Here is a 57,671-nt window from a genome sequence, read left to right as displayed (position 1 = left end):
CAGCAACGCGCACCAGGCGCACGGCATCACCGTCACCGCGATCGGCCACAGCGCCGTGCTGACCGGCGCCTACCCGTATGTGCACGGCGTGATCGGCAACAACTGGATCGACCCCATCACGAAAAAATCGGTGTACTGCACCGAGGACACCAACTACAGCTACATCGGCGAAGACACCAAGCCTAGCGACGGCACCGCGCCGACCCGCCTGAAAGTCGACACGCTGGGCGACCAGCTGCGCTACGCCACCGGCAGCCGCAGCAAGGTGGTCACCGTCTCCGGCAAGGACCGCGGCGCGATTCTGCTGGCCGGCAAGACCGGCACCGCCTACATGTACATGGACAAGAGCGGCAACTTCGCCAGCAGCACCTTCTACATGAAGGCGCATCCGGCCTGGGTCCAGCAATACCAGGCCGGCAAGCCGCAGGACCGCTACTACGGCAAGTCGTGGACGCCGCTGCTGCCCGAGGCGGCCTACGCCGGCGACGCCAGCGAAGACCTGAACCAGGTCAAAGCGGGCACCCACAACCGCCTGCCCTACGCCTACTACAGCGAGAGCGGCGAGATCGACGCCGGCTACTACAACAGCCTGAAGACCGGCCCCTTCCTTGACCAGCTGACGCTGGACTTCGCGCGTGCCGCGGTGGAAGGCGAAAACCTCGGCCGCAATCCGGCCGGCGTGCCGGACCTGCTGGGCGTGAGCCTGTCGGCGCACGACTACGTCAACCACGCCTTCGGCCCGGAAAGCAAAATGTCGCACGACCACCTGCAGCGCGTGGACCGCATGCTGGGCGACTTCTTCAACTACCTCGACCAGCGCGTCGGCATGGACAATGTGCTGGTGGTGCTGACCGCCGACCACGGCTTCCCGAACACGCCCGAGTTCTCGCGCACCCAGCACATCGACGCCCAGCGCATCGACGGCGACAAGCTGATGAACGCGCTGGACCAGCACCTGTCGGAGAAATTCGGCGGCGCCAAGCTGCTGAGCGCCTGGTCGCTGCCCAACATCCACCTGGACTACGCGCAGATCGACAAGAGCGGCCTGAAACGCGAGGACGTGGAAAACGCCGCCGCCCGCTACCTGCTGGCGCAGAACGGCATCGTCGAAGCCTACACCCGCACCCAGCTTGAAAGCGGCGCCGCCAACACCACCCGCATCGCCACGCTGATGCGGCGCGCCTGGAATCGCGAAGCATCGGGCGACCTGATGGTGGTCGCCAAGCCTTACTGGTACTTCGGCACCGGCAGCAGCGGCACCTCGCACGGCTCGCCGTACGCCTACGACACCAATGTGCCGCTGATGATCATGGGCAAACGCTGGATCAAGCCGGGCGCCTACGGCCAGTATGCGGAAGTGGTCGACATCGCGCCGACGCTGGCCAACCTGCTGCACGTGCGTCCGCCGGCCGGCGCCGAAGGCCGCGTGCTGACCGAGACGCTGCGTTAATAAAAATTATTTACTTATTTGAAATAATTTATTGGCAATATTGTTAAATGCTGATATTTTTACATTTCCTACAACAAAGTTGGGGAAATGATGAAAACAGTCGCTTTCGCAGTACTCGCTTTGATCGCCGGTGTTACCAACGCCGGCGAGTTGTACAACAACGGACCGGTGGTGGACGCCACCGGTGTTTCCGTGATCGGACCGGACGCCAGCACCTACGGCTTCGGCGCGCAAAGCGGGGCAGGCACTTTCGTGGCCGACGATTTCAACGTCACGGCGGGCAAGAAGTGGAATGTCTCCAGCCTGAACTTCTTGGGCTACCAGACCGGCGCCAATGGCTTCAGCTTCACGTCGGCCACCTGGGCCATCGTCTCGGGTGACGACATCAATTCGGGCACCGTGGTTGCCTCCGGCACCACCGGCGTCACCAATGGCGGCCTGGCCGGCTATCGCGTCACCGACTCCACGCTCACCAACAAGCAGCGCGCCATCTACACGGTCAACGCCGACATCGCCGACGTCACGCTCGCTTCCGGCCACTACTGGCTGGCCTGGGGCCTGGCAGGTACCGCCGCGTCCGGCCCATGGCAGCCGCCGACGTCCGACGCCCGTGAGGGCAACGCCGCGCAATCGAGCGGCGGCGACCCGTTCGAGACCCTGGAAGAATCCGGCAGCGGCCTGTCGGTGGAACTGCCGTTCGCCGTCAACGGCACCATCAGCGCCGTTCCGGAACCGGAAACCTACGCCATGCTGCTCGGCGGCCTGGGCCTGATTGGCCTGGCGCGCCGCCGCGCGCGCCGCGGCTGACCTGCCTTCAAATCAGGGCGACGGCGCGGGCCTATCCGCGCCGTCATCAACAGATTGGTATGGCAAAACGCAAATAATTTATCGCAGGTGGAAGGGCTTCCAGCTATAGTGGGCGTCGATATTTAACTTCGACAATGACGCCATGAATAAATACGGTTTGCTGCTGGCTGCTTTCAGCGTGATCGCCTCCCCTTCCTTTGCGGCAGCGCCGCGCGCCGTCACCGCCACCGGTGTGGTCGAGGGCACCTTGGAGGCTTCCGGCGTCACATCGTACAAAGGCATACCGTTCGCCGCGCCGCCGGTCGGCGATCTGCGCTGGAAGGCGCCGCAGCCGGCGCAGAAATGGCAGGGAGTGCGCAAGGCCGATCACTTCGGCCCGCGCGCCATGCAGCTGCCGCTGTTCGACGACATGGTGTTCCGCTCCGACGGCGTCAGCGAAGACTGCCTGTACCTGAACGTCTGGACACCCGCCAAATCGGCCAGGGACAAGCTGCCGGTGCTGGTCTACTTCTACGGCGGCGGCTTTGCCGCGGGCGACGGCTCCGAGCCGCGCTACGACGGCGCCAGCATGGCCGCCAAGGGCATCGTCACGCTGACCGTCAACTACCGGCTCAATATCTTCGGCTTCCTGGCCCACCCGGAACTGACGGCCGAATCGCCGCACAAGGCATCCGGCAACTATGGCCTGATGGACCAGGCGGCGGCGCTGCAATGGGTGGCGAAGAATATCGCGGCCTTCGGCGGCGATCCAGCGCGCGTCACCATCGCCGGCGAATCGGCCGGATCGTGGTCGGTCAGCGCGCAGATGATATCGCCGCTGGCCAAGGGGCTGATCGCCGGCGCCATCGGCGAGAGCGGCTCGCTGCTCGGCCTGGACGCCCCGCTGCCGCCGGCCGTCGCGGAAAAGAAAGGCGCCGACTTCGCCGAAAAAATCGGTGCGCCAAAACTGGCCGCACTGCGCGCCATGCCCGCCCAGCAGCTGCTGGAAACCCTGAAGCGGCCGGACGCGCCGTGGTTCTCCGATATCCAGGACGGCTACGTGCTGCCACGCAGCCCGGTCGAGATGTACGCCGCAGGCCAACAGGCCAAGGTGCCGCTGCTGGCCGGATGGAATTCGCAGGAGGGCTACTACAAGCAGATCTTCGGGGACAACGAGCCGACGCAGGAGAACTTCAACAAAGCGCTGCAGGCGATGTACGGCGAGCGCGCCGACGCCGCGCGGCAAGCCTACAGCGGCGATGCGATGCAGGCCGCCACCGATCTCGCCGGCGACCGGTTCATCGCCCACGGCACCTGGAAGTGGGTAACCACGCATGTCCGTACCAGCGGGCAGCCGGTCTATCGCTACTACTATTCCCATCCGCGTCCGGGCCAGACCGGCGCCGGCCACTCGGTCGAAATCGAATACGCGCTGGGTAACCTGAAAGCGACTAAAGTCTATGCGTGGACCGCCGACGATCACGCGCTGTCGGCGCAGATGCAGGACTACTTCGCCAACTTCATCAAGACTGGAAACCCCAACGGCGCCGGTCTGCCGGAATGGCCGCGCGCCAGCAGCGGCAAGGGTTCCCGCCTGATGCGACTGGACCTGCCGGCGGCCGCGATGAGCGCCACCGACGACGCCCACCATGCCTTCCAGGACCAGCAGCGGCTAAGCAAATAAGCAAAAATGGAAACTGTCACTTAGTTTGTATTTTATTGTATCGCATGGTAATTCTTTGAAAAGTTGCTATACACTAGCTTCCTTTATTCGGGAAATCATCAGGAATACAAACTATGCGCAAGACTATCGGCTTCATCGCCCTTTGCTTGACGGCGTCCGCATTTGCAGCGGAGCCATTCGACGACAAGTTCCGCCAGCTGGACGAAGTTCTCCCCTCCGCCAACAGCTACCGCACCGCCTCCGGCGCACCCGGCGCCGCCTACTGGCAGCAACGCGCGGACTACACGATCCGCGCCACGCTCGATGAAGCCAAACGCGCCATCACCGGCAGCGAGCAAATCAACTACCACAACAACTCGCCCGATACGCTGAGCTACCTGTGGGTGCAGCTCGACCAGAACATCTACAAAAAAGATTCCGACGCCCGCATGATGCTGACGCAGCCTTCGCGCGAAGCATGGGCCAAGCCACGCACGCCGGAAGACGGCTACAAGTTCGAAGGCATGCGCGGCATCCTGGCCGGCCGCGAATTCGACGGCGGCTACAACATCAAATCGGTGGGCGCGAGCGGCCAGCCGCTGAAGTACACCATCAACCGCACCATGATGCGCATCGACCTGCCGGCGCCGTTGAAGCCGGGCCAGAGCTTCGCCTTCAATATCGACTGGTCGTATAACATCAACGAGCAGCAGGTGCTGGGCGGCCGTTCCGGCTACGAGCACTTCGACGACGACAAGAACGACCTGTTCGAAATCGCCCAGTGGTATCCGCGCATGGCGGCCTACTACGACGTGATGGGCTGGCAGCACAAGCAGTTCCTGGGTTCCGGCGAATTCACGCTGGAATTCGGCGACTACGACGTGCAGCTGACCGTCCCGGCCGACCACGTGGTGGCCTCCACCGGCGAACTGCAAAACCCCAACGACGTGCTGTCCGCGGCGCAGCGCGACCGCCTGGCCAAGGCCAGGACCGCGACCGCGCCGGTGGTCATCGTGACGCAGGAAGAAGCCGAGAAGGCCGAGAAGGCCGTCAGCACCGCAGCCAAGACCTGGCACTTCAAGGCCGCCAACGTGCGCGACTTCGCTTGGGCCTCCAGCCGCAAGTTCATCTGGGATGCCCAGGGCTTCAAGAAGGATTCCACCAACGTGATGGCGATGTCCTACTATCCGAAGGAAGGCAATCCGCTGTGGGGCAAGTACAGCACCCAGGCCATCATCCACACCATCGACCAGTACAACAAGTACAGCTTCGACTACCCCTACCCGACCGCGATCTCGGTCAACGGCCCGGTAGGCGGCATGGAATATCCGATGATCTCCTTCAACGGCCCGCGCCCGGCCAAGGACAAGAAGACCGGCGCCCTCACCTGGTCGCAGCAGACCAAGTATGGCCTGATCGGCGTGATCATCCACGAGGTGGGCCACAACTACTACCCGATGATCATCAACTCCGACGAGCGCCAGTGGACCTGGATGGATGAGGGCCTGAACACCTTCGTGCAGTACCTGGCCGAACAGGCATGGGAAGACAACTACCCGTCCCGCCGCGGCGAGCCGCGCAACATCGTCGACTACATGCGCAGCCAGAACCAGGTGCCGATCATGACCAACTCGGAGTCGCTGCTCCAGTTCGGGAACAACGCCTACGCCAAGCCGGCCACCGGCTTGAACATCCTGCGCGAGACCATCCTGGGCCGCGATCTGTTCGACTACGCCTTCAAGGAATACGCACGCCGCTGGAAGTTCAAGCGCCCCACCCCGGCCGATTTCTTCCGCACCATGGAAGACGCTTCCGGCACCGACCTTGACTGGTTCTGGCGCGGCTGGTTCTACACCACCGACGCGGTGGACATCAGCATCGACGGCATCAGCGAATACGGCGTGAGCACCAAGGACCCGGAAAAGGAAAAGGCATGGAAGAAGGCGCAGAAGGACGCGCAGCCGATCTCGATTTCCGAACAGCTCAACAAGTCGCTGCCGAAACGCCTGGACGCCCATCCGGAGCTGAAGGACTTCTACAACGAGCATGACGAGTTCACCGTCACCAACAAGGACCGCAACACCTACGCCGAGGCGATCGAGAAACTGGAGCCGTGGGAGAAGAAGCTGCTGGACCAGGGCAAGCACCTGTACCTGGTGGACTTCTCCAACGTCGGCGGGCTGGTGATGCCGCTGATCCTGGAGGTGGAGCTCAAGAGCGGCAAGAAGTACATCGAGCGCATTCCGGCCGAAGTATGGCGCTACTCGCCGAAGAAGATCACCAAGTTGATCGTCACCGACGAGCCGATGGTGGGCCTGACCCAGGACCCGTTCTGGGAAACCGCCGACATCGACACCAGCAACAACAGCTGGCCGCGCAAGGTCACGCAGTCGCGCGTGGAGCTGTTCAAGACCGAGCGTGACCGCATCAACCTGATGCGCGACTTTAATACGCCGCTCAAGGGCAAGGGCGACAAATCGTCCAAGGACTCGTCGTCCGAATGATGCTGCGCGCTTTACGCCTCACCGTGGTAGCCGTGCTGGCGTTCGCCGGCACGGTGGCGAACGCCCATAATTTTCACATGGGCATAGCCGACATCAGCTACAACGACCGCACCGGCAACACCGAGATCGTGCACACCTACACGGCGCACGACGTGGCGCTGCTGCTGACGAATCTCTACGGCCGCAACTTCGATCTCGGCCAGGTGGACAGCGAAGCGCCGCTGCGCCGCTACGTCGAGCGGCAGTTCTACCTGGAGGGCCCGGACCGCCAGCGCATGCCGCTGCACTGGGTGGGCGTGAAGGCGGACGCCGACAGCGTCGTCATCTTCCAGGAAATCGAAGGCAGGAAGCTGGCGCCCGCCACGCGCATCCACAACGCCTTGCTGATAGACTTTCTGCCATCTCAAAAGAACACAGTCAACCTGCAAGCCGATGGCCCCGTCCAGACTCTCATCTTCGATCAAGGCAGCATCGATCAAATCACCCGTTAAGCTCATCGTGCTGTGTGCAATCGGCGCGGCGCAGGCGGATGACCAGATCCTGCAACGGGTGCTGGTCGAAGGCTCGCGCGGCAACCAGCTGGGCGTGGCCGATGCGGCCAGCGCCGGCAGCATCTCGCAGCAGGAGCTGGCTGCGCGCACCGTCTACCGTCCCGGCGAACTTCTCGAAGCGGCGCCCGGCCTGATCGTCAGCCAGCATAGCGGCGAGGGCAAGGCCAACCAGTTCTACCTGCGCGGCTTCAACCTCGATCACGGCACCGACCTGCGCACCAGCGTCGACGACGTGCCCGTCAACCAGCGCAGCCACGCTCACGGCCAGGGCTGGACCGATCTGAATTTCCTGATTCCGGAACTGGCGGTGCGGCTCGATTACAAAAAAGGCCCCTACTCCGCCGGAGACGGCGATTTCGCCTCGGCCGGCACGGCGTCGGTGGTGTACGCCAACCGCCTGCTGCAAGGCGTGGCCAGCGTATCGGCAGGCCAGAACGGCTACGGCCGCGCGCTGCTGGCCGACTCGCTGGACGCCGGCCAGGGCAGCCTGCTGTACGCGCTCGAAGTGCTGCACAACGACGGCCCCTACACGCATCCGGACGACTACCAGAAACTGAACGCGGTGCTGCGCTACAGCGCAGGCTACGCCAACAACGGCTACAACGTCAGCCTGATGGCCTACCGCGCCGACTGGAACGCGACCGACCAAATACCGCTGCGCGCGGTGCGGGACGGCCAGCTCGCCCGCAACGACGCCATCGATTCGACCGACGGCGGCAACTCGCACCGCTACAGCCTCTCTGGCGGCTGGCGCCGCACCAGCGAGGACAGCGCCTCCAGGGTCAACGCCTACATGATCGCGAACCAGCTGGACCTGTACTCCAACTTCAGCTACTTCATGGACGACCCGCTGCACGGCGACCAGTTCGCGCAGCCGGACAGGCGCGTCACCAGCGGCGTCAACGCGAGCCACAGCTGGCACCAGCACACGGCCGGAAGCAACAGCGCCACCACCATCGGCATCCAGCTGCAAAACGATAATATCTTTAACGGTTTGCTCAACACGCAGGCGCGCCGACCGCTCGCTGTCGTGCGGCGCGATCACATCGTCGAATCCAGCGCCGCCCTGTACGTCGAGAACAGCACGCGCTGGAACGGCGCCTTGCGCACCGTGGCCGGCGCGCGCGTCGACAGCTACCGCTACGACGTCCGCAGCGACCGCGCGGCCAACTCCGGCAAGGCCGGCGACCATCTGGTGAGCCCGAGCCTGAGCCTGATCTACGGCCCATGGCAAACGGCGGAACTTTACGCCAACATCGGCAACGGCTTCCACAGCAACGACGCGCGCGGCGCCACCATCGGCGTCGATCCCAGGACCGGCGCGGCGGTCGACAAGGTATCGCCGCTGGTGCGTTCGCGCGGCATGGAGCTGGGCGCGCGCAGCAGCTGGCTGCCCGGCCTGCAGTCGTCGCTGTCGCTGTACCGGCTGGATTTCGATTCGGAGCTGAGCTTCGTCGGCGACGCCGGCACCACCGAGGCGGGCCGGCCGAGCCGCCGCTACGGCGCGGAACTGTCGAACTACTACAAGCCGCTGAAATGGCTGTCGGTGGACCTGGACCTGGCCTACGCGCGCGCCCGCTCGCGCGATGAACATCCGGAAGGCGACTACATCCCCGGCGCCATCGAAGGCACCGGCCAGCTGGCGCTGACCGTGGACGACGGCGGCCCGTATTCGGGCTCACTGAAGCTGCGCTACTTCGGCCCGCGCCCGCTCGTCGAGGACAACAGCGTGCGCTCGAAGCCCAGCCTGACCTTGAACGCCCGCTTCGGTTGGAAGCTCCGCAAGGGCCTGACGCTGGAACTGGAAGCCTTCAACCTGACCAACCGCCGCGACTCCGCCATCGACTACTACTATCCGTCTCAGCTGAAGGGCGAAGCGGCGCCGGTCAACGACATCCACTTCCACCCCATCGAATCGCGCTCGCTGCGGGCGACGCTGGTCAAGAGCTTCTAGCGAGGTCCGGCTAAGGCAGCCCAAACGCCTTGCCCCGCAGGCCGGCATACACGGCGTCGAAGACCTGCAAGGAACCGAGCGCCGGCACCGGGCCGGTGCTGATCGGATCGGCCAACCATTGGACTTGACCGGCGGCGCAGCGGAAAGCCGGCCAGCGCGGCACGCCGCGGCCGTTCGGATCGCCGGTGGCGGCAAAGTGAACCCAGTAGCTCGCCATCGCCTGCGCCAGCCTGCGGTCGGCGTCGCGCCAGGCCCACGGCGCCTGCGCCATGTGGTCGAACATATACCACAGCTCGGCGAAGTGGCTGGCGCCCCAGCCAGCGTAGACGGAGTCGCCCGGAAACGGCGGCCGCTGCTGGAAGTTGTAGTAATAAACCGGGCTGCGCCCCGCCCCGGCCAGCCGCGCCCAGGCCCACATGTCCCAGCCAAAGCGCAGGTCGCGCTCAAGGCCCAGGCGGCCCTCGCGCGCCTGCGCGTCGGTCGCATGCGGATAGGCCGCCAGCAGCGCCGGCGGCAAGGCGCCGAAACTGGCGGCGATGTCGGCCTCGAAGCGGTCGGCCCGCAGCGCCGACACGTCAACCAGCGCCCGCGCCTCCTCGCCGTTTGAGCCCAGCAGCAAAGGCACGTCGTGATAGCGTCCCTGCACATAGGCGTCGTAGGGCGACAAGGGCAGCACATCCGGCTCGATCACCGGGTGGGTGACGCGGCCGGCGCCGCCGCCAACCAGACGATCGGCGGGCAGCACGCGCATCGCCTCAACGGTGGTGGCGCCTAACGTTTCCATATAACTGGCGCCGTCGCGCTCGGCGTTGGCCAGCAGGTAGCCGGGCGCCAGTTGCAGCGGCTCGAAGATGCCGCCGCTCTGCGCGATGGCGCGCTGGAACAGGCCCCGCGCGCGCGGCGACGCCAGCAGCGCGCTGACGGCCATCGCGCCGGCCGACTGCCCGGCGATGGTGACGCGGCCCGGATCGCCGCCAAAGGCCTCGATGTTGCGCTGCACCCACTCCAACGCCGCAATCTGGTCCATCAAGCCATAGTTGCCCGACGAGCGATGAGGCGATTCGGCGCTCAGCGCCGGGTGGGCCAGGAATCCGAGCGCCCCCAGGCGGTACGCCACGGTGACCACCAGCACGCCCCGGCGGGCCAGCCGGTCGCCGTGGTACAGCGGCATGGACGCCGAGCCGTTGGCGTAGCCGCCGCCATGTATCCAGACGATCACCGGCAAACGCTGGCCGGCGCGGCGCGGCGGCGTCCACAGGTTGAGGTACAGGCAATCCTCGCTGACCTGCGGCGCGCGCTCGCCGGGCATAGCCACGCCTTGCTGCATGCACGCCGGCGCAAAGCTGCCCGCATCGCGCACTCCGCGCCATGCCGGCACCGGCTGCGGCGGGCGCCAGCGCCATTGTCCCAACGGCGGTAGCGCGAACGGAATGCCGCGATACACGTCCACGCCATCTTGCCGCCGCCCCGCCAACGCGCCGTCCGTGGTCATCACCGGCGCCGCCTGCGCCCAGCCCCAAGCCAACAAAGCCAGCAATGTCGCCATCCTGCACCATCTGCACCATCTCCCCAGCGTCTTGCCCATGTCCTCTCCCGTACGATTGATGAGCAGCCAGTGTCGCCCGGCGGCGCCGGTCGGGCCAGACCGGTTGGTCACTTTGCGCCCCGGCCCGTCCCATTTCCGCAGCCGGCGTGATCGCTGCTAGAATCGGACGCATGACGACCACCCCCCATCCCGTCCATGCGCCGGCTCAACGGCCCGCCTGGCTGCGTCCGCACGCCTGGAGCCTGTTGTACTGGCTGGCCTTCCTGCTGGTACTCGAACCCGGCAACATGCTGCGCGCCAGCGAGGCCGGCCAGACGCTGAGCCTGCCCCATGAAGCGCTGCGCATCCTGCTGGCCGCCTTGCTGGGCACGACGACCACCTCGGCGGTACAGGCATTGATGGCGCGTTTCCCGCTGCGCGGCCCAGCTCGCGGCCGCCATCTGCTGATCCACGCCGCCGGCGCCGCCGCCCTGGCGCTGGCATTGATACTGGCGTCCTGTTTTCTGGCGGCATGGGCCTTCGGGGGGCGGTGGCTGCCGTCCGGGGACGAAATCCGGGGCCAACTGGTGGGCAATTTCACGCTGCTGATGTTTGCGCTGGCCGCGCTCACCGCGCTGTTCCAGGCGAGCCCGTGGCGGATGGCGGTGTCGGCGCCGACGCCCGTGCTGGACACGGCGCCCGCGTCGCCCCATGTGGAAGTCAAACGGCGCGGCCAGCTGGTTTCGCTGCCGCTGTCGGAGGTGGACTGGATTGAAGCACAGGGCAACTATGTGGCGCTGCACCTCGGCGCCGAACAGCATCTGGTGCGCGATACTGTGTCGGGCTTCTGCGCGCGGCTCGATGCCGGCCAGTTCCTGCGCATCCACCGCAGCATGATCGTCGCGGTCGATCGTATCCGCAGGGTCGAAGCCCTGGCCAACGGCGACGCCCTGCTGCACCTGACACACGGCGGCCCGCTGCGCGCCAGCCGCAGCCATGCGGCCGCCGTCAGGGCGGTCGCGGCGAGACTGCGCGAGCAGCCGGCGCCGGTCAGGAACCTCTAGCCAACATCGGGAACCCGCGCTGGTGCCACACCGGATAGGCCGGCGACACATCGCTGGCCTGCTCCAGCAGTGCGTTCTGTTCCGCGCTCAGACGCCAGCCGGTGGCGCCGATGTTGTCGATCAGCTGCTGCTCATCGCGCGCGCCGATGATCACGCTGGAGATGGTCTTCTTTCCGAGCAGCCAGTTCAGCGCCACTTGCGGGATGGTCTTGCCGGTTTGTTCGGCCACGACATCGAGCGCATCGACGATGCGGAACAGGCGCTCCTCCTCGAAGCTCGGCCCGGTGCCGGCGATGTCGTGCGCGCGCGTGCCCGGCTTGGCCGGCTGGCCACGACGGATTTTTCCGGTCAGCTTGCCCCAGCCCAGCGGGCTCCAGACCATCGCGCCAACGCCCTGGTCTTCGGCCAGCGGCATCAGCTCCCATTCGTAGTCGCGGTTCAGCAGCGAGTAGTAGACCTGGTGCGCGACGTGGCGCGGATAGCCGTAGCGTTCCGACACCGCCAGTGATTTCATCAGATGCCAGCCGGAGAAGTTGGAGCCGCCGATATAGCGCACCTTGCCCGAGCGGACCAGCTGGTCCAGTGTGGACAGGGTTTCCTCAACCGGGGTGTTGTTGTCCTGGCCGTGCAGTTGAAGCAGGTCGATATGCTCGACTTGCAGCCGTTGCAGGCACTGGTCGACCGCTTCGATCAGATGCTGGCGCGACGAACCGAAATCGTTGGCGCCGGGGCCGGACGGGAAAGTGACTTTGGTGGAGATCAGCAAGCGGTTGCGCTTGCCCTTGATGGCCTGGCCGAGGATCTGTTCCGCCAGGCCGTCCGAATAGACGTCGGCCGAATCGAACATCGATACCCCGTGTTCGAGGCAGACATCGATCAGGCGCGAGGCGCCGCCTGCGTCGGTGCTGCCCCAGGCTTTGAAGAAGTCGTTGCCGCCGCCAAAAGTGCCGGTGCCAAAACTGAGTTCCGGCACGCGCAGGCCGGATTTTCCGAGACGGTTATGATCCATCGCTACCCTCCAATAAGTGTGTCTGGATTGTAGCGTGGATCAATCAACCGCATCGCCGGTCAGAACTCTTCCCACTCGTCCTTGCTGGCTGCCGCACTAACCTTGAGCTTCTTCGGCACGGCCGCCGGCTGGGGCGCGGCCTTGGGGCGCGCGGCCTTGGGCAGTGTCGCCACCACCGGCGCGGCGGCGCGCACCGGGCGCTTCGGCGGCGCATACGCGGCGGCCGAGGCGTTGATCTTGAACGCGCTGACGACTTGCTCCAGCTTGTCGGCCTGGTCGCGCAGGGTCTGCGCGGCGGCGGCGGTTTCCTCCACCAGCGCCGAATTCTGTTGCGTGCTCTGGTCCATCTGCGTCACCGCCTGGTGCACCTGCGCGATGCCGTCGTTCTGCTCCTGCGTGGCGGCGCTGATCTCGCCGACGATGTCGGTCACCTGCTTGATGCTGGCGACGACTTCCTGCATCGTCGTGCCGGCCTGCTCCACCAGCTTGGTGCCGGAACCGACCTTCTCCACCGAGTCGTCGATCAGCGCCTTGATCTCCTTGGCCGCAGCGGCCGAGCGTTGTGCCAGGTTGCGCACCTCGGTCGCCACCACCGCGAAGCCACGGCCCTGCTCACCGGCGCGCGCCGCTTCCACCGCAGCATTCAACGCCAGGATGTTGGTCTGGAAGGCGATGCCGTCGATGACCGAAATAATGTCGACGATCTTGCGCGACGATTCGTTGATCGATCCCATCGTCACCACCACCTGCTCCACCACCGTGCCGCCCTGCGCCGCCACGTCCGACGCCGAACGCGCCAGCTGGTTGGCCTGGCGGGCGTTGTCGGCGTTCTGGCCGACGGTGGACGTGAGCTGCTCCATGCTGGCTGCGGTCTGCTCCAGCGCCGCCGCCTGCGACGAGGTGCGCTGCGACAGGTCGCCGGTGCCGCTGGCGATATCCTGCGATGCCGCGCCGACGGCGATGGTCGATGCGCGCACGGTGTCGATCACGCCGGCGATCTGCTCCAGCAGCTTGTTGAACGCCACGGCGGTGTGGCCGATTTCATCCATGCGCTCCACCTTGATCTGGTGCGTCAGGTCCAGCGACTGGCTCACGTCCTCCAGCGTGCCGCGGATCGACGCCAGGCTGCCCTTGATGATGACGTACAGCTGCCACGCCAGCGCGCCGGTCACCAGCAGGCCAAGCAGCACCACGCTCACCATCAGGCGGAAGGCGAATTTGTAGGCGGCGTCGCTCTCTTCGCGCACATCGCTGATCAGCTTATTGTTGTAGGCGATATGGTCGTCGAAGCCTTTCTTGACGGCGCCGGCCGACAGTGCCAGCGGCGTGCCGGCCAGCAGCGTGGCGCGCACCGCGTCCATGTCGCCGGCATGGGCCCCGGCCAGGAAGGGAATCAGCGCCTGGCGGTAGGCCGCCATGTTGGCCTTGTCCGCCTCCAGCATCTTGCGGTCGGTGTCGTCGAAGATGCGTTCCTTTTCATAGGTCGCGATGACTTCGTCGAACTTGGCGTGAGCGTCGCTGTAGGCTTTGTCCAGGGCAGTCTTGTCGGCCAGGTTGGAAAACACCGACAGCCGATAGCCGGCCAGGCGGCTATCGGCAAGATAGCCTTTGGCCATATTCAGGCCGGCGATGCTGGGAATCAGGCGGGTTTGCACCATGTCGAGGCGCTGCTGCGCGCGGGACAATTGGGTAAGGCCGGTAATGCCGACGAAAATCAGCGCGAGTAACGCCAATGACAAAGTCAAGATCAAGCGCTTTGTAATAGTCATGGTGACTGCCCATAGAAGTGGAGGAGTGATGAGAAAGCCGGCCGTCTGAGCGGCCATAAGCCAGTATAGCGGAACAGAATTACCGCAAAATAAGCAAGCGAGAAATTACGCCGCATTGCTACTAAAACGCAACGCATGCAAGTCGCAACCGTTAGGCCAGGTCCGGATATCCGGCGGCCCGCGCCTCGGCCTCGATCTGCAGGATGCGGCCGTAGTCGGCATCGCTGCGCTGCTCGAAGCCCCGGATACGCAGGCCATCGCATAACGCACGCAGTGCCGGCGCGGGTTCCAGCAAGGCCGCGCGCAGCCGCGCCGTCAATTCCGGCGACGCCTTGCTGCTTGCAACCCACGGCAAGCCCGGCGACCGCGCCGACTGCTGCAAGATGGTCACCCCTTGCACACTCGCGGGGTCTTCCTGCAGCAGATAAGCGAAGCTCACGCAATCGATGGACGCAATCGCGGCCGCGCCTTCACGCACCATGCGCAGGCTGGCCGCATGGCTGCCGGACCACTTCACCGATTCGAAGTAGCGCCCATCCTGCGACCAGGGCGCCACCGCGTGCCGCAGCACGTTCATGCCGCTGTTCGAATCCGGATCGTTGACCGCGGCGACGCGCCCGCGCGCGTCCGCCAGGCTGCGTATGCCCCCGCCCTCGCGCGCGACGATGAAGCTGGAATAGTCGCTGCCCTCGCAGCCGGGAAAGTCGAAGCACGGCGTGGCCAGCAGGGTTACATGGCCGCGCAACTGCGTCAAGTAGGGATATCCACAGGTCTGGGTCAGCAGCACGTCCGGCTGGCGCCAGAATGCCGGCAGGTCCGCCGGCCGCACCAATTCGGCGCGCACGCCTGTTTCGTCGGCCAGCGCCAGCAGCAGCGCCTCGTGGCCGTGCAGCAGGCGCGGCGAGACGTTGTACATCGGCAGGGCGAATTTCCAGGTCATGTGTCGGGCATGTTCGGGTGGACCGGCGCATCGACCGGGGTGAAGCCGAAACGGCGCATCAGCTCTCCGTAGCCGTGCAGATGGAAGCCGCCGCTGCGCGTATTGTAGGCGGCCCGCCGCGCGCGGTACACGCGCGGCAGCAGATACCACGGCAGGGACGGCAGGTCGTGATGCACCAGGTGCAGGTTATTGTTCAGGAATAGCACACGGAACACCAGGCCCGCCACATTGAGCACGATGCGCTGCTTGTGCTCCGCCGCCGGGCGGTGTTCGTAGTAGGACCGTATCATCGTCAGCGACTGCGCCGGATACGAGATCGCCAGCACGTAGTACAGCGGCGCCATGCCGAACGCCGCATGCACCCACCACAGCAGGCCGCCCAGCATGGCGAAGTGGATCAGCCACATTGGCAGGTTGCGCCACTCGCCGCGCAAGGGCTGGCGCAGCGCCTCGCTCCACGCGGCGGCGACGGCGATCGCCGGACCGACCAGCAGCCGTCCCCAGAAGGTCTTGTTGAACCAGTACAGCAGCCGCACCGGCCTGCCCATGCCGGCCCACACGGACGGCGACACGTAATAGCTTTCGGTATCGAGCGCCGGCATCGTCAGGTGGAAGTCGATGTGGTGGCGCAGATGGCTGTCGCGGTACAGCCGGTATGGATACCAGATCGCCAGCGGCGCAAAGCCGAACAGGCGGTTGACCCAGGCCCACGGCGTGGGATGACCGTGGATCAGCTCATGCTGGAGCGACATATACCAGGCGCACCACCAGATCATCAGCAAGGTGGCCGGCAGGTCGCCGATCCGGCGCCAGTTCGCCAGCGTCAGGAACCAGCCGCCGTAGATCACGGCGATCAGCAGCCAGGTGGGCCACTCCCCCAGCCACAGCAAGCGCTTGCGCTCGGCGAGCACTTCGACCCGCTGATGCGCATCGACGTACTCGGAGCGCTGCTGCTTCAGGCTGGGTGAGTCCATCGGGCGCTATCAGAAGCGCGCTTTGACGCGCAAGCCCAGCGTGCGCGGACGCACCATGAACAAGGTATCTCCCGGCTGGATGGCGATGGTGTTCGGCGTGACATCGCTGATCTTGGCGCCGTTGGTCAGGTTGGTGCCGAACAGGCCGAACTCGTAGGCGCCCGTCTTGTAGGTGGCGGTGGCGTTGACCGTGTTCGACGACGGTATCTGCGCGTAGCTGCCCTGCGCCGCCGCGAAGTTGGTGTAGGCGTCGCTGTGGTAGGCGTAGCTGGCGGCGACGCCCACTTCGTCGTTGCCGCGCACGGGCACGGTGTAGCTGGCCGTGGCCGTGGCGGACAGGCGCGGCGCATATGGCGCGCGGCTGCCTTCCGGGATGTTCTGCGCGGCGATGCCGGTGACCACGGTGCGGGTGGCGTAGGCGTGGTTGTAGGCGGCGCTCAGGCCCAGCGACGCGTGGCGCGTCAGCTTGAAGGCGGTTTCCAGTTCCAGGCCTTCGCTGCGCAGCTTGCCGGCGTTCTGCGTGAAGTAGTAGGTGCACGGCAGCTTGTTAAACACCTGCACGTCCTTCCACTCGATCACATAGGCGCTGGCGTTGAAGGTCATGCGCTGGTCCAGCAGCGTGTTCTTCGAGCCGACTTCGTAGTTCCACAGGCTGTCCGGCGCGAAGGTGGCCGGCGCGTTGACGCCGCAGAAGTTGAAAGGCACCGGCTGGTTGTTGCCGCCGTAGCGGAAGCCCTTGCCCACCGAGGCATACAGCATATGGTCGGCGTCGACATGGTAGGCTGCGGCGAAGCGCGGATTGGCGCCCTGCGAGGTGGCGCTGCTGTTGCTCAGCTCCGGCTGGCCGACCGGCGCCGACGGCGTGGCGCCGACCAGGTTGCCGAACAGGCCGGTGAAGCGCAGGTCGAAGTCCTGCGTGCCCTTGAACAGGCGCAGGCCGGCCGTCAGGTCCAGCTTGTCCCAGACGGTGTAGGTGGCTTCGGTGAACAAGGCCAGCTGGCGCGATCTGGTGTTCTGCGTGCCGGAGAAGAAGTCGTTCGGATTGAAGGCCAGGTCGTTGGCCTGCGAGTTATAGCCGGGGAAGTTATGCGTGGCGGCGAAGCGTTCGTCGAAGCCGGTGGTCGGTTCGTCCTGGCGCGTGTCACGCTTGCCGGTTTCGAAGAAGGCGCCGGCGGTCCACTTCAGCGGGCCGGAGCCCTTGGAGTTGAGGCGGAACTCCTGCGCGAAATCCGTGACCGCGTTGCCGATCGTGTAGGCGGCCTGCATCAGCGGCGCCTTGCCGCCGAAGATGAAGGCGGTGGCCGGATACTGGGCCGAGGTCACGTACAGCGTGTCGCGGTGCAGGTAGGAAGTCGACGACACCAGCTGCGCGTTGCCGAGGTCATAGCTGACGCCCAGGTTGTACAGCTGCAGCTGGTCGTTGCTGGTCTGCGGCAGCAAGGCGATGGTGGTGAACGGCGCCAGTCCGGCGTAGGCGTCGTTGACGCCGCCCTTGATGTTGGAGGCGGTGACGCTGGCGTCGATCAGCAGGTCCGGCGAGGCGCGCAGGCGCAAGGCGGCCCGGCCCTGGTTGGTGGAGACGTCGTTCGTGGTTTTACCGAAGGTGCTGCTGCCAACAAGCTGGTTGCGGATGTAGCCGGAATCGTTGCCGGTGTAGGCCGTCAGGCGCAGGCCCAGCACATCGGCCTTGAGCGGAAGGTTGACCATGCCGCGCAGATTGCGGTTGGCGCCGCCGAAGCCGGAGGTGTTCGAACCGACCGCCTCCAGCGTGCCGAACAGGTCGCCCAGCTCCGGCTTTTGCGTGATCTGGCGCACCGCGCCGGCCATCGCGCCGGCGCCGAACAGCGTGCCCTGCGGCCCTTGCAGCACTTCGACGCGCTCCAGGTCCAGCACCTTCAGGTCGGGATTGGACGATTTCAGCGTCACCGGCATGTCGTCGATGTACACCGCCACCAGCGACGCATCCTGCACCTCGGACGGCACGATTCCGCGCACCACCAGCCCGCGCATGGTGATGTTGTTGACGCCGGGCGCCTGCTGCTGCACCGACATGGCCGGCACCAGGTTGGCGATATCGCCGAGGTTGCCTTGTCCGTAGCGCGCCAGGCTGTCCGGCTTGAGCACGGTGATCGCCGCCGGCACCTGCTGCACGTCGACCGCGCCGGCCGAGCGCGTGGCGGTGACCACGACGCGGTCGATCTTTTCGGTGCCCACTTCCGCCTCGGCCGCCTGCGCGGCGGCCAGCGCGCCAACCGACCACAGCGCCAACGCGCCGCACACTTGCCCTTGCTTACCCATCTGCACCCTTAAGTATTGTTTCCTATGGGCGAAGTATAACGAGCGGCAAGCGCTTTGAACACGAAGATAATCGCGCTAGTTTATCTGGCGGCCGTTGGGCCGAGATGGCCACACGGTGTGCCAGCGCACAACGGCGGTGTTGAAACTGCGCCAGAATGCAGGCATGGATATCTCGCCGACATGCCGCAAGCCGCCGCCCGCCGCCTATGCCCTGCACCGCCAGATGCGGGCGGTGCAGCGCTGCATGGCGGCGGCAACGGTGGAGGAATCGATCAGGGCGACCAGATGGGCGAGTGCCTGGTACAGGCTGGTGCAACGCAAGCTGGATCAGCTCCAGCATGCGCCCAGGTACAGGCATTAGACGGGGATGTAGCAGCCGCCGGCATGGCGTTCCATGGCGTCGCGGTCGAGCACGACAACAGTGCCGCGGCGGCATTCGATCATGCCTTTTTCCTGCAGCTTGCCGGCGCAGCAGGTGATGCTTTCTCGCCGCACGCCCAGCAGGTTGGCGATTGTTTCCTGGGTGACTTTCAATTCATTCGACAGCGAGCGGTCCAGCCGTTCCAGCAGCCAGCGGCACAGGCGCTGTTCGATGCTGCCGTGGCGGGCGCCGGCCACCGTCTGCGCCAGCTGAGCGAACAGCGCGCTGGTGTGGCGCATCAGCTGCTGGGCCAGTGCGCCGCCGTCGAAGAAGGCCGAGCGCAACACCGAGGCGCGGATGCGGTAGCCGTAGCCGGCACTCTGCACCACGGCCGAGCAGTTGGCGCGTTCGCTTTCATACATCGACACGCCGACCACGCCGTCGCGGCCGACCACGCCGATCTCGGAGGCGCCGCCGTCCTCCGTCACGAATTGCAGCGAGACGATGGCGTTGGTGGGAAAGTAGGCGTATTCCATCTTGTCGCCGAAGTCGAACAGGTGCTTGCCGGCGTCCAGCGGCACCAGTTCCAGGTGCTCGAACAAACTGATCAGCTCTTCACGGGACAGGGCACGCAGCAAATCGTTCTGCTGGGCGCCGGTCAGGCTGACGACCGGTGCGGATGCTGCTGCCTGCGTGGAGCGCACTGCTTGATGCGATACGGAAGGATGAGTAGCATGGTACATGGCGAGCCTCTTGGGGTGTTGTCGATCATTGCGACCTGATGAACAACACTATATCCGCGCCATGTGCGCTCGATTATAGGAGCACGGACGGGCCATATGTAGGCTGGGAACATAGGGCGATGTGGTCCCTGTCCTACGGCGGTCCGAATCCGCCTAGCCCCGCCGCCCTCCTTCAGCGCTTGAATTTGAAGCGTGACGCCTCTTCCAGCAGGCGCTCGTCGCGGCTGCGCAAGCGGCCGGGATTGCGGCGATGTTCCGGCTCGGCAACCACGCGCTGGATCACCGTGTCCGCCACGCCGCGCTGGCTGAGATAGGCGGCCGCGCTGTCCGGACCTTTACGGTCGGCAACTTCGATGCCGGCTTCGACGACTTCGGCGCCGACATAGTCGGGACGGAAAGTATGGGTGGTCGACATCGCAGCCTCCGGGCGCTAGTGTTTGGTGGACTCCAGGCATCGATTGTATAGCACCCTGGGCCGCGTGACTGCCTGCGGCGGCAATATCCCCGCGCGGTTGCACTCAGCCGTCGCTGTGGTATGCCCCGCGTTGCAACAATGTGAGAGAATCCACCGACCACATGGCGTTAGAATAAAGAAAATGTTGCTGCGTGCCACGGGCAGATTGTGGGCGCGCCGCAGGGTATCCCTCGTATTGGAGAGTCTCGATGGCGGTGATGCGTGTCCGGCTCGATCAGCTGCACCAGTTCGTCTTTGTGCGCAAGGCCTACGTCGCCTTCCTGCCCAAGCGACCCGGCGGCGAATCCTTTGGCGGTTGCAGTTACGAATTCGACGTGGCAAGTCAGCGCGACAAGGGCTGGGTCGGCTCCGACGGCGTCATCCGGCACCAGGTGCCGCGCACGGCGCGCACGGCGACCCTGCGCATCTGGCCGTCGCCGCTGCCGGATGAAGGCCCGCTGGAGTGGCGGCTCGACATCGGCAAGCGGCTGACCATCAAGACCTTCGCCGGCGTGCGCTGGCGCCTGGAAAACCTGGGCTTCGACTGCGGCGGCGAGACCAAACTGGGGCCGGCCACGCGCAAGGCGGCGCGCGCCTTCATGGAATACATGGGCCTGATGTCCGCCGCCGACCAGCTCGAACGCACCGGCACGATTCAGATGGAGACCGACCTGACGGACGAGTTGCGCAAGGCGCTCGACCAGGAATACCGGCGTCCCGCCGGCCTGCACCACGGCGCCGAGCTGCGGCAGGACCCCGACCAGATCGACTGGCAGGGACCATGAAGCGCCCGCGCAGCCCGGCGCCCAGCCAAACCATGCGGGGGCGCATCGCCCGCAACGACGGCCCGGACGACGACATGCCGGACATCCTGTACGCGGACGACCCGGACGACAGCCTGTACGCGCTGGTGCTGTCGATCGACGATGCGTTCGGCTCCGAGGACGCGCAACACCAGGTCTACATGTTGCTGGACGCAGCCAAGGTCAGCTGGTACCGGCAACTGCCCGACCCGCTGCGGCCGCCGGAGCTCAACGGCGAGGCCCTCAGTTCCGAGGTGCGGCTGCTGGAGTGCATCCAGACGCCGCAGCATTTCGCCCGGCTGCGCGACGACCTGCTGAAGAACGCCAGCCAGCAGCTGGAAGAATCGTCGTGGTGGATGCTCACCCCGGTCACATACGGACTGCGGGCGGCCATCAACCTGGAGCAGTTCCGTCCAGCGGCGACGAACCCCGACCCCGCCGGCGTCGGCCAACCGAATTCGAGGCACGACGTCATCCATGTCCTGCCGCGCCTGTTCATCCCGCGCAACCTGCATGCGCAGCAGTTGTTCGCGCTGCGCGCCTTCCTCTAACGCCACCGGCGCTGCGAGCCCCACCATGCCAGAACACCGAGACGACGTCGCCAATACCCCCGTCAATGTCAACCAGCCGTTCGCGGCCGGCGCCGGCCAGCACGACCGGGCCGCGTTCGTCGGCGTGTTCGACATCGGCCAAGGGGGCTTCAACGGCGTCTTCAACGCCGACGGCCGGCCTTTCCTGTACTACGACATGGGCGGCGGCATCGGCGGCCTGCTGTTCACGTATCCGTCGCCGGCGCCAGTGTTCTGCAACAGCAGCCTGCGCATGATCGTGCAGTCGCACTTTGACGAAGACCACTACAAAACCTCCACCCTGCCTGCGTTTCGCGCGCTGCTCGGCGCCGGCCATCGGATCGTGATCCCCAGGCAGCCGATGGGCATCTTCGGCGGCGCCGCGCTGGCCAACCTGCTGGCCAACGGCGTCCACATCCACTACTGGACCGTAGCCGGGCTGGCGTCCATCCAGTTGGGTAACACCGGCGTGGAAATCATCAAATGCCGCGGCAGCGGCAAAAACCACGCCGGCCTGGCGCTGCGGATACGCGATCCCGGCGCCCCCGCCGAATGGATGCTGCTGCCGGCCGACTCGCATTACCGCCACCAGGTGTTCCCCTGGGATCTGGGCGGCGCGCTGGTGGACGGCAACGTCATCGGTATCTCGCCGACCCACCACGGCGCGCGCGAGCGCGCCGCCAACATCCCCTTGGCGCTGGTGCCCGGCGTGCGGGTCAGCGCGTATTCTCTGGGCGCCGGCAATTTGTTCGGCCACCCGTTCCATGACGCGCAGGCCGCCGCCGGCGACGGGGTCCACGCCTACGCCACCCAGGGCTACGCTGCGGAAGGACGGATGCAGACCACCGGCCGCCCGATCAATCAGGCGAACGCCGGGCCGCGCGGCAGCAACCTGGGCATGCTGCTGCACGGCGCGGACCCGGCCCGCCAGGGCCGCGACCCCTATCACAGCGGCGTGCTCGGGCCGGTCCCCGGGGTCGCGATCGCGCTGATCGCCGCGGCCTCGGCGGCGGCCCACCGGGTCGCCGGCGGCGCTCCCTACGGCAATCACCTGGCGGTCGCGGCGGCATACCAGGCAGCGCTGGAGCACCACACACTGGGCGACGCCCACCGCCCCGTGGCCGACTACATCGCCGAGCGCGGGGCGCCCGGCGCGCCCGCCGCGCCGATCGTGGCCGCCGCCGGCGGCGCGATGCGACCATGGCTGGCCGCCGGCATCAACGGCAACGTCAGCGCCGACGCCGCCGAGGCTGCCGCGGCGGCGGAGCCGGTGGCGCGCGCCGTTGCCCAGCTGGTGGCGGCGGCGGCCATCAGCGCCGCGGTCGAGGCGACCGACCTGGCGATCACCGCGCACGCCGCCCAGGCCGCCGCCGGTGCCGGCGCCAAACGCCAGATGCAGGAGGCCAGGCGGGCCGTGCGGGGCGCCGTCGCCAACAACAGCACGCCGCGCACCCTGGGCGCGGGCGCCGCCGCCGCCGTGACCAAAGCCGTCGACGGCTTGCGCTGCTTCCAGCCGATGGGGCTGGCCTACGACGCCGCCGCGGGCCTACTGCTGCTGGCCGACACCGGCAGCGGCGTCATCGCCTCGCTCGACTATGCGAGCGGCGCGCTGGTGCGCAGGGCGGGCGCGCCCGGCCGCGAAGGCCACGCCGACGGCAACGGCATCGCCGCCAGCTTCCGCCGCCCGCACGGCCTGGCGCTGTGCAACAACGGGCTGTACATCGCCGACAGCGGCAACCACACCATCCGCAAGCTAAGCCAGCACGGCGACGTGGAAACCCTGGCCGGCGCCGCGCAGACGCCGGGCGCGGACGACGGCGTCGGCGCCGGCGCGCGCTTCCGCCACCCTCAAGGGCTGGCTTACGACACCGTACGCGATCTGCTGTACGTCGCCGACACCGGCAACCACACGATCCGCGTGATGGAATACAAGGCGATGCCCGACGCCTATGACTGCCTGACCCTGGCCGGCGCGGCGACGACGGCCGGGACCGCCGACGGCGCCGGCACCACGGCCCGGTTCGACACGCCGGCCGGACTGGCGCTGGACGCCGTCGGCATGCTGTACGTCGCCGACCAGGGCAACCACACCATCCGCAAGGTGGCGCCGCGCAACAACTGCGTCACGCTGGCCGGGCGCGACCAGCAGCCGGGCACGCAGGACGGACTCGGCGCCGCCGCCCGCTTCACCGCGCCGTCCGCCATCGCCGCCGATGGCGCCGGCGGTTTCTACATCGCCGACGGCCATTGCATCCGCCACCTGAGCGCGGCCGGCGTGGTGCGGACCATCGCCGGCGACGCCGTCACCCCGGGCGCCTTGGACGGCCCCGGCCCCCAGGCCCGCTTCCGCCAGCCCGGCGGCCTCGTCTACGACGTCGGCGCCCACGTGCTATGGGTGGCCGACACCGACAACCACGCGGTGCGCCACATCAACCTCGTGCCCGATCCCGCCATGGTCCTTACCGCCTGTGGCACCTGGGGCGTGACAGGGAGCGCGGACGGCTTGGGCGCCGCCGCGCTTTTCAACCAGCCGTGCGCCCTGCAGCGGCGGGGCACGGACCTGCTGGTGGCGGACCGTGGCAACCACACCATCCGCTCGATGGATGCGGCCGGGAATGTCAGCACGATAGCGGGCTTGGCTCTTCAACACGGCGGCGACAACGGACCGTTCGGCGCCGGGCGATTGAACGCGCCGCGCGGCCTGGCGTTGGCCAATGGCCGGGTATGGATCGCCGACCAGAACGGGACCGGGTTGCGCTCCTTAGATCAGCACAACGTGCTGGCCAGTCATCCTTGCCAGGCGATCGGCTCGGTGCGCGGGCTGGCCGCCCACAACAACCTGCTGTATGTGATGGACGCCGTTCACCACCTGGTGCATGAAGTCGACACCGGCCATGTCGCCCTGAACCGCCGCCAGTTTGGCCAGGCCGACCAGGACGGCGGCATCGACGGCAACCTGGCCGACGCGGAGCTGGCGGTCGCGCTGGCCGCCGCTCAAGGCGCCCACGCCACCCTGGCCGGGGCGATGCTGCGGGCGCCGCTGGCCGCCGCCGCCGATGCCAGCGGCAACCTGGCGCTGGTCTCGCCTGACAGCGCCTGCGTGCGCATGCTGACACTGGAGACGGCCTGGGTCTGCACGGTGGCCGGGGAGGCGGGACAGACCGGTGCGATCGACGGCCCGGCCGGCGCCGCGCGCTTCAACGGGCCGACGGCGGTGACGGCGGGGGATGCCGGCGCCATCATCGTCGCCGATACCGGCAACAACGTGATCCGCCAGCTCGCCGCGAACGGCGCGGTCAGCACGCTGGCCGGCGCGGCCGGCGAGCAGGGCGACACCGATGGCGCGGCGCCCGCTACCGCGCGCTTCCGCGCCCCGAGCGCGCTGGCCTTCAACAACCACATGCTGTACGTGGCGGACCGGCGCAGCCACAAACTGCGCCGCCTGGCGGCCAACCAGGTCGATAGCATGCGGCCGGTGAACGTGGCCAAGGCGCTGGTCGCCTACGCGCTGGCGCGCGGCGTCGCCGGGCCACCGGCCGCCTATCCGCAGCAAGCGGCGATTGACTTGCTGGCCGCCGAGCTCTGCGCGCGTGCCGCGCAAGCGTATTGCATGACCATGGCGGCCGGCTTCGGCGGGCCGGCCAGCGATGCCGCCGGTGTGCTGGTGGCGGCCAGGCTGCCGCCAGAGGCCGCAGGAGACGCGCACGGACAGCTGGCGGCGCTGGCCAATGTGGAGCCCGGCGTGCTGGCGGCGATCGCCGCAGCAGCAGCGTTGGGGCCGGCAGTGGAGACGCAGACCACCGGCGTGGTGCTGCCGGCCGCGCCAACGGCGGCCCAGGTGGCGGCATTCGAGAGTCGCCTGGTCATTGCGGCGGTCGCGGCGCTGGTGGCGGTGCGCGAAGGCCCGGGCGCCGGCAACGCGGTCCTGGCGTGCGCTGCGGTGGCGGCCGCCCGCGCAGCGTCGGCGGCGGCGCGCGGGGCGCCGCTGATCGGCTGTCACCGCCACCCCTCGTCCTGCGGCGCCAACCTGTGCTCGCTGATGATCCACGAATTCGGCTGAGGGCTGCCCATGCTGACCATCCGCGACGAACAAATGCGCACGCTGGCCGAGGCGCAGCTGGAAACCAGCAAGCGCCGGCTGGCGGCGCTGGTGGCGCAGCGCTGGCCGGAAGCGGCCGCCTTGTGGGGCGAGGCCGGCACGCGGCGGCGGGTCGACTTCGCCGTGGCGCAGACAGGACGGCGCGGCATCGACGACCTGGCGAGCGTGGCGACCTATCTGGATGTGATGGCGGTGCTGGGCCCCGGCTTCGAGGCGGACGCTCGCTTTCCCTGGGCGGCGCCGATCCTGGACAACCCGGCGCTACGGCCGGCCACCCGCCTGCGCCAATTGCACGCCGAGGTCGGCGCATGGCTGGCGGCGCGCGCGGGGGAAGCCGAATGAGCGTCGCCACGCCGCTGAAGGACCGGTTTGCCGAGCCGGTGGCGCTGCCGGCCAAGCGTCTGCAGGCCACGGTCTTGCCCTGCGAAAAGCACTGGATCGAAATCGAGTGCTTCCGCGACGACGGCGCGCCGATGGCCGGCCTGCCCTTCGTGGTGCGCGACGACGCCGGCAAGGTGTTGCGGCAGGGACGGCTGGACCAGAACGGCTGGGCTCGCTTTGTCAAGATCGACGAGGCTGGCGGATGCGTGCTGGAGTTCAGCGAGGTGCCCGACGGCGTCAGCGTGCAGCCCATGTACGATGAGTTCTGGGCCGACGTGGCGGCCACCAGGGACGACGGCGGCCAGGTGGACGCGACCTGAGCCGCCACCGGCGCGCGGCAGCGGGCCGCGCCGCTGCGGGCCGCCGCGTGGCGCTTACCTGGCCGGTACGGCGGCCAGCGTCTCGTGGCTGGTGGTGGTGCGCTGCGGCGCCTTGTGCACCATGGTGTAGGCGTAGTCGACGCCCATGCCGTAGGCGCCCGAGTGTTCGCGCACGATGGCCATCACGGCGTCGTAGGTGTCGCGGTGGGCCCAGTCGCGCTGCCATTCCAGCAGCACCTGCTGCCAGGTCACCGGCACCACGCCGGCCTGGATCATGCGTTGCATCGCATAGTCGTGGGCTTCCTTCGAGGTGCCGCCGGAGGCGTCGGCCACCATGTAGATTTCGTAGTCGCCCTCGGCCATCGCGCACAGCGCGAAGCTGTTGTTGCACACCTCGGTCCACAGGCCCGAGACAACCACCTTCTTCTTGCCGTTGGCCTTGAGCGCATCGCGCACTTTCTGGTCGTCCCAGGAATTCATCGACGAGCGTTCCAGGATGGGCTTGCCTGGGAACACGTCGAGCAGCTCGGGGTAGGTGTGGCCGGAGAACGCTTCGGTCTCGACGGTGGTGATGGTGGTCGGGATGTTGAACACCTTGGCGGCCTTGGCCAGCGCCACGGTGTTGTTCTTGAGCGCCTGGCGGTCCATCGATTGCACGCCGAAGGCCATTTGCGGTTGCTGGTCGATGAAGATCAGTTGGCAGTTGGTCGGCGTCAATACTTCAAGTTTAGGATTGGTCATGGTGGCTTCCATTTGGATGGGTTGAATACGGCGCCCGCTGCAATGAGCGCGGCTGCCACCATCTTAGGCCGGGCGCCATGGGCGCGCCACTGGCTAAATGGAGAGGCCGGACTACCCCGGACTCCCCTCCTCGGGCCATGCCTCAGCGCTGCGGCACCTGCTGGTTCAGGAAGGCCACCATGGCGTCCACCGTGGTTTGCAGCCAGGGATCGAATAGCCAGAAGGAATGGGGCGTATCCGGCAGCACCAGCGTGCGGTTGGCCACGCCGGCCTGCGTCATGCGGGCCGCCATCTGCTCGCGGCCGACGGAGTAGCGCGGCTGCGCGCTGGCGATGAACAAGATCGGCGGCATGCCGGGCCGCACGTAGCGGATCGGCGAGGCTTCGGCCCACAGCGCGGTCTTTTCGGCATAGCGGCCGCCGAACCAGGCGCCGGCCGCCGATGGCTGCTTGGCCGGGTCGTCCTCGTATTTCAGCGCCGCCTCGGCGGTGAAGTCCGACAAGCCGTCGATGTTGACGATGGCCTGCACCGCGCTCGATACGGCGCCCTCGCCGGCGCCCGGATCGAACCGGTCGAGCTGGCCGGTGACGCCGGCCAGGCTGGCGATCTGGCCGCCGGCCGAGCCGCCCGCCAGCGCGATGCGTTGCGGATTCAGGTGGTACAGGCCGGCATTGTCGCGCACCCAGCGCACGGCGGCGCGCGTGTCGTGGATGGCCGCCGGATATGGCGCCTCGCCCGACAACCGGTAACTGATCGCCACCGCCGCATAGCCATGCTGCGCCAGCCGCACCGCCATCGGCGCGAACTCGGCGCGGAAGCCGGCACGCCAGCCGCCGCCGTGCACCAGCACCACCACCGGCATGCCGCCGTCGGCGCGCGCCGCCAGCGGCAGGTACAGGTCGAGCTTCAGGCAGCGCGTGCCCAGCTGCGCATACGTCAGGTCGGCGACGCGGCCCACGTCCACCGGCAGCGCCGCGCTGGCGATGCGGATGGCCGGATAGCGGGGCGCCAGCTTGGCGTAGGTGTGCGGCGCGTCGTAGGTGTTGGCGGGATCGGCGGGCGGCTCCACGCATGGCGCAGCGGACGCCGCCATGTGCAGACACAGCATGGCGACAGCTGACAGGAAACGGGCGATGGGATCAGGCGTCATAGCCGCCGAGTATGCCACAGGCGCGCGCAGGCGCGGCTAGCGCAACGGCAGCCAGGCCGGCTTGGTATCGGTGTGCAATTCGCGCTGCACCGGGCCGTCGTACTCCGGCTCCAACGTGCCGAGCGTGATGGCGATGCGCTCAGGCGCCTGGGTGCTGCGCCAAAACAGCGTCGAGCCACAGATCTTGCAAAAGCCGCGGCGGCCATGGTCGGACGAGGCGTATTCGGTGATCAGGTCGGCGCCGCGTTCGACGACGTAGCCGGCGGCGGCCACATTCGCATACGAACCGGCGGCGGCGCCGTGCTGCTTCTGGCACATGGTGCAATAACAATGGCTGGCGTGGCCGACCGGCTTTTGCGCCCGGTACGCCACGCCGCCGCACAGGCAACTGCCGTGCAACTGGCCGGTTTCATTCATGGTGCTCGCTCCCTCGTCATGGCGCCAGCGTCCATGATGCGCGAAGCGCGCGGGCGGCGTCAATCTGGTCGTGGCGTGGCCGGTGTATCCGGCCCGCCGTCGGCCAGCGGTTCGCGCGGGCGGCGCCGGCGTTCGGGGAAAAGAAAGCCCACCGTTTCGCCCACCGCCGAACAGGCGGCGACCAGTTTGAGCGCTGGCATCGGCTCGGCAAACACCACGGCCGACGCCTGCTCCAGCGTCTTTTCCGTGGTCGGCAATTCCGCCGTGAACAGGCCGTCTATCGTCAGGAAGCGCAGCGACCGGATCTGCAGTTCACGCGCGATGGTTTCCTGGCTGGTGCTTTGGGCGACCACCTTGCCGCCCACGCTCAACGCCATGCTCACCACGCCCAGCTGGCGCGAAAACACCACTTCTGCGGTCTGCATAAACCATCCTTCAAAAAAAGACTGCCTCCGGTCAGAGGCAGTAAGGGTAGACCACATCGAGTGACTTCAGGAAGCAATCTTGCCAGCTAGAAATTACCGGCGTGTGACATAGCCTTGCATTTGAGGATGTTCTTTGACGATTTCGGCCGACTGGCGTTGGATGCGGGCGATTTTTTCCTCCAGCTTGGCCAGCTGCCCGGCCGGAATGCCGGCCTGGCGGCCGCGTTCCAGGTCGGCCTGCAGGCGCGGCAGCTCGGTCGCGGCGGCGGCGACATAGGCGCCCAGCAGACGGGTGTGCTGGGCTTGCTCGTATTGTTGGTAGGCTTGCGGGTCGGCCAGCTGGGCCGGCGTGGGCGCGCTGCGCGGCTCGGCGTCGCGCTCGATGGGCGGCGTGCGCGGATCGCCGTTCTCGCGCGCGGCCGCCATGCTCAGCCAGGCGGAGGCGCTGCTGTCGACCGGCGTCAGCGGCACGAATTTCAATTCGCGGGCGACGGGTTCCGGTGTCGCCGGCGGCCATTGCGCGCCGCGCGCGGCGCCATCGCCGGCCTGCGCCGCGCCCTGCCCCGCATCGGCGCGCAGCGGCAGGCCCGCGGCGTCGCCGCGCCAGGCCAGCCAGCAGCCGGCCACCAGCAGGCACGCCACACCCGCGATCACGGCAGGTTTCATTGGGCCTTGTCCAAGGTTGGCAGCGGCTGATCGAGCAGGCCGCGGTTGATGTCGATCTGCGCGGCGCGCAGCAATTGCTTGCGCAGCGCCGCCAGTTGCGCCTGCGCCGCCTGGCGCGCCAGCGCATTGCTGGCGGCGTAGCGCACCGCTTCCGAGTCGGGCGCCTGGTAGCCCATCACACGTTGCTCGACCTGGATGATTTCCCACGCCGCCTCGTCACGCGGACCGGCGGGCGTGCGGATCGGCCGCGACAGCTGGCCTTCCGGCTGGGCCAGCGCCAATTGCGCCAGCCAGTCCGGCTTGCCTTCATGGCGTATCCAGACGGACGCGCCGCCGTCGCCGGCAGTCGAATAGCGCCGCGCCGTGGCGGCGAAATCCGCGCCGGCGGCCAGCGCCTTGTAGACCGTTTGCGCGGTCGGCTCGTCGGCCACGCGGATGTGGCGCGCCTTGACGCGCTCGATGCGCGTGAACTCGTTGCGGTGGCGCTGGTAGTAGTCCGCAACCTGGGCAGGCGTCACCTCGCCAGCCAGGCGCTGCAACAAGGCGCTGGTGTGCTCGATATCGTCGCCGATGCCGTGCTGCTGGCGCAGCGCCTGCACCTCGCCGCGTTCGGCCAGCGCCTGGCGCAGGTCGGCGACGGCCGCCTCGCCGAACTGGCGCCGGCTCCAGTCGAGCACAAAGCGCCCGGCCAGATCCTGCCTGGCCTGCTGTTGCAGGAAGTCCGCCTGACGGTTGTACAGCGCCACCCTGCCCTGCACGTTCTGGCGGCGGTAGACGTCGGCCAGCGTGACCGTGCCGGCGCCGGACGGCAGCGTGTAGCGCAGCAGCACGATGCCGCGCGCCCGCGCCAGCTGCTCGGCGTTGAGCGTGAACTCCAGCTTGAGCTGCTCGGGCTTGCCGAACACCGCGTCCAGCGCCGCCGCCGAGGGCTTGCCTTGTTCGACAATCAGGCTGTCCAGCGAGCCGCCCGGCAGCTGTTGCAAGGCTTGCTGCATCTCCTTGCCATACAGGCCGCGCAAGCTGGCGACCAGCTGGTCGTCCAGCGCCACCTCGCGCGCGAAGCCGACCCGCTGGCCCGCATACAGCTGCGCCTCGTCGAAGCGCGCGCGGGCGGCGCCGGCCAGCAGGCGGTTGAGCACCACCTCCTCCAGCACCGCGCTGCGCGCCGTCCGGCCATCCTTGACGCGCGCCAGGCGCCACAGCGCATCGACGCTGAAGGCCGTCACCGGCGCGCCGTCGATGCGCGCGGCCAGCGCCGGATCGCTGACCCCGTAGGTGACCTTGGCGGCCGCCGGCAGCGCCAGCGCGGCCGCCAGCAGCGCCAGGCCTATCGGCCGCAGCATCGACTTCCGCATCAGTTGGCCAGGCGTTCGGCGGCGCGATTGAGCACCACCACGACCATCGCGATCGAATGCGGGATCATCATCTGCGCCACGCGGGTGCGGTCGCCCTGGTCGGTCGACGACAGCACGATGCCGCCGTTGGCGTAGGAGTAGCTGCCGCCCTGCGTCAGCAGCGGGCGGATGTCGACGGCGGCCGGCGCCAGCGGCGTGAAGTCGGCCAGCGCGGCGCTCACCAGCGCCGGATCGTTCAGGTGCTGGCTGGCGTAGTTATCGCGCACCCACTGCTCCCACGACGAGTGGTTGTGCGCCGACGTGGCCCAGGTGTGGTGCGGTTGCAGCAGGTCGGTGGTGTGCAGCGTGAAGCCCAGGCTTTGCGCGGTCGGCTGCGCCAGGAACTGCTGCCACCAATACTGGCCCAGGTTGTCGATCGGCTGGAACGGCATGGTCTCGAAATCGGCGTACTGCGACGCGCTGGAGACGCCGCCGAAGCGGTAGTGCGCCTCGGTGACGCCGTAGCTGTTGTACTTGCTGCTGTCGCCGAACCAGCCTTTGAGGCCGCCGGCGCCGTCGTCCAGGTAGTCGCCGTAGAGCCAGCCGGCGGCCATGTTGTCGATGTCGCCGGCCATGCCCAGCTTGGCGTAGTTGTAGCCGCCGAAGGGATTGCCGTGCACGTCCGCGCCCGAGGTGTGGTTCTGGAAGTGCCAGTACGAGGTGTACTTGACGATGCTGGCGCCCGCGCCCCACACCGGCGCCAGCTGGCAGTCGCCGGTGGAGGCGCCGCAGATGTAGGTGTCGGCGAAATCGTCGACGTCGTAGGCGCCCTGGCCCAGCGCCGTGGCGAACTGGTCCACGGTGAAGCCGGCCCGCGTCACGCCCGCCACCAGCTTGTTGTAGTTGGTGGTGGACGGGTTGTTCTTCATGTAGTTCACCGCGTCCAGCACGATCTGGCGGTGGGTTTCCTGCTCCCATGCGAGGGCGGGCGTGGTGGCGCAAACGGCCATGGCGATGCTCGTGGCGATCAATGCAGTTTTCATAGAGTCTCCTGGTAGGGGACTCGAATACTACAATGCACATATTGCTTTTTTTAGAACCACTTTACTACAGAGCCATGCTAGAAAGTTGCTTGGAAGCATTTCCATTGACCTGCGCCGCAGCTCAGCCGTCCACCAGCTGCACCACGACCTTGCCCTTGGCGCGGCCCTTTTCCAGATACGCCAGGGCGTCCTTGGCCTGGGTGAACGGGACCACCGTGTCGATCACCGGACGGATGTGCGACGTCTCGATCAGCCTGGCGATCTCCTTGAGCTGCTGGCCGTCCGGGCGCACGAACAGGAATGAGTAGCTGGATCGATACCTGGCCGCGAGGCGGATGATCTTGCGGCTCAACAGGCCGAACACGAAGGTCATCAGGAAGTTCATGCCGCGCCCCCGGGCGAAGGCAGCGTCCGGCGGGCCGACCAGCGAAACCACCGTGCTCGAAGGCTTCAGGATGCGGATCGCCTTTTCAAGACCGTCTGCACTCGTCGTGCCCAGCACCGCGTCGTAGCCTTTCAGCACTTGTTCGAATTCCTGTTTGGTGTAGTCGATCACCTGGTCGGCGCCGAGGCTGCGCACCAGTTCGACGTTGCCGGTGCTGGTGGTCGTGCCCACGCAGGCGCCGAGGTGCTTGGCCAGCTGGATCGCGAACGTGCCGATGCCGCCGGAGCCGGCCGGGATGAACACCTTCTGGCCAGGCTTGATCTTCAGGCGCTCATTGAGCGCTTGCCACGACGTCAGCCCGACCATCGGGATCGCGGCGGCCTGCACGAAGCTGAGGTTTGCCGGTTTCAGCGCGGCGGCCGATTCGGGCACGGCGGCAAATTCGGCCAGCGAGCCGGAACCCAGGTCGAAGGTGCTGGCGTACACCGCGTCGCCCACCTTGAAACGGCTCACGCGGCTGCCGGCCTCCACCACGATGCCGGCCAGGTCGCTGCCCATGGTGGCCGGCAGCCGGAGTTTCAGGATGGGCTTGAAATCGCCTTTCGGGATCTTGTAATCGACGGGATTGAGGCCGGCCGCGTGGACCTGCACCAGGATCTCGTCCGGCTTGATGCTGGGACGGGCAATATCGGCGAATTCAAGCTGGCCGGTCTTGCTGTAGCTTTTCAGGATGAGTGCTTTCATGATTGTCTTTTTTCGTCGAGTTGTTATACCAGCCGCAAATCCTTGCGCATGCCCGCGTCCATCACGCCGGCCGGTGCGAAGGTGCGCAGCAGGCGCAGGCGCTTGGCCAGGCCGCCGGAGGTGTAGTGCAGTTTCGGTTTCCGGGCCAGGGCCGCTTTCAACACCGTCGCCGCCACCACCTCCGGGCCCTCCGCCACCGCCATCACTTCCTGGACGCGCCGGGTCACGACGGCGCGCACGTCGCGGTAGGTATCGAGCTGGGCGTCCGGCGCCAGCATATTGGCGTCGAACGGCGTGCTGGTGTAGGCCGGCTCGATGACCACGGCATGGATGCCCCAGTTGCGCAATTCGTGGTCCAGCGATTCAGTGTAGCCTTCGACCGCGTGCTTGGTGGCGGCGTACAGCGCGCCATAGGGCATCGGCAGGAAGCCCAGCACCGAGCCAATGTTGATGATGCGGCCGGCGCCCTGCGCCCGCATATGCGGCAGCACGGCGCGGGTCATGCGCACCATGCCGAAGAAGTTGGTGTCGAAGATGGACTGGGCCTGTTCGATCGAACTCTCCTCCGCGCCGCCCGGGGCGACGCCGACGCCGGCGTTGTTCACCAGCAGATCGATGCGCCCTTCGCGCCGCATCACCTCGCCAACGGCCGCCGACACCGAGGCATCGCTGGTCACATCCAGCGACAGCATCTCGCAGCGCTGCTGCCCGGCCTGGGCGCCGCGGCGGCTGGTGCCGTACACCTTGAAACCCGCCTCGACCAGCGTCTTTGCCGTGGCGGCCCCTATGCCGGACGAGGCGCCGGTGACCAATGCAATCTTGCCGTTCATGGTATTTCCTTTCTAGTGACAGTCAACAAGAATATGACGATCATCATATTTTAGTGCAAAAAAACGCCCGCCCTGGCCTCAGGCGGTCGCCGGGGTGAGTTGTTTCAGGGTCGCCGCGCACAGTGCCGCCGACAGCTTGGGATCGTCAACCGCGCGCGCCACCATGGTGGTGCCGATCAGGGCGCAGACCATCGCCATCGCCCGCTCATGCGCCTGCGGCTGGCCCCAATCGGGTAGCTGGCGGGCGAACAGATCGATCATTTCCTTGATATGGATGGTCGCGGCGCGCCGCACCTCCGGCGCCTGGCGCGGCATTTCCGATCCCAGCGCGGAGACCGGGCAACCGGTCTCGATGGCGTCGATATGCTGTTGCGACAGGTAGGCCTGCATCATGGCCTGCAGGGCCTGTCCCGGCGGCGCGGACGCCGCCACCCGCGCCGCCAGCGCGACCGACTCGGCGCCCGCGCGGTCGCCGGCCTCGGCCAGCAAGGCGTCGCGCGATTCGAAGTGCGCGTAGAAGCCGCCGTGCGTCAGGCCGGCCTCTTTCATGATGTCGGCGACGCCGGTGCCGCCGTAGCCGCTGCGGCGGATGGCGCGCGCAGCCACTTCCACGATACGTTCGTGGGTGGCTTCCTTGCGGCTGGGCGCCGCGCGTTTTCCAGATTTCGATTCCATGACGGTTATCATATCCTAGTTTTTTCCATCGTGCACGCGGCCGTTTAAAACCGGCTTGACAAGGCCAGCGCCTTCGCCAATACTATACCTTATGGTTAACTATAAAGATCCCCAGCTGGACCTGGTCTTCGCGGCATTGTCCGATGCCACGCGGCGCGGCGTGCTGGCGCAGCTGGGCGACGGCAGTTGCACCGTCACCGAGCTGGCGCAGCAATATGAGATGTCGCTGCCCGGCTTCATGAAACACCTGGCCGTGCTGGAGACGGCCGGGCTGATCGCCCGCTCGAAGGAAGGACGCGTGGTGCGCTGCGAACTGCATGCCGCGCCGATGCAGGAGGCCGCCGTGTGGATCGCCCACTACCAGCGTTTCTGGACCGAGCAGCTCGATGCACTGGGACGCTATCTCTACCATCAGGAGGAAATCGCATCATGCCAACCACCGAACAGCCCGCCCAAGTCAGTCTCCGACGTATCTACCCCGTCGGCCCCGAAAAAGTCTGGCGCGCCTGGACCGACCCGCAAGCGCTGAGCCAGTGGTTCGGCCCTGGCGCGGCCTCGCTGACCAAGGCGGAGATCGACCTGCGCGTCGGCGGTCAATACCACCTGGCCTTCGCCGGCCCGGACGGCGGCTTGAACCAATTAACCGGCGTCTATCAGGAAGTGGCGCCTTTTACGCGGCTGGTCTTTACCTGGGCCTGGCACAGCACGCCGGAACGGCAGTCGCGCGTCAGCATCGACTTGACGCCGGTGGCGGAAGGCACGGAGCTGCGCTTCGTGCACGACCGCTTCGTCGACGAGCAGGCCCGCATCAACCATGAACGGGGCTGGGCTCTTTTCTTCAGCAGTCTTGATCGTTACTTTTCAGGAGGTTCGCGATGAAATACCAGGGAAGCTGCCATTGCGGCAGAGTGAAATTCGAAGCCGAAGGCGAGATCGCCTCGGCGCTGTCCTGCAACTGCTCGATGTGCCAGCGCAAGGGCACCTTGATGTGGTTCGTGCCGCGCCCGGACATGCGCCTGCTGACGCCGGACGACAACGCCAGCACCTATCTGTTCAACAAGCATGTGATCAAACACCGTTTCTGCCCGGTGTGCGGCATCTCGCCCTACAGCGAAGGCACGGCGCCCAACGGCGACCCGGTGGCGGCGATCAATCTGCGTTGCATCGAAGGGATAGACCTGGACGCCATCCCCGTCAATCACTACGACGGCCGGTCGATCTGATGCGCTCGACCTCCTGGCGATTTGCTTTTACGATAAGATGATGCAAAAACCACAGGAGGCTGAGGCATGAAGCGCTGGTCGATTCCGTTTGCCGTACTGGTCGGGGGCGCCGTGGCCGGCGCGCTCGACATCACGTTTGCGATTTCCTTCGCCGTCTACAACGGCCTGACGCCGGAGCGCCTGCTGCAGATCGTCGCCAGCGGCCTGCTGGGCAGCGCGGCCTTCAGCGGCGGCGCCGCGACGGCTGCGGTGGGCTTGCTGAGCCACTTCGCCCTCAGCTTCATGTGGATGGGCCTGTTCCTGCTGGCGGCACGCCAGGCGCCGGCCTTGCTGGCCAAGCCGCTGTTGTCGGCGGTGCTGTTCGGCATGCTGGTGTTCCTGGCGATGCGGCTGGTGGTGTTGCCCTTGTCGGCCTTCCCCCGCCCGGTCACGTTCCAGTCGCTGTCGACGGTGCTGGACCTGGCTTCCCATATGTTTTTGTTCGGCCTGCCGATTGTGTGGGCCACCCGCAAGGCAACACTCTGAACCGACAAGGAATGCAGATGGAATCACGCTCTACCGATGCAACTGAAGTGCTGTTCTCCTACGGCACGCTGCAACAGCCGGAGGTGCAGATGGCGACGTTTGGCCGCCTGCTGTCCGGCCGGCAGGACAGCCTGCCGGGCTATCGCCTGTCGGCGGTGGCGATAGCCGACCCGGCCGTGGTCGCGACCAGCGGCAAGACGCATCATCCCATCGTTTCCCGCACCGGCTCGCCGGACGACCAGGTCGCCGGCGCGGTGCTGGCGGTGACGGCAGATGAGCTGCGCGATTCCGACCGCTACGAGGTGGCTGCCTACCGCCGCCAAAGCGTGGCGCTGGCCTCGGGCACCGTCGCCTGGGCTTATGTGGACGCGAGGGATACGCCGACATGAAAAAAGGGCAGCCGTATAATCGGCTGCCCTTCTGCTTTACTGCGCTACGCTAGCTTCAGATCGCTGCAATGGCCGCGTTGAAGGTGGCGCTTGGACGCATGACCGCTTCGGTCTTGGCCGGATCAGGGTAGTAGTAGCCGCCGATATCCATCGCCTTGCCCTGCACCGAGTTCATCTCTTCGACGATCTTGGCTTCGTTGGCCGCCAGCGTTTTCGCCAGTGGCGCGAAGTAGGCTTGCAGTTCAGCGTCGTCGGTCTGGGCCGCCAGCGCCTGCGACCAGTACAGCGACAGGTAGAAGTGGCTGCCGCGGTTGTCCAGCTCGCCGGTGCGGGTCGATGGCGACTTGTTGTTGTCCAGCAGCTTGCCGGTGGCTTCGTCCAGCGTCTTGGCCAACAGCTTGGCCTTGGCGTTGCCGGTCTTGATGCCCAGGTCTTCCAGCGACACCGCCAGCGCCAGGAACTCGCCCAGCGAATCCCAGCGCAGGTGGTTTTCCTCCACCAGCTGCTTGACGTGCTTGGGCGCCGAGCCGCCGGCGCCGGTTTCGTACATGCCGCCGCCGGCCATCAGCGGAACGATGGACAGCATCTTGGCGCTGGTGCCCAGTTCCAGGATCGGGAACAGGTCGGTCAGGTAGTCGCGCAGGATGTTGCCGGTCACCGAGATGGTGTCCAGGCCGCGGAAGGCGCGCTCCAGCGTGTAGCGCATGGCGCGGGTCTGCGACATGATCTGGATTTCCAGGCCCTTGGTGTCGTGGTCCTTCAGGTAGGTTTGCACCTTCTTGATCACTTCGTTCTCGTGCGGACGATAGCTGTCCAGCCAGAACACGGCAGGCATGCCGGAGTTGCGGGCGCGGGTGACGGCCAGCTTGACCCAGTCGCGGATCGGCGCGTCCTTGACCTGGCACATGCGCCAGATATCGCCCTCTTCCACGTTCTGGGTCAGCAGCACTTCGCCGGTGGCCAGGTCGGTGATGTTGGCGACGCCGGCTTCCGACACTTCGAAAGTCTTGTCGTGCGAGCCGTATTCCTCGGCTTGCTGGGCCATCAGGCCGACGTTGGGCACGGTGCCCATGGTCTTGGGATCGAAGTTGCCATGCCATTTGCAGAAGCCGATCATTTCCTGGTAGATGCGGGCGAAGGTCGATTCCGGCATTACCGCCTTGACGTCCTTCGGACGGCCATCGGCGCCCCACATCTTGCCGCCGATGCGTATCATGGCCGGCATCGAGGCGTCGACGATGATGTCGTTCGGCGAGTGGAAGTTGGTGATGCCCTTGGCCGAGTCGACCATGGCCAGTTCCGGACGGTTGGCGTGGCAGGCGTGCAGGTCCTTGAGGATCTCTTCCTTCTGCGAGGTCGGTAGCTTCTCGATCTTCTCGTACAGGTTGGCCATGCCGTTGTTGACGTTGACGCCCAGTTCATCGAACAGCGCCTGGTGCTTGGCGAACGCGTCCTTGTAGAAGATGCGCACGCAGTGGCCGAACACGATCGGGTGCGACACCTTCATCATCGTGGCCTTGACGTGCAGCGAGAACATCACGCCGGTCTTGAAGGCGTCGTCGATTTCCTTCTCGTAGAACTCCAGCAAGGCCTTTTTGCTCATGAACATGCTGTCGATGATTTCGCCGGCCTGCAGCGCGACCTTCGGCTTGAGCACGATGGTCTTGCCCGACGCGGTGATCAGTTCCATCTTGACATCACGCGCCTGGCCCAGGGTCAGCGATTTTTCGCCGTGGTAGAAGTCGCCATGGTGCATATGCGACACGTGGGTGCGCGAAGCCTGGCTCCACTCGCCCATCGAATGCGGGTGCTTGCGGGCGAATTCCTTGACGGCCTTCGGCGCGCGGCGGTCGGAGTTACCTTCGCGCAGCACCGGGTTGACCGAGCTGCCGATGCACTTGCCGTAGCGGGCCTTGAGGGCCTTGTCGGCGTCGGTCTTGGCGTCTTCCGGATAGTCCGGCAGCTTGTAGCCGCGCGCTTGCAGTTCGCGCACGCAGGTGGCCAGCTGGCCGACCGAGGCGCTGATGTTGGGCAGCTTGATGATGTTGGTGTCGGCCAGTTGGGTCAGTGCGCCCAGCTCGGCCAGGGTGTTCGGGACCTTCTGCTCGTCGCTCAGGAATTCGGGAAATTCGGCCAGCACCCGTGCCGCCACCGAAATATCGCTGGAGACCACGTCCACGCCAGCCGATGCAGCGAACTTCTTGATAATAGGCAGCAGCGAATAGGTCGCCAGCATAGGCGCTTCATCGGTCAGCGTGTAGATGATTTTAGTTTTCTGTGTTGCCATGTTCATTCCATGTCATGCGGGCGATACCCGCCGATTGAATTCCTCCGTTCCAGATTGCAAGATGGTGTGTCGTAATCTGGCAACGGCACCAAGCTGCATTTTAGCCCTGTTGGCGGCCGATGCCCAGAGGCGGATTCTGCGTAGAGGGTCTTTGCTTCCAATAAATATAAAAAGAACATCCACTTAAGTTGCCGCAATGCATAACTTTAACAACTAAAAGTTTCAACCGCCTCAAGCAATGCATATTTCATTGTTGCACCAGTGTTGAAAGTGATTATGTGAGAGTTTGCTAGCCTCATCAGACCACTAAGATCGTGGAAACGTTCTGCCAAATGCTCATTTGGATATTTGGAATGCAAATAAGGCCTTAAGGAGGCAATATGAAATTTCAGAATTGGACCGTGGCGAACCGGCTGGGACTGGGGTTTGGCCTGGGCGCTGTGTTTCTATTGGTAATCATCGCGCTGGCCCTGACCAGCATGCGGCAGATCCAGGGACGGCTGGACGAAATCACCAAGGTCAACGACGTCGAGACCAAACTGGCCCAGACCATGGACCTGACCGTGACCGAACGCGCCTTGGCCACGCGCAACCTGATCCTGCTCAAGGAAGACAAGGAAATCCAGATCGAGGTCAACCGCATCGCCGAGCAGCAGAAAAAATACGCCGCCGCCCAGGACAAGCTGGGGCAGATGTTCGCGACGCTGGCCGGCACCTCGGTCGAGGAAAAAGAGTTGCTCGATCAAATCCGCAAGCAGGCGGAGCTGGCGACACCGTTCATCGAGCGCGCCGCCGCGCTGGCGCTGGAGCAAAAACAGGACGACGCCTATAAAGTACTGCGCTATGAATTCCGGCCGGTGCAGAAGCGCTGGTGGGAATTGCTGCGCAAGCTGATCGCGATCGAGGAAAAGCAGAACGTCGAAGCGTCCGACGCGGCCGAGGTGGCCTACGCCCAGGCCCGCACCGTGATGCTGATCATCGGCTCGCTGGCCCTGCTCACCAGCGTGGCGGCGGCCTGGCTGATCACCCGCGGCGTCACCCGCGAGCTGGGCTGCGAACCGGGCGAAGCGGCCGAGATCGCCGGCCAGATCGCCGCCGGCAACCTGACGGTGCGCATCGATCCCAAGGCCGGCGACCAGCGCAGCCTGCTGTTCGCCATGCGCACCATGCGCGACAGCCTGGCCCGCATCGTCAACCAGGTGCACGCCAGCACCGAGACCATCGCCGCCGCCGCCGGCCAGATCGCCTCCGGCAACCTCGACCTGTCCTCGCGCACCGAGCAGCAGGCCAGCACGCTGGAGGAGACCGCCTCGTCGATGGAGGAGCTCACCAGCACCGTGCGCCTGAACACCGACCATGCGCGCCAGGCGAACGGCCTGGCCGAATCGGCCTCCGACGTCGCCGCCAAGGGCGGCGCGGTGGTGGCGCAGGTGGTCGACACCATGGCCGCCATCGACGTCTCGGCGCGCAAGATCGTCGACATCATCGCCGTCATCGACGGCATCGCCTTCCAGACCAACATCCTGGCGCTGAACGCCGCCGTGGAAGCGGCGCGCGCCGGCGAACAGGGGCGCGGCTTCGCGGTGGTGGCCACCGAGGTGCGCAACCTGGCCCAGCGCTCGGCGGCGGCGGCCAAGGAAATCAAGGACTTGATCGGCGACTCGGTCGACAAGGTCCAGGCCGGCAACCGCCTGGTCGAACAGGCCGGATCGACCATGCACGACGTGGTCTCCAGCGTCAAGCGGGTGACCGACATCATGTCCGAGATCATGCTGGCCAGCCAGGAGCAATCGTCGGGCATCGAGCAGATCAACACGGCGGTCACCCAGATGGACGACGTGACCCAGCAAAACGCCGCGCTGGTGGAGGAAGCGGCCGCCGCCGCGCACGCCATGCAGGACCAGGTCAACAGTCTCAACGACCTGGTCAGCGTGTTCCGCACCGAGGCCAAGGCGGGCGCGGCGCGGCCGGCGCTGCAGCGGGTGGCGGTGGTGGTGCCGGCCAAGACGCCGCGCGCCCCGGCCCTGACCACGGCCGTGCGCGCGCGCGGCGCGGCCAAGGCCGATGCGCAGGAATGGGAAGAGTTCTAAACCGGAGGATAGCGAGATGGGCAAGCTGGATAAAATCGAAGACATCGGACTGCAGGGCGCGCCAAATATATTCTGGCACGGCAGCCAGGTCAGCGCCGAGCTGCGCAGCCGCCAGGCCGGGCAACGGGCGGCCACCGTCTGGCTCACCGGCCTCAGCGGCGCGGGCAAGTCGACCCTGGCCTCGGCGCTGGAGGGCCGGCTGGTCGGCGCCGGCCACATGGCCTACGTGCTCGACGGCGACAACCTGCGCCACCACCTGAACCGCGACCTCGGCTTCTCGCCCGCCGACCGCCAGGAAAACATCCGCCGCAGCGCCGAAGTGGCGCGCATCATGAACGACGCCGGCCTGTTCGTGATCTGCGCCTTCATCTCGCCGCTGCGCCAGGACCGCGAGATGGCGCGCCAGATCATCGGCGCCGACAACTTCCTCGAAACCCATGTCAGCACCTCGGCCGAGGTGTGCGAGGCGCGCGACCCCAAGGGACTGTACCAGAAGGCCCGCGCCGGGCTGATCCCGCAGTTCACCGGCATCTCGGCGCCCTACGAGGCGCCGCTGGAGCCGGCGCTCAAGCTCGACACCGGCGCGCTGCCGCTGGACGCCTGCTGCGAGCGGCTGTACCAGCAGCTGTCGCGCCGCTTCCTCTGAGGCCGCCATGAGCGCCGCGCACCACTACGACGTCTTCAACGGCGACGCCGACGGCATCTTCGCGCTGCACCAGATGCGCCTGCACACGCCGCTGCAGGCCGAACTGGTGACCGGCGTCAAACGCGAGGTCGAGCTGTTGCGGCGCGTGCCGGACGGCTGCCGCGGCCAAGTGCTGGTGCTCGATATCTCGCTCGACAGCAACAGCGCGGCGCTGCAACGCCTGCTCGACGGCGGCGCCGAGGTCGACTATTTCGACCACCACTCGGCCGACCGCGCCTTCGACCATCCGCGCCTGCGCCTGCATTGCGACGACGCCCCCGACGTCTGCACCAGCATCCTGGTGGACCGCCACCTGCAAGGGCGCCACCGGCCGTGGGCGGTGGCGGCGGCGTTCGGCGACAACCTGGCCGAGGCGGCCTGCCGGCTGGCCCGCCGCAGCGGCCTCGACAGCGCTGCGGTCGAGGCGCTGGCGCAGCTGGGCCAGGTGTTCAACTACAACGCCTACGGCGAATCCGTGCAGGACCTGCACGTCGCCCCGGCCGCGCTGTACCGCGCGCTGGCCGGCCACGAACAGCCGTTCGGCTTCATCGCCGACAGCGAGCTCTACCGCGCCCTGTGCGCCGGCTACCGCGACGATTGCGCGCGCCTGCAGGGCTTGCGCCCGCACGCCGAGCTGGGCGCCGGCGCGGTCTACATCCTGCCCGCCAGCGCCTGGGCGCGACGGGTCAGCGGCGTGCTGGCCAACCGCCTGGCGGCCCAGCACCACGGCGCCTCGTTCGCCGTGCTCAACGAGCGCGACGACGGTTCCTACCTGGTCAGCGTGCGCTCCGGCGCGCCGCTCACGCACAGCGCCAACGGCTTTTGCCAGCAATTCGACACCGGCGGCGGCCGCAAGGGCGCCGCCGGCATCAACCGCCTGCCGGCGGCGGAACTGGACCGCTTCATGGACAGCTTCCGCCGCTATTACACCGCGCCGCCCGCCGGCCAGCTTACCAAGGAAGAAACCGCATGAACGATCTGCTTAGCAACAGCGGCGCCCGGCGTCCGCGTCCCGTGATGATGATACCGCTGCGCCGCTGCGGCAGCCATGCGCTGCGGCTGCGGCTCAATATGTCGCCGCAGTTCTACTCGCCCTACCCGCTGCACATCGTCGACCTGGTGCCGCTGCTGCCGCTGTACGGCGACCTGCGCGACGACCGCGCCTACTTCAACCTGGTGGTCGACGTGGTGGGCCTGCAGGCGGTCAGCATGGTCAAGTGGCCGGAGCTGGTGTTCGATCCGGTGGAAATCTTCGAAACCCTGCGCGGCCAGCCGCGCAGCGTGCACCGGGTGGTGTGGGAGCTGCTGCTGCGCGCCGGCGAGCAGCGCGGCGCGCAGGTGGTGATGGACAAGTCGCTCGACAGCGTGCACTACGCGCAGGAGCTGATGACGCTGTATCCCGACATGCTGTTCGTGAACGTGGTGCGCGATCCGCGCGCCCAGGTGGCGTCGATGAACCGCGCCATCATCCACGATTTCGACACCCGCCTCAACGCCCGCACCTGGCTGGCCGCGCACCAGGCGGCCGACCGTGTGATGCAGCAATGGCCCGACCGTGTGCTGACGATACGCTACGAGGACTTCCTGTCGCGGCAGCAGGCCACGCTGGAGTCGGTCTGCATGTTCATGGGCATAGACTTCCTGCCGCAGATGCTCGACGGCGCCGCCTCGCGCGAGGCGCGCCAGCTGTCGCAGATGTCGGCGCTGTGGTCGTCCAACTGCTATCCGCCGATCGCCGCCAACATCGACAAGTTCAAGCAGCAGTTGAGCCTGGACGAGATCAACCTCATCGAAACGCTGACCGGCGATTATATGGACCGCTACGGCTACACCCGCCTGGCGGCCGGCGACGCGCCCATGCAGCCGGCGCTGTTCGAACAGGCGCTGGCCCGCTCCGGCAGCGGCCGCGAACAGGCCTGGCGCGATCTGGAGCACAGCAATTTCCGCGACTACGCGCTGCGCCGCAGCCGCGCCGACTACCTGGAGCGGCTGCGCGCGCGCCTGCAGGGGCAGCAGTCTCGGCCCGGCAGCGGCCAGCTCGTCACGCTCGACCAGCTCGACCCGGCCGCGTTCGCGCCGGCCGATTGAGCCGGCCGCGAATAACCGCCAGTTCGTCATTCCCGCGCAGGCGGGTATCCATGCGGCGTATGGGTTCCCGCCTGCGCGGGAACGACGGGTATTTCAAACCGCTCAAGCCTGCGCCAGCTGTTCGGCGCACTTGGCCAGTGCCAGCCGCAGGTCCCGCATCTTGGGCGGCTTGCTCAGCACCTGGTCGACGTTGACCGGCGCCTCGCCGCTGTCCGGGATCAGGCGCTGGCCCCAGCCGGTCAGCAACACCACCGGCGTGGCCGGGGCCACCCGCTTGACCGTCTCGGCCACCTTGCGGCCGTCGACATACGGCATGCCGAGGTCGGTGATCACCACCGCGAACGGCTGACCCGCCTGCTCGGCCGCGCAGAACAGGTCGATGCCGGCCTGGCCGCCGTCCGCCCTGGTGACCTGGTGGCCGTCCAGGCAGAGGATATTCTCCAGCGACGCCAGCACCGTGGGGTCGTCGTCCACCACCAGGATGCGCAGGCCCGGCCCGGCCTCCTGCGCCAGCAGCGGCGCCGAGCCGCCCACCAACGCCGGCGCCACCGGGAAATACATCTTGACCGCGGTGCCGTGGTTCAGCGCGGACTCGATGGCGATGCTGGCCGAGTGCCGCCCGATCATGCCATACACCGTCGCCAGGCCGAGGCCGGTGCCGCGCTCGCCCTTGGTGGTGAAGAACGGTTCCAGGCAGCGCCGCTGGGTCGCCTCGTCCATGCCGGTGCCGCTGTCGGCCACCTCCACCAGCACATACGGGCCGGAGCCGTCGTCGAGCCGCTCGACGTGGCGGGTGCGCAAGGTGACGGCGCCGCCTTCCGGCATGGCGTCGACGGCGTTGAAGATCAGGTTGGTCAAGGCTTCGCGGATCTCGCCTTCGACCCCGAGGATGGCCGGCAGCTCCACCCCCAGCTCCTGGCGCATCTCGATCACGATGCCGCGCTGCTGCGGCATGTCCGACCAGCGCGCGCGGGTCAGGTCGACCACGTGCTGCAGCATCAGGTTGACGTTGACGGTGCTGTGGGTCAGCTGCGGCTCGCGCTGGCGGTAGAACTCGCGCATGCGCGCCACGGTCGAGGCGACGTCGTCGATGGCGCGCTCGATCACCTGCAGGCAGGCGCGGCCGTTTTCGCTCAGGCCGCGCTCGGTCTCCAGCAGCGCCTCGGCGTACAGGCCGATCGGCGAGATGGCGTTGTTGATGTCGTGCGCGATGCCGCTGGCCATCTGCCCCAGCGCGCGCAGCCGTTCCTGCTTGGTCACCTGCACCTGGCTCTGGTGCAGGTCGTCGTAGGCCTGCTGCAGCGCGCCGTACAGCCTGGCCTGGTTGGCGGCCAGCGCCACGTGCTCGCTGAGCTGGCGCAGGAATTCGCAATCGGTGCTGGAAAAGGCGTCGGCCTCGGCGCGCGCCACGATCAGCACGCCGAACACGGTGCTTTCGGCCAGCAGCGGCGCCAGCACCAGCGAGCACATGCCCGCCTTGGCCAGCCGCCGGGGGAAGGGAAACTCGACCGCGCGGATGTCCGGCTCGTACACCAGCTGCCCGCGCACGCAGCGCGACAGGCCGTTCTCGTCGATCTCGATGCGCGCCGCCTCGCCCATCGCCATCGCCTCGGACAAGCGATAGCTCTGCATGCCGACGCAGCTGACCGTCAGCCGGGCGCCGTCGTACAGGCAGATGGCGCCGAAGGCGATCGGCAGCTGGTCCTCCAGGCAGCGGATCACCACCTGGAAGATGCTGGGCAAGTCCTGCCGCTCGCCGATCGAGCGGGTGATCTGGTGCAGCAAACTCATGCGCGCCAGCTGGGCCACCACCCTGCGCTCGGCCGCCTGCCGCTCCGCCACCTCGGTGTGCAGCGCCAGGTTGGCGTGGATCAGTTCATCGCGCGACACCGTGGTCTGGCGCAGCCGCTCGACCATGCCGTCGAAGGAGCGCGCCAGGTTGCCGATCTCGTCGTCGGCGCGCGCGTCCAGCACCACGTCCAGGCTGCCCGTGCCGATCACCCTGGTGGCCTGCTGCAGGCGCGCCAGCGGCTTGCTGACGCTGCGGATGGTCAGGCCCATCGCCCCGACCACCACCAGCAGCACCAGCACGCCCAGCACCGCGCCGGCGCTCACCAGGTCCGACTGCGCCGCCAGCGTGTGGACGCGGCTGATGCGGGCCAGGTCCTCGGCGTCGGACATCATCGCCTGCGCCCGGTTCATCATCAGGCCCGACAACCTGGCCTCCAGCTCCAGCAGGATGTCGCGCCGCTCCGGCGTGCGGGTGAATTCCGCCTGCAGCCCCTGCAGCTCGTTGAACAGGCCCAGCAGCGATTGCTGGCGCTCGCGCACGTCGCGCAGCAGCACCCGCTCGTCCTCGCCGTCGAAGCTGCCGTCGTCGGCGATCATCTTTTGCAGCGACTGGTGCCGTTGCAGCCATTGCACCCGGGTGCGGGTCTGGTGGTGCTGCACGAATTCAAGCGACAGATAGCGCAGCGCGGCCGCGCCGCGCAGCACGTCGCCGGTCACTTCCGCCTTGGCGATCTCGTGCCGCATCTGCTGCGTGCTGCGGGCGAACACCAGCGCCATGATCGCCAGCAGCACGATGCAGATGATTTGCGCCAGCTTGAGGCGGGTGGAAATTTTCACGCGGGGGCCTCTAGTAGATGATCGTCACCTCGGTCGGGCTCACGGTCTTGAGCCCGTCGAGATAGATGTAGTCGAGGAAGTTGGGCACCTCGCGCGCGGCCGTCAGCCCGCCCTTGATGGCCCAGCGCGACTGGTCCTCCAGCACCAGCAGCAGGCTCTGGTCGAGCTCCAGGCCGAAGTGGTGGGCCGGCCACGCGGCCAGCATGGCGCTGGCGCCGCCGGCCGAGAGCTTGGGAAAGTAGGCCACGCCGGCGGCCGGATGTTCGCGGCAAAAGCGCTCGCCCCGCTCCAGCGCCTGCAGCAGCCGCACCGTGGTCTGCGGGTTCTGCTGGATGGTGCGCGCCAGCGCCACCATGTTGTAGATGCTTTCGTAGACGTCGGCCCCGTTGAAGCGGATGGCGTTGGCGCCCAGGCTTTCCTCGGCCACGCCCAGGAAGGGGTCCCAGCCGCTGATGGCGTCCACCGCGCCGTCGGTGATCGCCTGCTGCAGGCCGCTGGGCGGGTAGTTCACCAGCGTCACGTCGTGGCTGTCGAGGCGCTGGCGGTTGAGGAACACCTCCAGCGTGAAGTGGCCGGAGGTGCCCAGCGTCACGCCGATGCGCTTGCCCTTGAGATCGGCCGGCCGGGCGATGCCGCGGTCGCGCCGCGCCACCAGGCCATGGTCGCGGCCGGTACGGAAGATGGTGCTGATGACCTGGATCGGCGAGTTGTCCATCGCGAAGAACATGATGGGGATGTCGGCCACCGTCGCCATGTCGGCCCGGTTCGAGGTGACCGCCTCCAGCGCCTGGCGGCCGTTGGTGTAGGGTTGCAGCGTGACGGCCAGCCGGCGCTCGGCGAAATAGCCCTGGGCCTGGGCCGCCAGCACCGGGCACGCGCCCACGTACTCGGTGTTGGTGGCGATCACCAGCGCGGTCGGCGCCGGCAGGGGGTCGGCGGCCGGCCGCAGCAGCAGCCAGGCGCCGATCGCGGCCAGCAGCACGACCAGCGTCGGCAGCCACAGGGCGGTGTAGGGGTAGCGCTTCATGTCAGCTGGCGTGCTGGAACGGCACGCGCGCGCCCGGCATCGACGCCACCGCGCCTTGCAGCGGCAACTCGATGCGGAAGGTGCTGCCCTCGCCGGGCGTGCTTTCGACGCTGATGCTGCCGCGCATGGCCTCGACCAGGCGCTTGGTGATGGTCAGCCCCAGGCCGGTGCCCTCCTCGCCGCTCTCGTCGCGGCCGGCGCGCCCGAACGGCAGGAAGATCGCTTCCATCTGCTCGGGATTGAGGCCAATGCCGCTGTCGCTGACGGCGATGCAGCCCTGGCCGCCGCGCGCAACGCTGCAGTGGACCGTGACGCTGCCGTGCACATGGTTGTACTTGATCGCGTTCGACAGCAAGTTCACCAGGATCTGCTTGAGCCGCATGCGGTCGACGCACAGCTCGAGCTTGCAGTCGGCCGGCATCGCCAGCGCGATCAGGCGCTTCTCGGCCAGCGGCGCGACGATGGCCTGCACTTCGCGCAGCACCTCGTCGAGCATCACCGCCCCCACCATCAGCGACACCTTGCCGGACTCGATCTTGGACAGGTCCAGCATCTCGTTGACCAGCTGCAGCAGGTGGCGGCCGGACGAGACGATGTTCTGGCAGAAGCGCTGGCGTTCGCCCTCGGCCTTGGGGTATTTGTCGCTGGCCAGGATCTGCGCGAAGCCGAGGATGCTGTTGAGCGGCGTGCGCAGCTCGTGGCTCATGTTCGACAGGAAGGCCGACTTTTCGCAGCTGGTGCGCTCGGCTTCCTTGCGCGCCGTCTCCAGGAACAGGTTCACGCGGCCCAGCTCGTCGATGCGGTCGCGCAGGGCCGCCTCCAGCCGGAGGTTCTGGCTGCGCAGCTGGCGCGAATCGAGCGCGCGCGCCAGCACCGGCAGCAGGGTCGCGGCCTTGAACGGCTTGATGATGTAGTCGAAGGCGCCGATCTTCATCGCCTTGACGGCGGTATCGACCGTGCCCTCGCCGGTCATGATGATGCAGGCGATGGTGGAATCGAGCGCGCGCGCCGCCTCGATCAGGCTCAGGCCGTTCATGCCGGGCATGATCATGTCGGTCAGCAGCAGGTCATAGCGATGATCGCGCAACTGGGCCAGCGCCAGTTCGCCGGTGGCAAAGCCGATGGCGTCGAACTCGTGCTGGCCGAGGATGTCGCACAGCGCCTTCAAATGGGCAGCCTGATCGTCCACGACCATAATGCGCTTACGCGGAACAAGCTCGGACATGTCGCCTCCTGGAACCATTGTTGGCTAGAACAATTATGCCTACTTTACCACGCGGAAATCTCACCAATTCTATCCACCGGCGACCTTGCCTTCCGGCGGCGGCCGGCCGAACATCATTTTCTGGTAGCGGAACGCGTCGCGGATATTGTCGCGCAAGGTCAGGTCGTCCCAGGGCTTGGTGTAGAAGCGGTAGATCTCGCCGCGGTTGATGGCGTTGAGCACGGCCTCGAGCTCGGTGTAGCCCGACAGGATGATGCGTATCGTCTCCGGGTACATGTCCTTCACGCGGCTGAGGAACTCGGTGCCGTTCATGCCGGGCATGCGCTGGTCGCTGATCACCACCTGCACCTGGTGGCAGGCCAGCAGATCGAAAGCCTGCCCGGCGCTGTTGGCGCGCAGGATGCGGTAGCCGTCGGGACGCAGCAGGCGCGCCAGCGCCGAAACAATGCTCGTTTCGTCGTCCAGCAGCAACAGGGTCTGGCGCGCGCCCGGCGTTTCCTCGGCCGGCAGGGCCAGCGCGCGCTCGGCGCCCAGCAGCTCGCCGAACTCCGGCGCCGGCAAGGGCTTGCTGAAAAAATAGCCCTGCATCTCGTCGCACTGGTGGCGCCGCAGATAGGCCAGCTGGGCTTCGGTCTCCACGCCCTCGGCGATCACCTTGAAGCCCAGGCTCTGGCCCAGCGCGATCACGGAACGCACGATGGCGGCCACCTTGGGTTCGGTCAGCATCTCGCGCACGAAGGACTGGTCGATCTTCAGGTAGTCGACCGGGAACAGCTTCAGGTAGGCCAGGCTGGAGTAGCCGGTGCCGAAATCGTCGATCGACAGCGCGATGCCCATCTGCTTGAGCTCGCGCACCACGGCCACCGCGCCTTCGACGTTGTGCATCACCAGGCTCTCGGTCAGCTCCAGTTCCAGGTAGTGCGCGGCCAGCCCGCTGTCCGACAGCGCGGCCTGCACCTCCCGGCTCAGGCCGGGATCGCGGAACTGGCGCGCCGACACGTTGACCGCCACCCGCAGCGGCGTCAGGCCGGCCTGCTGCCACTGCTGGTTCTGGAAACAGGCGGTGCGCATCACCCAGCGCCCGATCGCCACGATCAGGCCGGTCTCCTCGGCCACGCCGATGAAGCGCGCCGGCGACACCATGCCCAGCGTCGGATGGCGCCAGCGCAGCAGCGCCTCCATGCCGACCACGGCGCCGCTGCGCAGGTCGACCTTGGGCTGGTAGTGCAGGCTGAGCTCGTCGCGTTCGAGCGCATGGCGCAGCTCGGCCTCGATCATGGCGCGCTCGGTGATGCGGCTGTGCATGGCCGCCTCGTAGAATTGCAGCTGGTTGCGGCCGCCCTCCTTGGCGCGGTACATGGCGATGTCGGCGTGCTTGAGCAGCTGCTGCGGTTCGCCGCCGTCGAGCGGGTAGACGCTGACGCCGATGCTGCAGGTGACGGTCAGCACCTGGCCGGCGATGGTGATCGCCTCGGCCACCGTTTCCTGCACCTGCTGCAGCACCGCCGCGGCCGGCGACTCCGGCGTGTCCGACAGCAGCAGCAGGAATTCGTCGCCGCCCAGCCGGGCCACGGTGTCGTTGTCGGCCAGGCAGGCGCGCAGGCGGACGCCGACCGCGCACAGCAGCTCGTCGCCGGCCAGGTGGCCCAGGCTGTCGTTGACCAGCTTGAAGTTGTCCAGGTCGATGAACACCACCCACAGGTGGTGGCCGTAGCGTTCCGCGTAGCCGATCGCCTGCGACATGCGGTCGCCGAACAGCGCCCGGTTCGGCAGGCCGGTCAGCGGATCGTGGTTGGCCTGGTGCTCCAGCTGCACCTGGTAGTTGATCGACTCGGTCATGTCGGTCAGCACGCACACGTGATGGCTGGGCGGGCCGCCGGGCGCCGGCACCGGCGCCACATGCAGCCGCACCCACAGCAGGTGGCCGTCGCGGTGGACGATGCGCAGCATCATGGTCAGCTCGTGCACGCCGCTGAGCGCTTCGAGCAGGGCGTCGCGGTCGGCGTTTTCCTGCTCCAGCAGCAGGTCCAGCCGGCGCCCCGCCGCCTCGGCCTCGGCATAGCCGAACAGGCGCGTGAAGGCGGGATTGATGTAGTCGATCAAGTCGCCGCCGGCGCCGTGGGCGGTGATCACCACCGCGTTGTCGCTGGCCTGCAGCGCGCGCCCGCGCAGCTGCAGTGTCTGCTGCGCCTGCTTGCGGTCGGTGATGTCCTCGATCGTGCCGAGCACGCCGATGATGTTGCCGCGCTGGTCGTGGAACGGCAGCTTGTTGATCAGGTACCAGTGCAGGCGGCCGTCCTCGCGCAGCAGCTGGTCCTCGTCGTTGAAGCGGGCCTGGCCGGTGGCGACGATGACGCGGTCGTCGCCGCGGATGGCCGCGGCGTTGTGGCGCCAGGGGAAATCGTCGTCGGTCTTGCCCACCACTTCTTCGATCACGCCCAGGCCGGCGGCGGCGGCGAACACGGTGTTGCAGCCGCAGTATTTGCCGTCCAGGTCCTTCCAGAAGATCTGGTGCGGGATGTGGTCGATGACCAGCTGCTTGAGCTCTTGCGAGGCGTGCAGTTCGGCCTCCATGCGCAATTGCTCGGTGACGTCGTGCGCCACCACGAAGCGCGCCTGGCGGCCGGCGATCACCAGCGAATGCGAGGAAATCTGCACCTGGATGCGGCCGCCGTCGGCCTTGACGTGGGTCCAGTCGCCGGCCTGCTCGGCGCCCCTGGCCGGCGCGGCGGCCAGGTTGCGCTCCAGCGCCGCGACCTGGTCCGGCGGACGGATGTCCTTGATCGTCATCTGCAGGAACTGCGCCTCGCTGTAGCCGTATTGCGCCACGGCGGCGGCATTGACCATCAGGAAGCGCAGCGTTTGCAGGTCGTAGATCCACATCGGCTGCGGATGGTGCTCGAACAGCCGCTTGAAGCGCAGCAGCGATTCATACACGTCGTAATCGCTCAGTTCGTAAGCCATGCACAGGAAGCGCGCCGGCCTATGCTCGGTTGCGGGCTGCAACTCGATCGACTGGGTCACCGGATGGAAACCGCCATCGGCGCCCAGCAATTCCAGTTCGCCATGCCAGTAGCCGCTCTCGCGCGCGGCGGCCAGCGCCGCGTCCTGCAGCAACAGCGCCGCCCAGTCGGTGTACAGGCGCGCCACCGGCTCGCCCAGCTTGCCGGCGCCCAGGTGCTGGCGGCAATACAGGTTCAGCGCCAGCACCCTGCCGTCCATGCCCACCGTGAAAACAAAATAGGGGCAATGGTCGAACAAGGTTTGCGGATCGATGGCGTCGCCGTTGACGCGCTGCCGCCCCTCGGCCATCGCTGGCATCGACTGGTCCGTGCTGGTGTTTGGCCGTGGCTCGATCTGCATGGGTTCATCTTAACAGAAGCAAATCGTGCACAGCGCGCACTATTGACCCGCGCTACTTCGCCGCATTGACGATGGCGCTGATGATATCCGGATAGGCTTGCGCGCCGGTCGCGCGGTTGAACAGGCCCGAGGCGTGGTTGGCGGTCGAGCCGCTGTCCCAGTACATCGGCACCAGGCCGTGCACGAAGGCCGAGCGGGTCAGGTACTGGTCCCACAGCTTGCGGTAGGTCGACGTGGCGCTGCATTCGGTGCGCAGGCTGGCCGCGTATTCGCCCAGGATCACCGCCACGCCGTGGTCGATGAAGCGCGTCTTCATCTTCTGGAACTGGGCGTCGACGTAGGCCTCGTTGGCCCAGGTCTCGGTGGCGGCCGGATCGGTGGCGCTGGCGCCCCACTGGCAGATCGCGCCGCTGGTGTTGAGCGTGAAATCGTAGGGGTCGTAATCGTGCACCTCCATCATCAGGCGGTTGGCGGCGCTGTCGCTGGGCACGGTGTTGGTGGCATAGGTGTAGTCGATGTTGGTGTTGTATCCCTGCACAATCAGGTGGCGGCTGCCGTTGTTGCCGCCGGTCGCGCGCGCGGCGTTGACGAAGGTCTGGTTGAAACTGTTCTGGACAGCGATGTTCTCGGCGGTCGGCGCGCTGTAGACGTTGGTCACCATGACCTCGTTGGTGCCGGCGAACAGCAGGTAGTCGTCATAGTATTTGAAGGTCGTGCCGATCTGGTTCCAGAACTTGGCCAGGCGGGCAGTGACGGCCGCCTGCTGGGCGTAGGTCGGCTGCTGCCAGCCGCCGTCCCAGTGGACGTTGATGACCGCGTACAGGCCGGCCGCGCGCGCGGCGTCCACCACTTCCTTGACGCGCGCCATCCAGCTGGCGCTGATGTTGAAGTTGCTGTCGGCGTACTGGCTCCACGACACCGGGATGCGCACGCTCTTGAAGCCGGCCGCCTTGACGGCGTTGAACAGCGCCTGGTTGGCGGGCGGATTGCCCCAGGCCGTTTCGCCGCCGATCGCCTCCAGCGAATTGCCCAGGTTCCAGCCGGGCGCCATCTGCGCCGCCAGCTGCACGCTGCTCAGGCTGCGCATGGCGCCGGCGCGCACCGCGCTGGCCGCGCCGGAGCTGGCACCGCCGCTGCTGGTGGTGAACTTGATCCAGTACCAGTATGGCGTGCCGACCACCGGCGTGGTGTCGGCATAGCTGGTGGCCGAGGCGGCCAGCACCGCCACCCGGCTGCGGCCGTTGGCGTCGCTGTCGGTGTCGCGGTAGACCTGCACGCCGGTGACGGCGCCGCTGACGGTCCAGCTCAGCTTGATGTTGTCCGACGATCCGGTCGCCGTCAGGCAGACCGTGGCGGCGCCGCCGCTGCCGCAGCTTTGCGCCTGCGCCAGCGGCCCCGCGCACAGCGCGAGGATGAGGAGTAATGCCGATTTCACGTTGTGACTTTGCATGCTGGTCTCCGTTAGATTTGTTGTGGCGCGCATCGAGGCGCGCCCAACCATTCTGCGAGTGCATGCAAGGCCTAGCAATTGTGAAAATCACCAAACAACAGAACGAAATTGGCGGCTCTACAACATGATGCTGAGCAGCGCTTCGAACGACGCCGGCTTGGCCAGGTGGGCGTTGAAGCCGACCGAGAAAATGCGCGCGTGGCCGCCCGTCTGCTGGCTGCGCAAGGCGGCGGCGGTGCGCAAGCGGTCCATGTCGGGCAGGTCGATGTCGAGGAAGATCACGTCCGGCCTGAACTGGTCCGCCAAGGTCAGCGCACCCTCCGCGCCGTAGGCGATGGCGGTGGCGTAACCGCAGGCTTCCAACAGGGCGGCGACGGTGCCGGCGGCGGCGTGATTGTCATCCACCACCAACACGCGCTGGGTTTGCATACGATCGTCAGGCATGACGCTCTCCTCTGAGTGATTGAGAGCAGCATGCGCCTGACGGCGTCAGACTTCTGTACGGTCCCGTACAGTGGCACGACGTCGCACACGGCCCGCCAGCAGCAGCAAGCCTGCGCCCAGCAGCAACGCCCTGCCCGGCTCAGGCACGGCGCTGGCCGTAAAGTCGTCCATGACAAACCAACCGTCGTCGCGCGCGATGTTCAGCCGCGCCACCTGCTTGAAGTTCGCCGCCACCCAGCTGTAGCTGCCGCCAATGGCGATGTTGCCGGTGCTGCCGATCAGATGGTTGTCCGCGTCGTAGGCCGTGATGTTGATCCAGCTGGCGGTGGCGCCGTTGGTGGCCGGCGCGGCGAACCAGGCGCCGGCGAAGTTGAAGCCGGCGGCGCTGCTGACGCCCAGGTCGTCCACGCCGTAGCCGTTGGTGACGAACAGCGCGCCGGAATGGGCGCCGTTGCCGTAGCCCTCCACGCTGGTGTCGCCCAGATACCAGTCGCTGCTCCAGTTAAGGCCGGCGTAGGGACTGCTCATCGGCGTCAGGTCGCCATCGGCCTGCAGCTCGTCGAAGTTGAGCGCGCCCGCGCCGGCTTGCGCCGCCAGCAGCAGGCCGGCGCCGGCGAATAATCCGATCAGAAAATTTTTCATTGTGGTTCCTTGTTAGTTGCAGGCGTCGCCGGTGACGACGGGTATCGCCGCGCCGCTGACCGTCATGCCGAATTCGACCGTGTTGCCGGGATAGATGTCATGGTTCCAGCTCTGGTTGGGGGTGGCCGTGTAGCTCGGGCTGGCGCCGGCGACGGCGGCGTTCCAGTAACCTAGCACCACCGAGTTGTCGCTATAGGTCCAGCTGACCGACCAGCCCTGGATCACGCTGCTGCGGTTGTTGGTGATGCGCACCGCCGCGTTGTAGCCGCCCTGCCAGGCCGCCGTCACCACATAGCTGCACTGGTTGACCGGCTGGTTGGGCGTGGCCGGTCCGGCCGCCACCGGCGTCACCGCCACTTCGCCGCCAGCATCCATCGCCTGGCCGTAGGCGATGCCGCGTCCCGCCGTGCTCATGTAGACCTGGCCGTAGATGTTCATGTCGCCGTTGACCATGCGGGCGTTGCCGGGGCCGCCGAACTGGTGGGCGTCGTCGTTGACCCGCACCCAGCTGGCGCCGGCGTCGGTGGAGCGCAGCACGCCGCTGGTCGTGCCCACCGTGCCCTGTATGTACAGCGTCGGATAGGCGGCCCCAGGCGCCGCCTTGCCGAAGCCGACCGCGCCGCACTGGTTGACGCTGGTGACCTTGCTGAAGCTGGCGCCGGAGTCGGTCGAACGGGTCAAGCCGCCGCCGTTCAGGCAGACCCAGACATCGCCTTCATGCCCCGGCGCCACGCGGATCAGCGACGCACCGCCGGCCGCCAGCGCGCCCTGCTGGACAAACGACGCGCCGCCGTCGCTGCTGGCCAGCAGCTTGCCGTTGTCGTAGACGTAGAACTTGTTGGGGTTGACCGGATCGGCCACCGGCCGCGCGTTGACCACGCTGAGGCCGGCCACCGCCGTCCAGCTGGCGCCGAAGTTGGTCGAGCGATAGCTGGTGGCCGAATCGGCCGGGCTGTGCAGCATGACGTAGCCGTCGGCCGACAACGCCAGCTGGCCGTGGTCGCCGTTCATCACGGCCGCCTTGTTCCAGCTGGCGCCGCCGTCGGTGCTGTAGTAGAGCGCCGTGCCGGCGCGCGCCATGATGCGGCCGTCCTGCGCGGCGATCGCCAGGCCGGTGGTGGTGCCCATCTGCGGCGTGTGCTGCACGCCGTAGTGGCCGGCGTCGGCGTTGATGAAGCCGTCGAAGTCGCCGCTCGTCGACACCAGCGGCCCCTGCGGCACGCTCTCGACCTGGAATGGCACCGTCTCCTCCAAACCGGCCACGTCGAAGGCCCAGCTGGTGGTGGCGGCGTTGATGTCGCTGGTCTTGAACAGGCCGTTGCCGGAGCCGACCCACACCTTGCTGGTGTCGAAGGGATCGAACTCCACCGAACCGGCCCAGTGGATAGCCTGGCCGTTGCCTATCCAGCCCACGCCCCGCTGGTCCAGCGCGAAGCCGCGCGCCACCACGTCGGTCCACGAACGGCCGGCGTCGCGCGAGGTCAGGATGCGGTCGCCATAACCGCCGGCGCCTTGCGGCAGCCAGGTATTGATGGTCGACGCCACCAGGTGTTTCGGATCGGCCGGGTCGACGCTGATGCCGCCGTAGGGATGGGCCGCGCCGGCCGGCGTGATGTTGACCCAGTTGCCGCCGACCGCGCTGTATTCCCACACCTGGCCGTTGTCCATCGGCTCGTTGGTGGCGGGATGGGGGCCGGCGCCGTTGGCGTAGGTGATGTACAGCTTGCCCTTGGACGACATGACCGCGCGTTGCGGCATCAGGCCGGCGGCGGGGCCGCCCTTGACCGGCGCGAAGCTGGCGCCGGCGTTGGCGCTGAAATACAGATTGGGGCCGACCGAGCCAAAGCGCGAGACGCCGACAACGATGCGCTGCGCCACGCCGCCGCTGACGCTGGCCGGGTCCAGCAACACGAAACTGATGCCGTTGTCGTTGGGCGTGCCGGCGACGGCCAGGCCATCGACATGGCGCCACGTCGCGCCCGAATCGGTGCTCTTGAACAGGCCGTCGCGCCGGGTGCCGACGTACAGCACGTTGCCCGAGCCCGGGTCGACCTGCAACTTCTCGCCGTTCTGGCGGCCCATGCCGTTGCCGTGGGCCTTGAACTGCGCCGTCACATCGGTCGCGGCGAAGGTCTTGCCGTAGTCGCTGGAGCGCAGGATCACGGTCTTGCCGTTGCTGAAGTAGCTGGTGCCGGCCAGCAGATAAACGTTGGCCGCGTGGCGCGGATCGACGGCCAGCGACTCGATGCCCATCAGGCCGACATCGGCCTCGCCGACCCAGTCGGTCAGCGCGGACCAGCGCGACTGCGCCGCGTCCCAGCGGTAGGCGCCGCCGACGTCGGTGCGGACGAACACGACGTCGCGCTCGCTCTTGCTGGCGATGACGCCCGAAACGAAACCACCGCCGCCGATGGCGACCGAGTCCCAGTGATAGGTTTCCGCCGTGGCGGCGTGCGGGATCGACAGCGCTGCCGCTAGCAGCGCCACCATGTGCCTGACTCTCATTGTTGTCTCCGTTGGATTTATTTTTATCGCGTATCGGGACGCGTGAGACCATTCTGCGAGTTCGCCCTCCCGGTCGCAATTATGAAATTCACCAAACGACAGAACGAAATTTGGTCGGATACCCCTGCCGCCTCCCACTGCGGCCATCACGGATTGACATACCGCGCATTCCCGCACAAACTTGCATGATGCACAATATCCGAACGAGCTCCGCTTTCCATCTCAAACGCTGGCTGGCGAGCGCGCTGTTATGCGCTGGCCTGGGACTGTCCGCCGTCTGCGCCGCCGAACAGCTGGTGATCGACTACGTGGTTTCCAACAGCCCGCAGCGCAACGCATGGCTGGGCATCATCAACCAGTTCGCCGCCGCCAATCCGGACATCCAGGTCGAACACCACGGCTACCCGCAGGAGCAATACAAACGGGACTTCAGCGCGCGCCTGACCACCGGCCGCGCCGACCTGGCCTTCTGG

At 67.0% G+C, this 57,671-nt stretch carries 49 protein-coding genes (2 of these 49 cut by a window edge); 22 read left to right on the top strand and 27 right to left on the bottom strand.

Features of this window, described 5'->3' with window-relative positions:
• From KVP70_RS27070 to KVP70_RS27045, 6 genes are all read left to right on the top strand, one after another.
• On the top strand, positions 1–1,450 hold the 3' portion of the coding sequence (locus KVP70_RS27070) for an alkaline phosphatase family protein (protein WP_217945513.1). It extends 230 nt beyond the left edge of the window; only the last 1,450 of its 1,680 coding nucleotides appear in the window; the start codon falls outside the window, past its left edge; it ends in the stop codon at positions 1,448–1,450.
• A 90-nt stretch (positions 1,451–1,540) separates the two neighbouring features.
• On the top strand, positions 1,541–2,257 hold the full coding sequence (locus KVP70_RS27065; RefSeq protein ID WP_229225122.1) for a PEP-CTERM sorting domain-containing protein: 717 nt from the start codon (positions 1,541–1,543) through the stop codon (positions 2,255–2,257).
• A 142-nt stretch (positions 2,258–2,399) separates the two neighbouring features.
• Positions 2,400–3,920 carry a carboxylesterase/lipase family protein gene (locus tag KVP70_RS27060; protein ID WP_217945511.1) on the top strand — a complete coding sequence of 507 codons (1,521 nt, stop codon included), beginning with the start codon at positions 2,400–2,402 and terminating at the stop codon, positions 3,918–3,920.
• A gap of 113 nt (positions 3,921–4,033) precedes the next feature.
• Positions 4,034–6,403, top strand: a complete 2,370-nt coding sequence (locus KVP70_RS27055) for a M1 family metallopeptidase (RefSeq protein WP_217945510.1) — start codon at positions 4,034–4,036, stop codon at positions 6,401–6,403.
• Complete coding sequence (locus KVP70_RS27050; RefSeq protein WP_217945509.1) at positions 6,400–6,894, top strand: DUF6702 family protein; 495 nt, start codon at positions 6,400–6,402, stop codon at positions 6,892–6,894. The genes KVP70_RS27055 and KVP70_RS27050 overlap by 4 nt, the downstream gene beginning before the upstream one ends.
• A complete protein-coding gene (locus tag KVP70_RS27045) occupies positions 6,836–8,908 on the top strand; it encodes a TonB-dependent receptor (protein WP_229225121.1) in 2,073 nt (690 codons plus the stop codon). The genes KVP70_RS27050 and KVP70_RS27045 overlap by 59 nt, the downstream gene beginning before the upstream one ends.
• A gap of 10 nt (positions 8,909–8,918) precedes the next feature.
• Here the strand turns inward: KVP70_RS27045 and KVP70_RS27040 are convergent, their stop codons facing one another.
• The gene (locus KVP70_RS27040) at positions 8,919–10,454 is read right to left on the bottom strand and encodes a carboxylesterase/lipase family protein (protein WP_229225120.1); all 1,536 of its coding nucleotides are present in this window, start codon (positions 10,452–10,454) and stop codon (positions 8,919–8,921) included.
• A 170-nt stretch (positions 10,455–10,624) separates the two neighbouring features.
• Here KVP70_RS27040 and KVP70_RS27035 point away from each other — a divergent pair, with 170 nt between their 5' ends.
• Entirely contained in the window at positions 10,625–11,497 is an 873-nt protein-coding gene (locus KVP70_RS27035; RefSeq protein WP_217945507.1) for a LytR/AlgR family response regulator transcription factor, read from the top strand.
• On the opposite strand, the gene KVP70_RS27030 is transcribed toward KVP70_RS27035, so the two are convergent.
• The 7 genes from KVP70_RS27030 to KVP70_RS27000 all read right to left on the bottom strand — a co-directional run bounded on the left by KVP70_RS27030 (position 11,484) and on the right by KVP70_RS27000 (position 20,006).
• Positions 11,484–12,506: an aldo/keto reductase gene (locus tag KVP70_RS27030; protein ID WP_217945506.1), complete on the bottom strand. Its 1,023-nt coding sequence runs from the start codon at positions 12,504–12,506 to the stop codon at positions 11,484–11,486. The two genes, KVP70_RS27035 and KVP70_RS27030, sit on opposite strands and share 14 nt — an antisense overlap.
• Positions 12,507–12,565: 59 nt before the next feature.
• A complete protein-coding gene (locus KVP70_RS27025) occupies positions 12,566–14,275 on the bottom strand; it encodes a methyl-accepting chemotaxis protein (protein WP_217945505.1) in 1,710 nt (569 codons plus the stop codon).
• A 151-nt stretch (positions 14,276–14,426) separates the two neighbouring features.
• A complete protein-coding gene (locus KVP70_RS27020; protein WP_217945504.1) occupies positions 14,427–15,215 on the bottom strand; it encodes a phosphate/phosphite/phosphonate ABC transporter substrate-binding protein in 789 nt (262 codons plus the stop codon).
• Positions 15,212–16,189 (bottom strand): fatty acid desaturase, encoded by a 978-nt coding sequence (locus tag KVP70_RS27015; protein ID WP_217945503.1) that lies wholly within the window; start codon positions 16,187–16,189, stop codon positions 15,212–15,214. Before KVP70_RS27015 ends, KVP70_RS27020 begins: the two co-directional genes overlap by 4 nt.
• A 9-nt stretch (positions 16,190–16,198) precedes the next feature.
• Complete coding sequence (locus KVP70_RS27010) at positions 16,199–18,487, bottom strand: TonB-dependent receptor (protein ID WP_217945502.1); 2,289 nt, start codon at positions 18,485–18,487, stop codon at positions 16,199–16,201.
• Positions 18,488–18,844: 357 nt separating this feature from the next.
• Positions 18,845–19,591: a Crp/Fnr family transcriptional regulator gene (locus KVP70_RS27005; protein WP_217945501.1), complete on the bottom strand. Its 747-nt coding sequence runs from the start codon at positions 19,589–19,591 to the stop codon at positions 18,845–18,847.
• A 172-nt stretch (positions 19,592–19,763) separates the two neighbouring features.
• Positions 19,764–20,006 (bottom strand): hypothetical protein, encoded by a 243-nt coding sequence (locus KVP70_RS27000; RefSeq protein WP_217945500.1) that lies wholly within the window; start codon positions 20,004–20,006, stop codon positions 19,764–19,766.
• 248 nt (positions 20,007–20,254) lie between these two features.
• On the opposite strand from KVP70_RS27000, the gene KVP70_RS26995 reads away from it, so the two are divergent.
• The 5 genes from KVP70_RS26995 to KVP70_RS26975 are packed head-to-tail and all read left to right on the top strand — an operon-like array spanning position 20,255 to position 26,217.
• Entirely contained in the window at positions 20,255–20,830 is a 576-nt protein-coding gene (locus tag KVP70_RS26995; RefSeq protein WP_217945499.1) for a hypothetical protein, read from the top strand.
• Positions 20,827–21,399 carry a hypothetical protein gene (locus tag KVP70_RS26990; protein WP_217945498.1) on the top strand — a complete coding sequence of 191 codons (573 nt, stop codon included), beginning with the start codon at positions 20,827–20,829 and terminating at the stop codon, positions 21,397–21,399. The genes KVP70_RS26995 and KVP70_RS26990 overlap by 4 nt, the downstream gene beginning before the upstream one ends.
• A gap of 25 nt (positions 21,400–21,424) precedes the next feature.
• Entirely contained in the window at positions 21,425–25,477 is a 4,053-nt protein-coding gene (locus KVP70_RS26985) for an NHL repeat-containing protein (protein ID WP_217945497.1), read from the top strand.
• Positions 25,478–25,486: 9 nt separating this feature from the next.
• Positions 25,487–25,858, top strand: coding sequence for a hypothetical protein (locus tag KVP70_RS26980; RefSeq protein ID WP_217945496.1), 372 nt, complete (start codon positions 25,487–25,489; stop codon positions 25,856–25,858).
• The gene (locus KVP70_RS26975; RefSeq protein ID WP_217945495.1) at positions 25,855–26,217 is read left to right on the top strand and encodes a hypothetical protein; all 363 of its coding nucleotides are present in this window, start codon (positions 25,855–25,857) and stop codon (positions 26,215–26,217) included. The genes KVP70_RS26980 and KVP70_RS26975 overlap by 4 nt, the downstream gene beginning before the upstream one ends.
• Before the next feature lie 54 nt (positions 26,218–26,271).
• On the opposite strand, the gene KVP70_RS26970 is transcribed toward KVP70_RS26975, so the two are convergent.
• The 10 genes from KVP70_RS26970 to KVP70_RS26925 form a co-directional block, all read right to left on the bottom strand.
• Entirely contained in the window at positions 26,272–26,958 is a 687-nt protein-coding gene (locus tag KVP70_RS26970; RefSeq protein ID WP_217945494.1) for a hydrolase, read from the bottom strand.
• 142 nt (positions 26,959–27,100) lie between these two features.
• Complete coding sequence (locus KVP70_RS26965; RefSeq protein ID WP_217945493.1) at positions 27,101–28,108, bottom strand: alpha/beta hydrolase; 1,008 nt, start codon at positions 28,106–28,108, stop codon at positions 27,101–27,103.
• 36 nt (positions 28,109–28,144) lie between these two features.
• Positions 28,145–28,525, bottom strand: a complete 381-nt coding sequence (locus KVP70_RS26960; RefSeq protein ID WP_217945492.1) for a GFA family protein — start codon at positions 28,523–28,525, stop codon at positions 28,145–28,147.
• Between the two features lie 59 nt (positions 28,526–28,584).
• Positions 28,585–28,950: a hypothetical protein gene (locus KVP70_RS26955; RefSeq protein ID WP_217945491.1), complete on the bottom strand. Its 366-nt coding sequence runs from the start codon at positions 28,948–28,950 to the stop codon at positions 28,585–28,587.
• A gap of 93 nt (positions 28,951–29,043) precedes the next feature.
• Positions 29,044–29,616, bottom strand: a complete 573-nt coding sequence (locus KVP70_RS26950) for a hypothetical protein (protein WP_217945490.1) — start codon at positions 29,614–29,616, stop codon at positions 29,044–29,046.
• Positions 29,613–30,971, bottom strand: coding sequence for a peptidylprolyl isomerase (locus tag KVP70_RS26945; RefSeq protein ID WP_229225119.1), 1,359 nt, complete (start codon positions 30,969–30,971; stop codon positions 29,613–29,615). Before KVP70_RS26945 ends, KVP70_RS26950 begins: the two co-directional genes overlap by 4 nt.
• On the bottom strand, positions 30,971–31,993 hold the full coding sequence (locus tag KVP70_RS26940; RefSeq protein WP_217945489.1) for a phospholipase C/P1 nuclease family protein: 1,023 nt from the start codon (positions 31,991–31,993) through the stop codon (positions 30,971–30,973). The genes KVP70_RS26945 and KVP70_RS26940 overlap by 1 nt, the downstream gene beginning before the upstream one ends.
• A gap of 121 nt (positions 31,994–32,114) precedes the next feature.
• Positions 32,115–33,122 (bottom strand): NADP-dependent oxidoreductase, encoded by a 1,008-nt coding sequence (locus tag KVP70_RS26935; RefSeq protein WP_217945488.1) that lies wholly within the window; start codon positions 33,120–33,122, stop codon positions 32,115–32,117.
• Between the two features lie 23 nt (positions 33,123–33,145).
• Positions 33,146–33,952 carry an oxidoreductase gene (locus KVP70_RS26930; RefSeq protein ID WP_217945487.1) on the bottom strand — a complete coding sequence of 269 codons (807 nt, stop codon included), beginning with the start codon at positions 33,950–33,952 and terminating at the stop codon, positions 33,146–33,148.
• Between the two features lie 78 nt (positions 33,953–34,030).
• The gene (locus KVP70_RS26925) at positions 34,031–34,639 is read right to left on the bottom strand and encodes a TetR/AcrR family transcriptional regulator (RefSeq protein WP_217945486.1); all 609 of its coding nucleotides are present in this window, start codon (positions 34,637–34,639) and stop codon (positions 34,031–34,033) included.
• Positions 34,640–34,718: 79 nt separating this feature from the next.
• Between KVP70_RS26925 and KVP70_RS26920 the strand changes: the two genes are divergently transcribed.
• The 5 genes from KVP70_RS26920 (at position 34,719) to KVP70_RS26900 (ending at position 36,764) form a co-directional block, all read left to right on the top strand.
• Positions 34,719–35,156: an ArsR/SmtB family transcription factor gene (locus KVP70_RS26920; RefSeq protein ID WP_217945485.1), complete on the top strand. Its 438-nt coding sequence runs from the start codon at positions 34,719–34,721 to the stop codon at positions 35,154–35,156.
• Entirely contained in the window at positions 35,057–35,506 is a 450-nt protein-coding gene (locus KVP70_RS26915) for an SRPBCC family protein (RefSeq protein WP_217945484.1), read from the top strand. Before KVP70_RS26920 ends, KVP70_RS26915 begins: the two co-directional genes overlap by 100 nt.
• Positions 35,503–35,850, top strand: coding sequence for a GFA family protein (locus KVP70_RS26910; RefSeq protein ID WP_217945483.1), 348 nt, complete (start codon positions 35,503–35,505; stop codon positions 35,848–35,850). Before KVP70_RS26915 ends, KVP70_RS26910 begins: the two co-directional genes overlap by 4 nt.
• A 66-nt stretch (positions 35,851–35,916) precedes the next feature.
• A complete protein-coding gene (locus KVP70_RS26905; RefSeq protein WP_217945482.1) occupies positions 35,917–36,375 on the top strand; it encodes a hypothetical protein in 459 nt (152 codons plus the stop codon).
• A 17-nt stretch (positions 36,376–36,392) separates the two neighbouring features.
• Positions 36,393–36,764, top strand: coding sequence for a gamma-glutamylcyclotransferase family protein (locus KVP70_RS26900; protein ID WP_217945481.1), 372 nt, complete (start codon positions 36,393–36,395; stop codon positions 36,762–36,764).
• 55 nt (positions 36,765–36,819) lie between these two features.
• Here KVP70_RS26900 and KVP70_RS26895 read toward each other — a convergent pair whose 3' ends face one another.
• Positions 36,820–39,051 (bottom strand): NADP-dependent isocitrate dehydrogenase, encoded by a 2,232-nt coding sequence (locus KVP70_RS26895; RefSeq protein WP_217945480.1) that lies wholly within the window; start codon positions 39,049–39,051, stop codon positions 36,820–36,822.
• 380 nt (positions 39,052–39,431) lie between these two features.
• Here KVP70_RS26895 and KVP70_RS26890 point away from each other — a divergent pair, with 380 nt between their 5' ends.
• Genes KVP70_RS26890 through KVP70_RS26875 form a run of 4 tightly spaced genes read left to right on the top strand, consistent with a single transcriptional unit; the run spans position 39,432 to position 43,914 of the window.
• Positions 39,432–41,141 (top strand): methyl-accepting chemotaxis protein, encoded by a 1,710-nt coding sequence (locus KVP70_RS26890; protein ID WP_217945479.1) that lies wholly within the window; start codon positions 39,432–39,434, stop codon positions 41,139–41,141.
• A 16-nt stretch (positions 41,142–41,157) separates the two neighbouring features.
• Positions 41,158–41,787: an adenylyl-sulfate kinase gene (gene cysC / locus KVP70_RS26885; protein ID WP_217945478.1), complete on the top strand. Its 630-nt coding sequence runs from the start codon at positions 41,158–41,160 to the stop codon at positions 41,785–41,787.
• Positions 41,788–41,794: 7 nt separating this feature from the next.
• Positions 41,795–42,799: a DHH family phosphoesterase gene (locus KVP70_RS26880; RefSeq protein WP_217945477.1), complete on the top strand. Its 1,005-nt coding sequence runs from the start codon at positions 41,795–41,797 to the stop codon at positions 42,797–42,799.
• Positions 42,796–43,914, top strand: coding sequence for a sulfotransferase family protein (locus KVP70_RS26875; protein WP_217945476.1), 1,119 nt, complete (start codon positions 42,796–42,798; stop codon positions 43,912–43,914). Before KVP70_RS26880 ends, KVP70_RS26875 begins: the two co-directional genes overlap by 4 nt.
• A gap of 102 nt (positions 43,915–44,016) precedes the next feature.
• On the opposite strand, the gene KVP70_RS26870 is transcribed toward KVP70_RS26875, so the two are convergent.
• From KVP70_RS26870 to KVP70_RS26835, 8 genes are all read right to left on the bottom strand, one after another.
• The gene (locus KVP70_RS26870) at positions 44,017–46,542 is read right to left on the bottom strand and encodes an ATP-binding protein (RefSeq protein WP_217945475.1); all 2,526 of its coding nucleotides are present in this window, start codon (positions 46,540–46,542) and stop codon (positions 44,017–44,019) included.
• Positions 46,543–46,552: 10 nt separating this feature from the next.
• Positions 46,553–47,569, bottom strand: a complete 1,017-nt coding sequence (locus tag KVP70_RS26865; RefSeq protein ID WP_217945474.1) for an ABC transporter substrate-binding protein — start codon at positions 47,567–47,569, stop codon at positions 46,553–46,555.
• 1 nt (position 47,570) lies between these two features.
• A complete protein-coding gene (locus tag KVP70_RS26860; RefSeq protein WP_217945473.1) occupies positions 47,571–48,794 on the bottom strand; it encodes an ATP-binding response regulator in 1,224 nt (407 codons plus the stop codon).
• A gap of 69 nt (positions 48,795–48,863) precedes the next feature.
• Entirely contained in the window at positions 48,864–52,157 is a 3,294-nt protein-coding gene (locus KVP70_RS26855) for an EAL domain-containing protein (RefSeq protein WP_217945472.1), read from the bottom strand.
• A gap of 52 nt (positions 52,158–52,209) precedes the next feature.
• A complete protein-coding gene (locus KVP70_RS26850) occupies positions 52,210–53,607 on the bottom strand; it encodes a glycoside hydrolase family 5 protein (RefSeq protein WP_217945471.1) in 1,398 nt (465 codons plus the stop codon).
• Positions 53,608–53,724: 117 nt separating this feature from the next.
• On the bottom strand, positions 53,725–54,051 hold the full coding sequence (locus KVP70_RS26845; protein WP_217945470.1) for a response regulator: 327 nt from the start codon (positions 54,049–54,051) through the stop codon (positions 53,725–53,727).
• A 45-nt stretch (positions 54,052–54,096) separates the two neighbouring features.
• Positions 54,097–54,693 (bottom strand): PEP-CTERM sorting domain-containing protein, encoded by a 597-nt coding sequence (locus KVP70_RS26840; protein ID WP_217945469.1) that lies wholly within the window; start codon positions 54,691–54,693, stop codon positions 54,097–54,099.
• Between the two features lie 12 nt (positions 54,694–54,705).
• Entirely contained in the window at positions 54,706–57,198 is a 2,493-nt protein-coding gene (locus KVP70_RS26835; protein WP_217945468.1) for a cellulose binding domain-containing protein, read from the bottom strand.
• Positions 57,199–57,383: 185 nt separating this feature from the next.
• On the opposite strand from KVP70_RS26835, the gene KVP70_RS26830 reads away from it, so the two are divergent.
• Positions 57,384–57,671 carry the 5' end (the start) of an ABC transporter substrate-binding protein gene (locus KVP70_RS26830; protein WP_217945467.1) on the top strand. The gene runs 990 nt beyond the window's last position, so the window shows 288 of its 1,278 coding nt (coding positions 1–288); the start codon lies at positions 57,384–57,386; the stop codon falls past the right edge of the window.

Source organism: Duganella violaceipulchra, assembly GCF_019166075.1.
Lineage (GTDB): Bacteria > Pseudomonadota > Gammaproteobacteria > Burkholderiales > Burkholderiaceae_D > Rugamonas > Rugamonas violaceipulchra.
This window is presented reverse-complemented; position numbering and strand designations above follow the sequence as displayed.

Bases quoted from the DNA above. Each gene is read 5' to 3' on its own strand.
- KVP70_RS27010 (WP_217945502.1), bottom strand. From the start codon at position 18,487: ATGGGTAAGCAAGGGCAAGTGTGCGGCGCGTTGGCGCTGTGGTCGGTT.
- KVP70_RS27065 (WP_229225122.1), top strand. From the start codon at position 1,541: ATGAAAACAGTCGCTTTCGCAGTACTCGCTTTGATCGCCGGTGTTACC.
- KVP70_RS26995 (WP_217945499.1), top strand. From the start codon at position 20,255: ATGGCGGTGATGCGTGTCCGGCTCGATCAGCTGCACCAGTTCGTCTTT.
- KVP70_RS26835 (WP_217945468.1), bottom strand. From the start codon at position 57,198: ATGAGAGTCAGGCACATGGTGGCGCTGCTAGCGGCAGCGCTGTCGATC.
- KVP70_RS26960 (WP_217945492.1), bottom strand. From the start codon at position 28,525: ATGAATGAAACCGGCCAGTTGCACGGCAGTTGCCTGTGCGGCGGCGTG.
- KVP70_RS27055 (WP_217945510.1), top strand. From the start codon at position 4,034: ATGCGCAAGACTATCGGCTTCATCGCCCTTTGCTTGACGGCGTCCGCA.
- KVP70_RS27045 (WP_229225121.1), top strand. From the start codon at position 6,836: ATGGCCCCGTCCAGACTCTCATCTTCGATCAAGGCAGCATCGATCAAA.
- KVP70_RS26865 (WP_217945474.1), bottom strand. From the start codon at position 47,569: ATGAAGCGCTACCCCTACACCGCCCTGTGGCTGCCGACGCTGGTCGTG.
- KVP70_RS26875 (WP_217945476.1), top strand. From the start codon at position 42,796: ATGAACGATCTGCTTAGCAACAGCGGCGCCCGGCGTCCGCGTCCCGTG.
- cysC (WP_217945478.1), top strand. From the start codon at position 41,158: ATGGGCAAGCTGGATAAAATCGAAGACATCGGACTGCAGGGCGCGCCA.
- KVP70_RS26890 (WP_217945479.1), top strand. From the start codon at position 39,432: ATGAAATTTCAGAATTGGACCGTGGCGAACCGGCTGGGACTGGGGTTT.
- KVP70_RS27060 (WP_217945511.1), top strand. From the start codon at position 2,400: ATGAATAAATACGGTTTGCTGCTGGCTGCTTTCAGCGTGATCGCCTCC.
- KVP70_RS26940 (WP_217945489.1), bottom strand. From the start codon at position 31,993: ATGAAAACTGCATTGATCGCCACGAGCATCGCCATGGCCGTTTGCGCC.
- KVP70_RS26965 (WP_217945493.1), bottom strand. From the start codon at position 28,108: ATGACGCCTGATCCCATCGCCCGTTTCCTGTCAGCTGTCGCCATGCTG.
- KVP70_RS27040 (WP_229225120.1), bottom strand. From the start codon at position 10,454: ATGGCGACATTGCTGGCTTTGTTGGCTTGGGGCTGGGCGCAGGCGGCG.
- KVP70_RS26895 (WP_217945480.1), bottom strand. From the start codon at position 39,051: ATGGCAACACAGAAAACTAAAATCATCTACACGCTGACCGATGAAGCG.
- KVP70_RS26900 (WP_217945481.1), top strand. From the start codon at position 36,393: ATGGAATCACGCTCTACCGATGCAACTGAAGTGCTGTTCTCCTACGGC.
- KVP70_RS26950 (WP_217945490.1), bottom strand. From the start codon at position 29,616: ATGAAACCTGCCGTGATCGCGGGTGTGGCGTGCCTGCTGGTGGCCGGC.
- KVP70_RS26970 (WP_217945494.1), bottom strand. From the start codon at position 26,958: ATGACCAATCCTAAACTTGAAGTATTGACGCCGACCAACTGCCAACTG.
- KVP70_RS27000 (WP_217945500.1), bottom strand. From the start codon at position 20,006: ATGTCGACCACCCATACTTTCCGTCCCGACTATGTCGGCGCCGAAGTC.
- KVP70_RS26990 (WP_217945498.1), top strand. From the start codon at position 20,827: ATGAAGCGCCCGCGCAGCCCGGCGCCCAGCCAAACCATGCGGGGGCGC.
- KVP70_RS26915 (WP_217945484.1), top strand. From the start codon at position 35,057: ATGCCAACCACCGAACAGCCCGCCCAAGTCAGTCTCCGACGTATCTAC.
- KVP70_RS26880 (WP_217945477.1), top strand. From the start codon at position 41,795: ATGAGCGCCGCGCACCACTACGACGTCTTCAACGGCGACGCCGACGGC.
- KVP70_RS26930 (WP_217945487.1), bottom strand. From the start codon at position 33,952: ATGAACGGCAAGATTGCATTGGTCACCGGCGCCTCGTCCGGCATAGGG.
- KVP70_RS26955 (WP_217945491.1), bottom strand. From the start codon at position 28,950: ATGCAGACCGCAGAAGTGGTGTTTTCGCGCCAGCTGGGCGTGGTGAGC.
- KVP70_RS27025 (WP_217945505.1), bottom strand. From the start codon at position 14,275: ATGACTATTACAAAGCGCTTGATCTTGACTTTGTCATTGGCGTTACTC.
- KVP70_RS26855 (WP_217945472.1), bottom strand. From the start codon at position 52,157: ATGCAGATCGAGCCACGGCCAAACACCAGCACGGACCAGTCGATGCCA.
- KVP70_RS26845 (WP_217945470.1), bottom strand. From the start codon at position 54,051: ATGCCTGACGATCGTATGCAAACCCAGCGCGTGTTGGTGGTGGATGAC.
- KVP70_RS27015 (WP_217945503.1), bottom strand. From the start codon at position 16,189: ATGGACTCACCCAGCCTGAAGCAGCAGCGCTCCGAGTACGTCGATGCG.
- KVP70_RS27005 (WP_217945501.1), bottom strand. From the start codon at position 19,591: ATGTACCATGCTACTCATCCTTCCGTATCGCATCAAGCAGTGCGCTCC.
- KVP70_RS26935 (WP_217945488.1), bottom strand. From the start codon at position 33,122: ATGAAAGCACTCATCCTGAAAAGCTACAGCAAGACCGGCCAGCTTGAA.
- KVP70_RS26925 (WP_217945486.1), bottom strand. From the start codon at position 34,639: ATGATAACCGTCATGGAATCGAAATCTGGAAAACGCGCGGCGCCCAGC.
- KVP70_RS26975 (WP_217945495.1), top strand. From the start codon at position 25,855: ATGAGCGTCGCCACGCCGCTGAAGGACCGGTTTGCCGAGCCGGTGGCG.
- KVP70_RS26860 (WP_217945473.1), bottom strand. From the start codon at position 48,794: ATGTCCGAGCTTGTTCCGCGTAAGCGCATTATGGTCGTGGACGATCAG.
- KVP70_RS27035 (WP_217945507.1), top strand. From the start codon at position 10,625: ATGACGACCACCCCCCATCCCGTCCATGCGCCGGCTCAACGGCCCGCC.
- KVP70_RS27020 (WP_217945504.1), bottom strand. From the start codon at position 15,215: ATGACCTGGAAATTCGCCCTGCCGATGTACAACGTCTCGCCGCGCCTG.
- KVP70_RS26920 (WP_217945485.1), top strand. From the start codon at position 34,719: ATGGTTAACTATAAAGATCCCCAGCTGGACCTGGTCTTCGCGGCATTG.
- KVP70_RS27050 (WP_217945509.1), top strand. From the start codon at position 6,400: ATGATGCTGCGCGCTTTACGCCTCACCGTGGTAGCCGTGCTGGCGTTC.
- KVP70_RS26980 (WP_217945496.1), top strand. From the start codon at position 25,487: ATGCTGACCATCCGCGACGAACAAATGCGCACGCTGGCCGAGGCGCAG.
- KVP70_RS26910 (WP_217945483.1), top strand. From the start codon at position 35,503: ATGAAATACCAGGGAAGCTGCCATTGCGGCAGAGTGAAATTCGAAGCC.
- KVP70_RS27030 (WP_217945506.1), bottom strand. From the start codon at position 12,506: ATGGATCATAACCGTCTCGGAAAATCCGGCCTGCGCGTGCCGGAACTC.
- KVP70_RS26850 (WP_217945471.1), bottom strand. From the start codon at position 53,607: ATGCAAAGTCACAACGTGAAATCGGCATTACTCCTCATCCTCGCGCTG.
- KVP70_RS26985 (WP_217945497.1), top strand. From the start codon at position 21,425: ATGCCAGAACACCGAGACGACGTCGCCAATACCCCCGTCAATGTCAAC.
- KVP70_RS26905 (WP_217945482.1), top strand. From the start codon at position 35,917: ATGAAGCGCTGGTCGATTCCGTTTGCCGTACTGGTCGGGGGCGCCGTG.
- KVP70_RS26945 (WP_229225119.1), bottom strand. From the start codon at position 30,971: ATGCGGAAGTCGATGCTGCGGCCGATAGGCCTGGCGCTGCTGGCGGCC.
- KVP70_RS26840 (WP_217945469.1), bottom strand. From the start codon at position 54,693: ATGAAAAATTTTCTGATCGGATTATTCGCCGGCGCCGGCCTGCTGCTG.